This is a genomic window from Halobaculum sp. P14, from assembly GCF_051195155.1.
Classification (GTDB): Archaea; Halobacteriota; Halobacteria; order Halobacteriales; family Haloferacaceae; genus JBNTKA01.
The window spans coordinates 55,577-111,770 of sequence record NZ_JBNTKB010000001.1 but is presented as its reverse complement, the minus strand read 5'-3'; the positions used below and the strand labels follow the sequence as shown (position 1 = coordinate 111,770).

Here is a 56,194-nt window from a genome sequence, read left to right as displayed (position 1 = left end):
GCGGCGGCGGAGGCGCTCGCCGAACAGGCCCGCGAGACGGACGCCGAGTCGACCGCGGCGTTCAGGGAGACGATGCGCGCGGCGGGGCGGCGGCTGTACGACACGCGGCCGACGGCCGTGTCGCTGCCGAACGCGCTCCGGTACGTGCTCGGCCGGATGGACGGCAGCACGGTGCCGGCGCTGCAGTCCTCCGTCGTCGAGGCCGCAGACGCCTTCCGGACGCGGCTCGACACCGCGCAGGACGAGCTCGGGAGCGTCGGCGCGAACCGCCTCCGCGACGGCGACACGGTGATGACGCACTGCCACTCGACGGACGCGCTGGCGTGCGTCGAAGCCGCCGTCGAGCAGGGGAAGGACGTCTCGGCGATCGTGAAGGAGACGCGGCCGCGGAACCAGGGCCACATCACGGCGCGGCAGCTCCGCGAGATGGGCGTCCCGGTGACGCTCGTCGTCGACTCGGCGGCGCGCCGCTACCTCGACGAGGTCGACCACGTCCTCGTCGGCGCGGACTCCATCGCCGCCGACGGCGGCGTCGTCAACAAGATCGGGACGTCCGGGCTCGCCGTGAACGCCCGCGAACGCGGCACGCCCATCATGGTCGCCGCCCAGACCATCAAGTTCCACCCGGACACGCTCACCGGCCACACCGTCGAAATCGAGATGCGCGACGAGTCCGAACTGGTGAGCGACGAGGAGCGCGCCGACATCGGCGACATCGACGTCGAGAACCCGGCGTTCGACGTGACGCCGCCGCGGTACGTCGACGCCATCGTCACGGAGTCCGGACAGTTCCCGCCCGAGAGCATCGTGACGCTGATGCGCGAACTGTTCGGGGAGTCGGCGGCGAAGCCGTGGGAGGAGTGATGCGGGCGCTGTGTGCCGGGCACGTCAACTGGGACGTGACCCTCCGCGTCGACCGGCTCCCGGCGCCCGACGGCGAAGTCACCATCGAGCAGCAGCACCAGGCCGGCGGCGGCTCCGCGGCCAACGTCGCGGTCAACCTCGCGGCGCTGAACCACGACGCCTCGCTGTTCGGCTCCGTCGGCGACGACGAGTCCGGGATGCTCGCCGGCCGGGAGTTGGCGCGCGCCGGCGTCGAGACGCACCTCGTCGAGGCAGACGGCGACACCGCCGTGAAGTACCTCGTCGTCGACGGCGACGGCGAAGTGATGGTGCTGTCGAACCGCGGCGCCAACGAGGCGTACGACGCGGCCGACCTCGCCGTCGACGTCGCCGACTTCGACCTGCTCCACCTGACGAACCAGCCGCCCGCCGTCGCCGCCCGGCTCGCGAGCCGCGGCCGCGACGCCGACGTCCCGGTGAGCTTCTCGCCGGGCCGGACGCTCGCCGACCGGGACTTCGCGGAGACGCTGGCGCTCGCCGACACCGTGTTCGTGAACCAGCGCGAAGCCACCGTGCTCGTGAACGAGGACGGCCTCGACGTGCTGCGCGAGGGCGCGACGCTCGTCATCACGCGCGGCTCCGACGGCGCCGAGGTCCGCGTCGACGGCCGCACGTACAGCCACCCCGGCTTCGACGTGGAGCCGCTGGACACGACCGGCGCCGGCGACGCGTTCGCCTCCGGCTTCCTCGCGGCGCGCGCCGACGGCGCCGACCACGAGCGCGCCATCGCCGTCGCGAACGCCTGCGGCGCCATCGCCTCCTGTGAAGTCGGCGCGCGCGCGGAGTTGACGTGGGAGCGCATCGACGCGTTCATCGCCGACCACGACGCCGCCTGAGCCGGGTCGGCGGGGCGCCGGTCCGCGTCGTGCGGCGGCGCGAACGGATTTCGGATTACGGAACCCTTTTGGAGTGGCTGACCGGACGTTTCCGGCAACGAATGAACGCAGTCGTGTCCGCGCGAGGTGGTCGGCGGTGACGATGGACGACCGGATCGACGAGCTGCGCGAAAAGCGTGCAGAGGCGGAGAAAGGCGGCGGCGAAGACCGCATCGAACGCCAGCACGAGAAGGGTAAGATGACGGCGCGCGAGCGCATCGACTACTTCCTCGACGACGGCACGTTCCACGAGTTCGACCAGTTCCGGACGCACGACACCCACTCGTTCGGGATGGAAGAACAGCAGCTGTACGGCGACGGCGTCGTCACCGGCTACGGCGAGGTGAACGGCCGGAAGACGTTCGTGTTCGCACACGACTTCACCGTGTTCGGCGGGTCGCTCGGCGAGGTGTTCGCCGAGAAGGTCTGCAAGGTCATGGACAAGGCGATGGACGTCGGCGCGCCGGTCGTCGGCCTCAACGACTCCGCGGGCGCCCGCATCCAGGAGGGCGTGAAGTCGCTCGCCGGCTTCGGCGAAATCTTCGAGCGTAACACGGCCGCCTCCGGCGTCATCCCGCAGCTGTCAGCCATCATGGGCCCCTGCGCCGGCGGCGCCGTCTACTCGCCCGCCATCACGGACTTCACGTTCATGGTGAAAGACACCAGCCACATGTTCATCACCGGCCCGGAGGTCATCAAGACCGTGACGGGCGAGGAGGTGAGCTTCGAGGAGCTCGGCGGCGCGACGACGCACGCATCCACCTCCGGCGTCGCCCACTTCGCCGAGGAGTCCGAAGAGGACGCGCTCGACGACATGCGGCGGCTGCTGTCGTACCTGCCGCAGAACAACGTCGAGGACCCGCCGCGCGTCGACCCGTGGGACGACCCGGAGCGCCGCGACGAGGAGCTCGAAACCATCGTGCCCGACGAGCCACGGAAGCCGTACGACGCGACGAACGTCGTCGACAGCGTCGTCGACGAAGGGTCGTTCTTCGAGACGCACGCCGGCTTCGCGAAGAACATCGTCACCGGGTTCGCGCGGCTCGACGGCCACAGCGTCGGCGTCGTCGCGAACCAGCCGCGCGTCAACGCCGGGACGCTCGACATCGAGGCGAGCGAGAAGGCCGCGCGGTTCGTCCGCTTTTGCGACGCGTTCAACGTCCCCATCGTGTCGTTCGTCGACGTCCCCGGGTTCATGCCCGGCACCGACCAGGAGCACGACGGCATCATCCGGCACGGCGCGAAACTGCTGTACGCCTACTCGGAGGCGACGGTGCCGCTTCTCACCGTCATCACGCGGAAGGCGTACGGCGGCGCCTACGACGTCATGGCGTCGAAACACATCGGCGGCGACGTGAACTACGCGTGGCCGACCGCTGAAATCGCCGTGATGGGGCCGCAGGGCGCCGTCAACATCCTCTACAGCGACCAGTTGCAGGAGGCGGACGACCCCGAGGCGCGCCGCGACGAACTCATCGAGGAGTACCGCGAGGAGTTCGCGAACCCCTACACGGCCGCCGACAAGGGGTTCCTCGACGCCGTCATCGAGCCGACGGAGACCCGGCCGCGGCTCGTCGCCGACCTGGAGATGCTGAAGTCGAAGCGCGAGTCGAACCCCGACAAGAAACACGGCAACATCCCGATCTGATGGCACCGCACGACTCGGACGGCGACGCGTCCGCCGACGGCGACGTTGACGGCGCCGCCGGCGACACGGCAGCAGGCGACGCCGTACCAGACGGCACCGCGGACGGCCTCGCCGCAGCGCTCGACATCCCGGCGGACGCCGACGACGCGGAGGCGGCAGCCATCGCGGCGGCGGTCGGCGCGCACCTCCGGGACCACGAAGCCGCCGCCGCTGCAGCGGCCGCAGCCGGCGACGCGGTGGAGACGTGGGACGGCGACCGCTGGCGGTTCGCCGGGCGAGTCGACGCGGTCGGCGGCTGCGCCGGCCGCGTCCCGGACGGCGCGCCGACCGACGACTGGACGGCCGCCGGCCGAACCGACCGGTTCTGAGCCGCGGGGCGACGACGCACCCGTTCTGTCAACCGTTTCTTCGTTCCGAGTAGACGAACCCGAACCGACGGTTTGAGTAGGCACTTCCCCGAACCGTCGGTAAGAATGTTCGAGAAGGTGCTCGTCGCGAACCGCGGCGAAATCGCGGTCCGCGTCATGCGGGCCTGCGCGGAACTCGGCATCGACACCGTCGCCGTCTACTCGGAGGCGGACAAGCACTCCGGGCACGTCCGGTACGCCGACGAGGCGTACAACGTCGGGCCGGCGCGGGCCGCCGACTCGTATCTCGACCAGGAGGCCGTCATCGAGGCCGCAGAGAAGGCGGGCGCCGACGCCATCCATCCGGGCTACGGCTTCCTCGCGGAGAACGCGGAGTTCGCGGCGGCCGTCGAGGCCACCGACGGCGTCACGTGGGTCGGGCCGAGCGCCGACGCGATGGAGACGCTCGGCGAGAAGACGAAGGCGCGGACGGTGATGCAGGAGGCCGACGTCCCCATCGTCCCCGGGACCACCGACCCGGTCGACACCGCCGAGGAGGTGCAGGCGTTCGGCGACGAGCACGGCTACCCGGTCGCCATCAAAGCGGAGGGCGGCGGCGGCGGCCGCGGCATGAAGGTCGTCGAGTCCGCGGAGGAAGCCGCAGAACAGCTCGAATCCGCGAAGCGCGAAGGCGAGGCGTACTTCTCGAACGACTCCGTCTACCTCGAACGGTACCTCGAGACGCCGCGGCACGTCGAAGTCCAGATCATCGCCGACCGCCACGGCAACGTCCGCCACCTCGGCGAACGCGACTGCTCGCTGCAGCGCCGCCACCAGAAGGTCATCGAGGAGGGGCCGTCGCCTGCGCTCTCGGAGGAGCTCCGCGAGCGAATCGGCGAGGCGGCCCGGCGCGGCGTCAGCGAGTCCGACTACTACAACGCCGGCACCGTCGAGTTCCTCGTCGAGGAGAACCCCGAGCGCGACCCGGACGAGCCGCTCGGCGGCGACGCGAACTTCTACTTCCTCGAAGTCAACACCCGAATCCAGGTCGAACACACCGTCACGGAGGAGCTCACCGGCATCGACATCGTGAAAGAGCAGCTCCGCGTCGCCGCCGGCGAGGAACTCGACTTCTCGCAGGACGACGTCGAACTGGACGGCCACGCGATGGAGTTCCGCATCAACGCCGAGAACGCCGCCGACGAGTTCGCGCCGGCCACCGGCGGCTCGCTGGAGACGTACGACCCGCCGGGCGGCATCGGCGTCCGGCTCGACGACGCGCTCCGGCAGGGCGACGACCTGGTGACGGACTACGACTCGATGATCGCGAAACTGGTCGTCTGGGGCGCGGACCGCGAGGAGTGTATCGCCCGCTCGAAGCGCGCGCTCGCCGAGTACGACGTCGAGGGCGTCGTCACCATCGTCCCGTTCCACCGTCTGATGCTCACCGACGACCGGTTCGTCGACGGCCTCCACACCACGAAGTACCTCGACGAGGAGTTGGACGCCGGCCGCGTCGCCGACGCCCAGGAGCGCTGGGGCACCGGCGACGCCGAATCCGGCGAGGAAGCCGCGGAGACGACGGAGCGCGACTTCACCGTCGAGGTGAACGGCAAGCGGTTCGAGGTTAGCCTCGAAGAGCGCGGCGCGCCCGACATCCCGACGCCCGAGGCGGCCGGCGGCGGCAGCAGCGGCGGTATGGAGCGTCCGGACGTCGCCGAGGAGTCAGACGAGCAGGAGGTCGTCGTCGAGGGCGACGGCGAAACCGTCGAGGCCGAGATGCAGGGAACCATCCTCTCGGTGGACGTCGAGGAGGGCGACGAAGTCGCCGCCGGCGACGTCGTCTGCGTGCTCGAAGCGATGAAGATGGAGAACGACGTCGTCGCCGACCGCGGCGGCACCGTCACGCAGGTCCTCGTCGGCGAAGGCGACTCCGTCGACATGGGCGACGTCCTCGTCGTCCTCGAGTAGCCGAAAGGCTCCGCGGCTCCGAGCCCGAGTCTCCCTGTCTCTCGTTCTGCGGTTCGGCCGTCCGGCGGAATCGACCCGTGAGGACAACGTGAATTGCCCGGAAAAATCAGCAAATTGACGTTCGGTCGCGAGGAGGGCCGCGTATGAATCCGTACGTGCTGCTCGGCGCGGCGATTCTGTCCGAACTCGTCGGAACGACGTCGCTGAAACTGTCGGAGGGCTTCTCGGAGCCGCTCCCGAGCCTCGGCGTCGTCGTCGGCTACGGCGCCGCGTTCTACCTGGTGTCGCTCACGCTCGAAGAACTGCCGCTCGGCGTCGTCTACGGGACGTGGGCCGCGCTCGGCATCGTCGGCGTCGCGACCGTCGGCGTCGTCCTCTTCGACGAACAGGTCGACCCGGCGGGCGTCGTCGGGATTCTCCTCATCGTCGCCGGCGTCTACTGCGTCAACGTCGTCTCCGAGATGTCCGCGCACTGACGGGGAAAGAACGACCGGCTCGGCCGAACTATGGCGGTAGAACTGAGAGCGTCGCAGCGGCGTCCGGGGTTTCGGCCGGTGCGTCTCAGACGCCGAACGTGGCGCGGAGCATGTCGCGCGTCCCGGGGCCCATCCCGACGGCGGTGACGGCGACGAGCAGCAGGACGGCGTACCGCGGCGACTCGTCGAACAGTTCCTGCTCGAAGATGGCGAGGACGGCGACGGCGGCGACCAGTTTCACGAGGAGGAACGGCCAGACCGCTCCGGTGACGTCGACGATGAAGGCGTTCACCGGATGCTTCGGGATGAGGTCCTGGCCGGCGCCGAGCACGTCCATGTACTCGAGGCCGACGACGTTGGCGACGCCGTCGAGCGCGTGCGCTGCGATGACGACGATGCCGGCCTTCCCGGTCGCCTCGTGAACCCACGGGACGAACGCCTTCGTGAGGTACCAGGTCGCGGCGGTCGCGGCGGCGGTGCCGACGAGCATTACCGTGATGACCTGCGGGTAGAACGTCACGGGGTTGTCGGGGGCGAGCGCGAGCGAGGCCAGGTAGGCGATGGAGCCGACGTTCAGCAGGACGCCGAACCAGAACAGCGGCCGCCGGTACTCCTCGACGACGCCGCGGCGAGCGACCCACACCGCCGCGACCACGGCGACGAGCGTCAGCGCGAACACGGTGAAGTAGATGATGGGGCTGATGAGCAGCGTGTTCCACGGGTACGGGAACAGCGCGACGTCCGCCATCCGGTTGTCGGCGTCCTCCAGCACGCGGAGCGCGCCGCCGAACACGAAGTACGGGACCAGCGCGTAGTAGAAGTCGACGGTGCGAGCCAGGTCGAGCCGGCGGAGCAGCAGCACGACCCCCGACAGCGCCACGACGAGCGTGACGACGTAGCCGACCTCGGAGACCAGCGTGTAGCCGGGGTACGCGACCGGCTCGGCCGCGGCCGCGCAGTCCGACTGCGAGTACAGGTAGACGGTGTCGCCCGCCTGCCGAATCGCGCAGGTCGCCGAGTGCGCGTCCGCCTGCACCGGCCCCCAGAAGTAGTGCCAGACGAAGCCGTCGTAGACGGTCTCCGGGAACAGCAGCGACCCGGCGACGAGCGCGAGCAGCGCCGCGCCGACGCCGAGCACGTACGCTTTCGCCGGCGACGCGGCGACCCGGTCGGCGAGCGAGGAAGTCGACATACCGGGTGAGGCGTTCCGCTGCTCGGTTAAGGTGTCGGTTGTGGACGCCGCCGCCCCACCGACCGACAGTCCACCGTCAGCCTCCGACGAGTCGAGTCAATCGAGTCGGCCGCAGCTATCGCTCGGCGCGTCGACGTCGAGGCAGAAAACGCGGCGTTACGCCGAGGCGGCCTGACCGGCCTTCTTCCGGGTGATGTAGCCGGCGATGCGGTTGCGGACGCCCTTCGACTCGACGTTCGTCAGGGTCTCGACGCTCTCTTTGTTCGTCTCGAAGTCGGCGTTGAACGACTGGGGGTACTTCTCCAGCAGGGCGGTGGCGAGCTGCTTGACGTACTTCGGTTTGATTGCCATGGTGTGGTGTTCAACGAAGACGAACTAAAAGCGTTCGTTCCGAACCGGACGGCCACCGCCGGCCAGCCGGCCGAACGGACGGAGCCGCGACGAGTCACTCCGAGTCGTCGCCGTCGAGCCGGTCGCGCCACCCGGTTTCCGCCGTCAGCGTCGCGAACGCCTCCCGTTCGGGGGCGCCGCCGCAGCGCTCGACGACGTCGGCGAAGTAGACGAGGCGGTCGAGCAGCGCCTCGGTGTCGTACGCCGGCACGGATAGCCGCGACGCCGCGACCGTGGCTTCGACGACCGCGCCGAAGCCGCGATTGACGGTCCTGACGGCGGTCCGCTCCACCGACGCCTCGCCGGGCCGGAGGTGCCAGTCGACCCACTCGGTGCCGCCGCGTTCGCCGGCGTCGACGCGCTCTGCGTCGACGCGGACCCACGCGTCCGCGGAGTCGACCACCGGCTCGGGCTCTTCGCGCACCGTGACCGCGGCGTCGACGAAGTCCCGCGGGTCCGCGACGAACTGGACGACGCCGCCGCCGCGCTCCGCGAAGTTCCGCCGCGTCCGCGTCCGCCCCCACGTCCGCGCCCGGACGGGCGCGTCGGCGTCGCGGCCGTCGTGTTCGGGCGCGTGTAGGCCGAGCGCGGCGAGGTTCCACCGACCGTTCGGGCCGCGCGTCGCGACGACGGACTCCGTGACGCCGCGGAGCGAAACCGGCCAGTCGGGCGCGTCGCCGCCGGGGTTCCGGTCGGTTCCGACGTCGCCTCCGTCGCCGGGGTTCCGGTCGTCGCGCACGGTCACACCTCCAGTCCGCGTTCGAGCGCGACGAACAGCGCCGCGGCTGTCAGGTCCGCTGTCGTCCCGGGGTTCACGTCGCGCTCGGCGAGTTCGTCGGCCCACGCCTCGGCCTCCTCCAGCGAGTCGACGTCGGCGGCGCGGTCGCGCACCTCGCGGGCGACGTCGGGGCCGTGCTGGGTTCGGACGAGCGTGTCTTCGCGCTCCGCGAGCAGGTCGAGGAACGCCCGCGCGGCGCGGTCGGTCGGCGGGCCGTCGTCGTCGAGTATCGACTCCGCGGCGCGGAACGTCCGCGGGAACGACGACGCCCACTCCGCGGCGTTCGCGTCGCCCGGGGCGGAGCGCTCCAGCACGTCGAACAGCGTCAGGCCGCGCTCGCGAACCGTCGGCACCGCGTCCGCGCCGCGCCTGACGTCCAGGGCGTCCATGTCCGCCGGCGGGTCGGGGACCGCGACGTCGACGTACTCGAACGCCCGGTAGAAGCCGGCGGCGTCGTCGACGGTCGTCGACCGACACACCTCGCGGACGCCGTCGGGGGAGAGCGCGTCGTCGCCGGCGGCCGCGGCGAGCGGCGTCAACAGCAGCAGGCAGCCGAACTGCGTGTTCCCGCCGGACTGGTCGCTCATCCCCGCGACGGCGGTCTCGAACGCCTCGCCGAGCGCGTCACCCGCCGCGGCGCGTTCGAGACCGGGGCGCGCGCCGACCGCGCCCGCGAGGAAGTGGTCGAACCGCAGGTCGGCGGCGTCGCGGTGCCGGTCGACGTTCCCCGGCTTCGGCGTCCCGGCGACTTCGAGCAGCAGCGCCAACTCGGCGTTCGCCGCCGCGCCGCGCGGCCGCGGCTCGAACGGCGACGGCGATGGCGACTGCGACGAGTCGTCCCCGGTCATCGCGCCCGTCCCTCCTCGGCGGCCCAGTCGTCGACCGCGCGGCGGACGCTGCGCAGCACGCGCGGCGTGTCGCTCGGCCGGCCGACGCTCACCGCGTCCGCGCCGTACGCGAGGTACTCCCGGACGGTCCGCGCGTCGCGGACGCCGTTGTTCGCGACGACGAACAGCGACGGCGCGGCGTCGACCACGTCGGCGACGACGCCCTCCGAGTCCATCGCGTCGACGTGAATCACGGCTGCGCCCGCGTCGGCGACGCGGCGCGCCGTCTCCCGCAGGTCCACGCCGTCGACCTCCGCGCGCACCTTCACGCTCACGGTCGCGCCGGTCGCTGCCGCCGCGGCGACGTACTCGGCAAGCCTGTCGGTGTCCGCGAGCAGCGCCTCCCCGCAGCCGGCGGCGACGAGCTCCGCCTGCCGGCAGTGGGCGTTCACCTCCAGCGTCGCGCCGCGAGCGGCGCACACCGCGCCCGCCGCCCGAACCGGGTCGACGGTCGCGCTTCTGACGTTCACGGCGGCGTGCAGGTCGGCGTCCGCGAGCGCGTCCAGTTGGCCGGCGACCCAGTCGAGCGGGTCGTCCGGGAGGAACTCGGTCCGGTCGCGGTCCGCGACCATCTCCCGCGCCGCCTCGCGGCTGCCGGCGTCGAGCGCGACGCCGCCGAGGAACGCGGCGCCGACGAACTGCTCCGCCGCGAGCGCCCAGTCGGCGTCCGACCGGCCGGAGAGGCTGGCGGCGGCGACCCGCGGCTCGAAGCCGTCGAACTCGGCTCGTTCCTCGGAGCCGACCCTGTCGGACGGGCGTCGGTCGGTCACCCGGCCACCTCCAGCGCCTCCGCGCAGGCTTCGGCGACCCGTTCGGCGTCCGCGGCGTCGTCCATCCGGGTGTCGGTGCGGACGACCGGCCGGTCGAGGTCCGTGCCGTCGTCGTCGTCGAGGACGAACGCGTCCGCGAACGGGTAGACGTCGGCGACGCCGGCGGTGCTCGGCTCCTCGCCGACGCCGGCCATCAGGTCGGCGGCCGGCCCGGAGAACACGTCGTCCTCGACGAACGGCGACACCGCGACCACCGTCGTGTCGCGAAGCGCCGCCTCGAACCCCGGGACGGCGAGCATCGGCCCGATGCTGGTGACCGGGTTCGACGGCCCGACGACCACCTCGTCGTCGAGCGCGTCGAGCGCCGCCGGGGACGGCTCGGCGTCGTCGGCGCCCCGGAACTCCACGTCTTCGACGGTCGGGTCGGCGCGCTCGGCCACCCAGTACTCCTGGAAGTGCAGCGTCCCGTCGGGCGTGTGAATCAGCGTCGCGACCGGGTCGTCGCTCATCGGCACGAGGTCGACGTCGACGCCGAACGCCTCCGCCAGCGTCCGCGTCGCCTCGGTCAGCGTCCGGCCCTCGTCGAGCAGCCCGGTCCGGGTGACGTGGACCGCGCGGTCGCGGTCGCCGATCTCCATGAACTCCGCGACGCCGGAGAACCGGCGCCACCGCGCGATGTCGCGGCCGGCCGTCTGTGCGTCGTCCGGCAGGTACCGCGGCCCGGCGTCGAATCCGGCGGCGTCCGCCAGCCGGTGCAGTTCGTCGTGCGTCTCCGTCGTGTCGCCGTCGATGCCCCACCAGCGCTCCCGGTTCAACACGCCGCCCTCGGAGAACAGCACCGTGTCGACGTCCGGGCAGACGAGGTGCCCGCCGAGTTCGACGTCGTCGCCGGTGTTCGCGACGACGGCCGTGTCGGCGGGGTCGAAGACCGCTGCGGCACCGTCGAGCAGCTTCGGCGTGCCGGTGCCGCCGGCGAGGAACGTGACCATGCGTGTGGTGTCGGCGGCGCCGGGTTTGTAAGCTACTGATACCGGAGACGGATTCGGGCGGTTCGTCGTGACCCGGGCCGCGGCCGCCCCCGGACGTCTCGGCGGCACCGGGTGGCTCCGGGTAGCGGCGGGCGGCGTCGCTGTCGGGCTGAAGAACTGAAGAAGTCGGAACGGGTGCGTTCCGGGGTTAGTGGTCGCCGGCGTCCTCGTACACCCACGAGGCGGAGTCGAGCTCCCAGTCGACGAGTTCGTCCTCGTCGAAGAAGAGGCCGATTTCGCGCTCGTTGGCGCCCTCGTCCTCGTGGTCCGAGCCGTGGATGACGTTGTGGCCGAGGTCGTTGCCGAGGTCGCCGCGGATGGTGCCGGGCGCGGCTTCCTGCGCGTCCGTGTCGCCCATCAGCCGGCGGACCTGCCGGGTCGCGTCCGCGCCTTCCCACACCATCGCGAAGACGGGGCCGGACGTGATGAACTCGACGAGCCCCTCGAAGAACGGCTTGCCTTCGTGCTCGCCGTAGTGCTCGTGAGCGAGGTCCTCGTCGATCTGCATGAACTTCGCGCCGACCAGCTTCAGGCCCTTGTCCTCGAGGCGGCCGACGACTTCGCCGATGAGGCCGCGCTGGACGCCGTCGGGCTTCACCATCACGAAGGTGCGCTCGTCGTGGTGGCTCATTCGCTGCCGGCCTCCGTCCACTCGAGGTCGCGGGCTTCCCGGCCCAGGTCGACGTTCTTCTCGCACTTCGCGGAGCAGAAGTGCGTCACTGTGCCGTCGGTGGAGACGAACATCGTGCCCGTGCCGGGCTCGATGTCGGCGCCGCAGTAGTCGCAGTTTCGTTGCTGGGGCATTTACTGTCCTCCGATGGAGTCGGCGTCGCGCTGCGTCTCGCGGAGCTGGAGGATGTCGCCCTCCCGCACCGGACCCAGGACGTTTCGTGTGATGATGCGACCCTGATTGCCGCCCTCCTGGATGCGGCACTTGACCTGCATGGCCTCGCCGTGCATCCCGGTTTTGCCGACGATCTCGATGACCTCGGCGGGCGTCGAGCCGCTCTCTTGTTCTTCAGCCGACATGGGCGATTACCGGAGTTCCTCGACCTTCGCCGCGATGTCCTCGACGTCCTCCTCCGCGTCGCCGGCGTCCGTGATGGCGGCGGCGGCGGAGCCGACTTCGAGGCCGGCGGCGTGGCCGACGTCGTCCTGTGTCTCGATGAACACGTAGGCGATTCCCTTCTCCTCGGCGAGCTCGGGGAGGTGCATCACGATCTCCTCCGGCTCGACGTCCTCGGCGATGAAGACGAGCTCGGCGTTGCCGCGCTCGACGGCCTTCGTCGTCTCGTTGGTGCCTTTCTTGACGGTGCCTGTGTCGCGGGCGACCTCGAGCGCTTCGAGGCTTCGCTCCGCGAGGTCCGCGGGTACATCGTAGTCGACGTAGACTGACATTGTTGTATCTCCGTCCCGCCCGGTGGCTCGACTTCCCCGCCGTTGTAAATCCCTGCCGACGGAGAGGGTCACGACCCCGGACAGGTCGTACTACACCGGTTGGCCGCGGCTCCGTATAAACGCTTTCAATACTGCCCGGCCGTGTGAACGGAACGCACGTCACGGCGACGCAGCCTCCGCCCAGGCGAGCGTCTCCCCGCCGCCGGCTCCGCGGGCCGCGACGACTCACTCGTCGGCGACGTCGGCGACGGCACGGACCGGCGCGCCGTCCGCGTCCACCCTGAGCGGGTACGCGTGCACCGTGAACCGCTCGGGGAGCGCGGACGGCAGCCGGAGGTTCTCGACGATTAGCAGCCCCGCGCCGAGCAGCGCGTGGTGCGCCGGGACGCCGTCGGCCTCCGCGGACGCGCCGCTGGCCCCCGTCGACGCTCCGTCGGCTTCGAGGGATTCGTCCGTCGGCGACGCCGCGCCGGCGGCTGTCGGGTCAGGGCTCAGCGTGTCTACGCCGACGGCGAGGCCGCGGTCGGCGCAGGCCTCCGCGGCCGCGGGTGCGAGAAACGGGTGGTCGCGGTAGCGGTCCGTCCTCCAGTGGCGGCCCCAGCCGGTCCGGAACACCAGCAGGTCGGCGTCCGCGCAGTCGTCTTCGGAGGGAACCGCCGACGGCTGTATCGCCTCGCGCGCGCCAACGTCGGTGACGTCGACGAGCGCCGCGTCGAACCGGAACGCCGCCGGCTCGAACTCGTCGAGCGTGGCGCCGTCGGGCTCGGTGTGCGCCGGCGCGTCGACGTGCGTCCCGGTGTGGGTGCCGAGGCGGAGCGACGACACCCGGTAGCCGTCCGACTCCATCGTCGCGTGCGGCGTCACCCCGACCGGCGGGTCGCCCGGATACGTCGACATCCCCGACTGGATTCGCCGCGTCAGGTCCTCCATCGTCACGTCGCCGCTTCTCCGGCCGCCCCCGTAAATCCAGGCGCCGACCGCGCGCCGTGCCGTGCTGCCCCCGTCGGGTCGTCGGACCCATCGCTGCGCTGCGTCCCGAACCCGCAACGGCCAAGCCGCTGACCCTGCAACGACGAGCCACCGATGGCCGGCTCGACTCTCGCCGACGCCGTCGCCGCCCTCCGAGCGGAGGCCACGCGGGCGAACCAGCGGCGCCTGCTCGTGATACACGGCGACCGCGACCGCTGTCTCGACGCCGCGTACACTGCGCTCGACGCCGCAGACGTCGACGACGACGCGGCGACGCTGCTGACGACGCGCGAAGGATTCCGCTACCACCGCCTCCGGCCGAAACACGCTCACAAACTGCTCGGGGCGACCCGCGACGCCGTCGTGCTCGACGCGTTCGCCGAGTTCTCGGCGAACGCGGTCGGGCAGTCCGTCGGCGCCGTCGACGGCGGCGGCCTCTACGTGCTGCTCGCGCCGCCGCTGGACGACTGGCCCGACCGGCGCGACGACTTCGACGAGTCGCTCGCGGTCCCGCCGTTCGGCGTCGACGACGTCACCGGGCACTTCCGCGACCGGCTCGTCGAAACGCTGCGCGAACACCACGGCGTCGCGGTCTACGACGCCGACGCCGACGAACTCGGCCGAGACGGGCTGACGGGCGCCGCGGCGCCGCCGACGCGGTCGACGCCGACGGTGCCGCGCGACGGCGCGTTCCCGGCTGCCGCCTACGAGTCCTGCCTGACCGGCGACCAGTCCCGCGCGGTTCGGGAACTCGAACGGCTCCGCCGCGACGGCGCCGCAGTCGTCGTGGAGGCCGACCGCGGCCGCGGCAAGTCGAGCGCCGCCGGACTCGCCGCGGGGAGCCTCGCGGCGGCCGGACGCGACGTGCTCGTGACCGCCGCGGAGTTCTCCGGCGCCGAGGCGCTGTTCGACAGGGCCCGCGCGCTCCTCGACACGCTCGACGAACTCGGCGCCGTCAGCGACGACGGCCGCCGAATCGACGCCGCTGACGACGGCTGCGTCCGGTTCGCGACGCCGACGGCGGCCGCCGAAGAAGTCGGAGACGGCACCCGTGGGTCCGGAGGCGGCGCCGACGGAGACGGTGCCGACGGGGACGCAGCCGACGGGAACGCGGCCCGAGCGGACACCGATTCGTCCGGCGGCGGACCGGACGCCGTCATCGTCGACGAGGCCGCGGCGCTCCCGGTCAGCGTCCTCGAGTCGTTCCTGTCGGCGCGCAGCGTCGCGTTCGTCACCACCGTCCACGGCTACGAGGGCGCCGGCCGCGGCTTCTCCGTGCGGTTCCGCGACCGCCTCGGCGACGCCGACCTCGCGGTGTCCGACGTGCGGCTCGAAGCGCCCATCCGGTACGGCCGCGGCGACCCGGTGGAGACGTGGGCGTTCCGGGCGCTGCTGCTCGACGCGCGGCCCGCGGTCGACGAGGCGGTCGCCGACGCCACGCCCGCGACCGCCCGGTACCGCCGCGTTCCGCCGGCGGAACTCCGCGCGGACGAGCAGTTGCTCCGTGAGGCGTTCGGGCTGCTCGTGCTGGCGCACTACCGGACCGAGCCCGACGACCTCGCGCGGCTGCTGGACGCGCCGAACCTCACGCTCCGCGCGCTGACCGCCGACGGCCACGTGGTCTCCGTCGCGCTGCTCGCGCGCGAGGGCGGCCTCGACCGCGAGACGATGGACGGCATGTACCGCGGCGAGCGCGTCCGCGGCAACATGATTCCGGACGTCCTGACGAGCCAGCTCCGCGACCCCGACGCCGGCGACCCGGTCGGCTACCGCGTGATGCGCATCGCCACCCACCACGCCGTCCGGTCGTCCGGGCTCGGCTCCGAACTCCTCGGTGACGTCCACGACGAACTCGGCACGGCCGGCAGCGGCGACAGCAGCGACGACAGCGACGACGGCGGCGTCGACTACGTCGGCACCGGGTTCGGCGCGACCCCGGAACTGCTGCGGTTCTGGCGACGCAACGGCTACCGGACCGTCCACCTGTCGACGACGCGGAACGAGGCCAGCGGAGAGCACTCCGCCGTCATGCTCCGTCCGACGAGCGACGCCGGCAGGCGGCTGCTCGACCGGCACGCCGCGTGGTTCCGCGATCGCGTCGGCGACGCGCTCGGCGACGCGCTCTCGGCCGTCGACGCCGACGTGGTTCGCGGAACGCTCCGCGCGTGCGACGCCGACCCGGAGTCGCTCGTGGACCTCACCGACTACGAGTGGCGCGTCGTCGTCGGCGCCTCCGCAGGGCCGGGGCTGTACGACGTGGCGCCGCGGCCGTTCCGTCGCCTCGCGCTCGCACACCTCCTCGGCGACGACGCCGGCTCGGAAGCCGCCGAACTCGACGGCTGCGAGGAGCGGCTGCTCGTCCGGAAAGTGCTGCAGGCCGAGCCGTGGGACGATGTCGCGGACGCGCTCGGCTACGTCTCGACGGCCGAGTGCATGCGGTCGCTCGGCGGCGCCTACGACGTGCTCGTCGACGCCTACGGCGGCGACGTCGCCGACGCGGAGCGAGACTGGTTCGAGTGACGGCTCGGCGACGCGAGACGGGGTCAGCCGGATGGAATTGGGCGGCGCCGGACGTCGTCGGTTCCCGGCGTGTTAAGCCGCCGGGGGTCCTGCGGCCGGTATGGTCGACCTCGTGACGGTGCTGGCGGTGGCGCTGCTCGTCGCCGGCGTCGCCGGGAGCGTGCTGCCGATGCTGCCCGCCGGAGCGCTGTCGCTCGCCGGCGTCTACCTCTACTGGTTCGGCGACGCGCCCGGCGGCGCCGACGAGATGAGCGTGTGGCTGCTCGCGGGCTTCACCGTCGTCGGCGTGCTCACGGCGCTGCTGGAGCACTTCGGCGGGGCGCTCGCGTCGAAGGCCGGCGGCGCCTCCACGTCGACGATGCTGGTCGCCGCGGCCGCGTCGCTGCTCCTCTTTTTCGTGCTCGGCCCGCTCGGCGTCGTGGTCGGGACCGGCGTCGTCGTACTCGGCGCGGAACTCCGCGCCGGCAAGGAGTTCGAGGAGGCGATGACCGCGTCGGCGTGGACCGTCGGCGGGCTGCTCGCCTCCTCGGCCGCCCAGTTCTTCCTGACGCTGTCGATGCTCGTCGGGTTCGTCGCGTTCGTGCTGGTGCTCCACTGAGCCCGCCGGCGGCGTCACACCGCAGCGTCACACCGCGCCGTCAGCGACGACCGACTCGACTTCGCGCGCGGCCCGAAGCGCCTCTTCGTCCGCGCCGGTCGGGGCGACGATCTGGACGCCGACGGGTCTGCCCGCGGAGTCGCCGCACGGCACCGACACCGCCGGGTTCCCGGTGCAGTTGAACGGCGCCGTGTTCGCGAACAGGTCGCCGACGTCGTAGTCCGCATCGGGGCCGACCGTTCCGACGTCCGGCGCCGTCGTCGGCGTCGTCGGCGTCACGAGCACGTCGACCCGGTCGAAACACGCCTCGACGCGCCGGACGAGTCGCCGCCGGGCGCCCCACGCGTCGCTGTAGGCTCCGGGTTCGGCTTCGTTGAGCGCCCGGCCGGTCGCGGCGAGTTCCCGGACCCGGTCCGGGGCGTCCGCGCCGTCAAGCCCCGCCGCGAACACGGCCTGCACCAGCTTCGTCCGCCCGCCGCTCAGCGGCTGCCCGGCGCCGTCGAGCATCGCCGCGAACTCAGAGACGGTGTGGAGCTGATTCACGAAGCCGGCGTCGCCGTGCTCGGGGAACGACAGCCGTTCGACCGTGACGCCGTCGCGGCCGGCCAGCGCGGTCAGCGCCGACTCGAACACCGCGCGCACCGGCCTGGCCGCCGCCTCCGCGAACGGCTCCGGGACGCCGATGCGAAGCCGGTCGACCGACGACTCCAGTTCGTCGCCGGCCGCGGTCGGCTCGGCGGCCGCGTCGGACGGGAACAGCGGGTCGCGGCCCGAAACCCGGTCGAGCAGCCGAGCCGCGGTTTCGACGTCCTGGCCGACGACGCCGACGTGGTCGAGCGTCGGCGCCAGGTCGACGACGCCGGTGCGCGGGACGCGGCCGAACGTCGGCTTGACGCCGACGGCGCCGCAGAACGACGCGGGGACGCGGACCGAGCCGGCGGTGTCGGTGCCGAGCGCGGCGTCGACGAGGCCGCCGGCGACCGCGGCGGCGGAGCCCGCCGACGACCCGCCGGGAATCGCGTCGACGGCGGCCGGGTTCACGGTCCGGCCGCCGTCGCCAGACTCGCCGGTGACGCCGAGCGCGAACGGGTCCATCCGGGTCGTTCCGACCAGGTCGGCGCCGCTCGCCCGGATGCGTTCGACGACCGTCGCGTCCCTGTCGGCCTCGACGGCGAGCGAGGCTGTGCCGACGCCGTGGGCGACGCCGCGGACCGCGACGTTGTCCTTCACCGCGACGCTCAGGTCCGACAGCGGCCCGTCGAACGACTCCGGCGACACGAACGACGTGGCGAAGGCGCCGTACGGGTCGGCGCGCGTCGTCGGCTCCACCGCCGCGAACGCCGGAGTGGTGTCGTCGCCGGGCAGCTCGCGTGCGCGCTCGGCGAACCGTCGCGCCGTGCGGTCGGCGTCGGCCGGCGCGTCCTGCTTCATGGGCGTCACTTCGGGTGGCGACAAAAAGGCGTTCTGGCGGCGACAATCACGTCAGAGTCCGAGCAGTTCGCGGGCCTCGTCGGGGGTCGCGACCGGCCGCCCGAGTTCCTCGGCGACGCGGACCGCGCGGGCGACGAGGCGCTCGTTGGTGGCGCGGTCGCCATCCGCGTAGTAGCTGTTGTCCTCCAGGCCGACGCGGACGTGGCCGCCGAGCAGCAGCGACTGGGTCGTCAGCGGGAGCTGATGCCGGCCGAAGCCGAGGACGTTGAACTCCGCGCCGTCCGGGAGTTGGTCGACAAGCCGCTGGAGGTTTGCGGGGCTCGGCGGCGTCAGCGTCCCCGGACCGAAGACGAGGTTCAGGTACGGCGGGTCGTCGAGGTCGTCGAGGATGCGGAACGACTCGTTCAGGTGGCCGTTGTTGAACACCTCCAGTTCCGGCTTGATGCCGCGGTCGCGCATCTCGCCGTGGAGGCCGTCGATGGTGTCGCGCGTGTTCTCGGAGGTGAGGCGGCGGCCGCGGTTCATCGGCCCCATGTCGAGGCTCGCCATCTCGGGCGCCGGGTCGGTGCGGAGCGGTTCGGCGCGCAGCGCGGCCGGCGCAGCGGTCCCGCCGGTCGAGTGTTGGACGACGACGTCGTCGGTGGCGTCGCGGACGGCGTCGGTCACCGCCTGGAACCGTTCGGTCGAGAAAGCCCGCTCGCCGTTCTCGCGGCGCGCGTGCAGGTGGACGATTGCGGCGCCGGCGTCCTCACAGGCCGCCGCGGCGGCAGCAATTTCGTCGGGCGTCTCCGGCAGCCCCGGATGCGTCTCTTTCCCCTGGATGCCGCCGGTGAGCGCGGCCGTCACGATTGCGGGCTTCCCGTCGAGGTACTCCTGGTACGTCATCTCACTCGTCCCACTCCAGCCCCTCGTGGTCGCGGTACACGCCGCAGTCGGACTCCGGGTCGAGCCCGTAGCGCTCGGCGCAGACGTCCGCGTGAACCGGCTGGACGAACTCGTCGGTCACGGTGCAGAAGGCGCGCGCCGCCTCGAACTGCTTGCCGTTCGCGGCGTCTCGGTACTCCAGGTGCGGACAGGCCATACGGGCCCTGCGTCGCGCTCGCGTATGAAGTTCAGGTAGCATCCACGTCAGTGGGCGGACCCGGTTCCGCCGGCGCCGCCCGGCGCGACGCGGCCGGCGCAGCGGACGGGTCTGGGGTCGCCACGAAACACGGTTTTAAATCCGCGTAGCTGCTACGGAGGGGTATGGCGAAGTACTCCACCGGCAGCGGCGGCGGCGGGGGGTCGGGCGGCGCGTGCGAGCTGTGCGGCCGCGAGGACGTCTCGCTGAGCGAGGCGAACGTCGCCGGCGCCGACCTGCTCGTCTGCTCGGACTGCGCACCGCACGACGACCGGAAATCGAAGCGCGGCGGGTCCGGCGGCGGCCGCTCGGGCGGCCAGGGCGGCTCGTCGGGCGGCGCGTCCCGCGACGACTCCGAGCCGAATCGGCGGAAGCGCGCGGCGCAGAACACGGCGAAGGTGCTCGACGCCTCGAAAGGCAAATCGAAGAACTGGGAGGAGGAAGGCACCGACTACGAGGAGGACCGGCTCCCGTACCTCGTCAGCGGCTACGGCGAAACGGCCGAACAGGCCCGCCAGGACGCCGGGCTGACGGTCGAGGAGCTCGCCGCCGAAATCGACGCGGACGAAGACGACGTGCTCGCCGTCGAGCAGGGCCGTGCGGCCCGCGCCGACGTCGGCGGCTCCGTCGTCCGCGCAATCGAGCAGGCGCTCGACGTCACGCTGGTCGACGAGTAGACCAGGTGGCCGGGTAGCGGCGGAGCAGCAGTTGGTGGCCCGGCGGACGGGCTGCCGGTGACGACCGATTTTTGCGGCCGTGCACGAACCGGGGAGGCGATGAGCGAGTCACTCGCGCCGAACAACCCCGGCGTTCGGGAGTTCGAGGCGACTGTCGAGTCGGTCGACGGAACCGACGTCGTCCTCTCGGAGACGTACTTCTACCCTGAGGGCGGCGGCCAGCCGGCGGACCGCGGCACGCTCGGCGACGAACTCGTCGTCGACGTCCAGCCGACCGACGGCGGCGTCGTCCACACGCTCGCCGAGCCGCCGGCGTTCGACGCCGGGGACGACGTAGTCGGCGTCGTGGACGACGACTTCCGGACGTACTGCATGCGGGCGCACACCGCGAGCCACGTCCTCTACGGCGCGGCTCGACGCGTCCTCGACGGCCTCGGGTACGGCGGATTCGGCATCTCGGCGGCGCCGACCGGCCGACGCGATTCGGACGGCGCTGACGCCGACATCGACGCCGACACCGATGACGGCACCGGCGCCGACTCCGGCGGGACTGCGGGAGACGAGAAGGTGCGGGTCGACTTCACCACGACCACGGACGTCGACGACGACGTGTTCGTCGAACTGGAACGGCTCGTGAACCGCGCGGTCTGGGACGCCCGGGACGTCACCTGGGAGGAACTCCCGGTCGAGGAGGCGCGCGGCCGCGACGACGTCGCGTTCAACACGAAGACCGAGGAGGGCGTGATGAGCGACGCAGACACGGTCCGGGTCGTCTCCGTCGACGGCTGGGACTGGGCCGCCTGCGGCGGGACGCACGTCTCGAACACCGCCGAAATCGGCCCGGTGACGCTCCTCGACCGGTCGAACCCCGGCGAAGGAATGACGCGCGTCGAGTTCGCCGTCGGCCCGGCCGGAATCGGACGCCGCGCGGCGGTCCACGGCGCCGCGCTCGACGCCGCCCGGGAACTCGGCGTCGCCGTCGACGACGTCCCAGCCGAGGCCGCGCGGCTCCGCGCCGAACGCGACGACCTGGCCGACGAACTCGGCGCGCTCCGCGAGGAGGTGCTGGCCGCTCGGCTCGCCGACTGCGACGCCGTCGACCGCGACGGACTGACGTGGCGGGTCGGCGTCGTCGACGGGTTCGACGCGAACCAGGTCGGCGACGCGGCGCAGCGACGCGTCGACGACTCCGCCGACGACGTCGTGGCAGCGGTCGGCGGCGACGACGCGCCGTTCGTGGTCGTCGCGACCGACGGTGACGTGGACGCCGGCGACGTCGTCGACGGCCTCACGGACGAGTTCGGCGGCGGCGGAGGCGGCGGCCCGACGTTCGCGCAGGGCGGCGGGCTTGACGCCGACCCGTCCGACGTCGTCGCGGCGCTCCGCCGCTGAACGGACGCGGATTCGGCCCTGCCGACCGCCTCAGGAGATGTTGAGGTAGTCGTAGCCGACGTACAGCACGTACATCAGCGCGAAGAAGCCGAGGATGGTCGGGCCGAACTCCGCGGAGCCGAGCGCCGCGGCGATACCCCACAGCGCGAGCGCGACGACGAGCAGCACGACGGCGACGCCGACCTGATTCAGTTCGTCCTCGCCGCCCGGCGGGAGTCGCCGCCGAATCCGGTAGTAGATTCGTTCGCGGAGCGTGTGGTCTTCCTCGACGGACATATCGTCTGCCTTCACAGCCGCCACGGAAAGGCGCTTTCCCCGTTCTCACCCGATTCGGCCCGTTCACCTCCGGTACCCCTGTCACGGACGCCTCCCCGTTGCTCCGGAGTCGATTCGTGGGTACTTCGACCACCCCGTGGAGGCACGCTTATCCCGCGTGGAACTGGACGACTGAGCATGGCGAAAGCGAATCCGGACGTGTACGGCCACTCCGCGTCGATGCTTGACGAGGAGGAGCGAGCCATCCGCGAGGTGGTGCGGGAGTTCGCCGTCGAGGAGGTCCGGCCCGGCGCCCAGGAGGCCGACGAGACGGAGACGTTCCCGGAGGAGACGTGGGACGGCCTCGCCGACCTCGACCTGACGGGGCTGACGGTGCCGGCGGAGTACGGCGGCTTCGACGCGGACAGGCGGACGTACGCGCTGGTGAACGAGGAGCTCGCGTACGGCCAGCTCGCGGTCGCGACGGCGCTGTCGGTGCACTGTCTCGCCACCTCCTGTATCGCCGAGTTCGGCGACGACGACGTCCGCGCCGAGTGGCTGCCGGAGATGGTCGACGGCCGGCCCGTCGGCGCGTTCTGCCTGTCGGAGCCGCAGGCCGGGTCGAACCCCGCGGAGATGCGGACGACCGCGAGACGAGACGGCGACGAGTACGTCCTGAACGGCGACAAGCAGTGGATTACGAACGGCGAACGCGCCGGCGTCTACGTCGTGTTCGCGAAGACCGACGCCGACGACCCCGGCTCCGTCACGCAGTTCCTCGTCCCCGCCGACTTCGACGGCGTCGAGGTCGGCCGGACGGAGGAGAAACTGGGGCTGCGCGCATCCGACACGACGCAGATGACGTTCGACGGCGTCCGAGTCCCGGAGTCGTACCGGCTCACGCCGGAGGGCGAGGGGCTGGGCGCGGCGTTCCGCATCCTCACCGGCGGCCGAATCGCCATCGCGGCGCAGGCGGTCGGGCTCGCGCAGGCAGCGTTCGACGAGGCCGCCGCCTACGCCGACGAACGCGAACAGTTCGGCGGCCCAATCGGCGACATCCAGAGCATCCGGCACAAGTTCGCCGACATGGCGACGCAGATTCAGGCGTCGCGGCTCCTCGTCCGCGAGGCCGCCCGGCAGTCCGACGCCGGGGAGTCGCCGGGGCTCGCGGCGTCGATGGCGAAGTACTTCGCCTCGGAGGTGGCCGTCGACGTGACCAACGAGGCCGTCCAGATTCACGGCGGCTACGGCTACATGTCCGAGTTCGACGTGGAGCGGTTCTACCGCGACGCGAAAATCACGACCATCTACGAGGGCACCTCCGAGATTCAGAAGAAAATCATCGCGCGGAACCTGCTCGGCTGACCCTCGGAGCACCCAGTGCTTCACGGTGAGACGGCCCGGCCAGCCGAATCCGTCCGAAGATTCGGTGCATCGGACCGCTGTCCGTCCGCGACACGTCTTTGTCGGTGTGGAACTGACGTGCTGGCATGACCCGCGACGAAGCCGCCGCTGACGGCGACGCGGCGGCCGACGACGAGTTCGACGCCGTGGTGTACGACCTCGACGGGACGCTCGTCCGGCTCGCCGTCGACTGGGACGCCGCCGCGCGCGACGCGGTCTCGCTGTTCGAACGGCACGGCCACGACGTCGCCGACGCGGACCTCTGGGGGCTGCTGGAGCGCGCGGACAGCGCCGGCATCAGGGACGAACTGGAGTCGCTGCTCGGCGAGCACGAAGTCGACGGCGCCGAGCGCGCCGACCGACTCCCGCACGCCGACGAACTCCCGCGCGGCGTGCCCACCGGCGTCTGCTCGCTGAACTGCGAGGCCGCCTGCCGCGTCGCGCTCGACAGACACGGGCTCGCCGACTCGGTCGACGTCGTCGTCGGACGGGACTCGGTCGGGACGTACAAGCCGGACCCGGAGCCGCTGCTGGCGACGCTGCGCGACCTCGGTGTCCCGCCGGAGCACGCCGTGTTCGTCGGCGACTCCGAGCGGGACGAACTGACCGCGAACCGGGCCGGCGTGTCGTTCCGCTACGTCTGAGTGACCGCCAGGCGCCGTCCCGCCGGGTTACTGCCGGCGCTTCTCGTAGAGGAACGCGCCGACTGCGGTGAGAAACCAGACGACCGCGCCGACGCGGATGGCGAACGCCGCGCGGGCGCTCCACGTCGGCAGCGCGACCTGCGTGGACAGCGCGGCGACGAGGGGGGCGCCGACCACGATGGTGACGACGAACGTCGTCTGCATCACCCAGCCGTAGTCGACGCCGTCGGGGTTGGACGTCTCGACGCGTTCGGGCACGACACCCGGTTGCCGGCGACACGCAAAGGCCGTGTCGGTTCGCCCGGACCGGCCGGATTTATCTCCCAGGGACGCCGGCACTCAGACACACATGACCACGACGCGGACGCTCCGTGAGAAGGCCGGCTCCGAGCCCATCACGATGCTGACGGCGTACGACGCGCCGACCGCCGCCATCGTCGACGAGGCGGACATCGACGCCATCCTCGTCGGCGACAGCATGGGGAACGCGGTGCTCGGCTACGAGACGACGCTCCCGGTGACGCTCGACGAGGTGGCGAGCCGCACCGCGGCGGTCGCTCGCGCGACCGAAGACGCGCTCGTCGTCGCGGACATGCCGTTCCTGTCGTTCGGCGTCGACGACGCCGACAGCGTCGAGAACGCCGGGCGGCTCCTGAAGGAGTCGGACGCAGACGCCGTGAAACTGGAGTCCGGACCGCACACCGTGGAGCTGACGCGGCGGCTCGCGGACCTCGGGATTCCGGTGATGGCGCACCTCGGGCTGACGCCGCAGCACGTGAACCAGCTCGGCTACCAGCGGCAGGGCACCGACCGCGACGCGGCCGAGCGAATCGTCGAATTGGCGCGGGAGCACGAGGAGGCCGGCGCGTTCTCGCTCGTGCTCGAGCACGTCCCGTCGAACCTCGCGCGGCAGGTGACCGAGGCGCTCGACATCCCGACCATCGGCATCGGCGCCGGCCCGGACACGGACGGGCAGGTGCTGGTCATCACCGACGTGCTCGGGCTGGACGACAGTTCGCCGCCGTTCTCCAAGCAGTTCGCCGACGTCCGCTCGGAGATGAAGCGCGCGGTCGAGGCGTACCGGGACGAAGTCGAGAGCGGCGAGTTCCCGGCCGACGAACACAGCCACGTTGAATCGGACGTCGAAGACCTGTACTGAGGCCGCGAAGCGGCCGCTGACAGGGGCGGAGTTTGGGGCTGGCAGGCGGCCCGGTGGAGCGTCGTCCGCGTCGCGGAGTCGCTCGGGGCGGTGGGCCGCGCAACCGTGATCGCCCCGAGGCGTCCGTCACGTCACGGCGACCGTGCCCGCGCTATTCGATATAAACTACCCGGTCGCCGGGGAGGAGGGTCGCGGAGCCGCGGCGGTCAGAGCCGGTCGAGGAATTCGCTGACTGCGGCGTTGAACGCGTCCGGCTGTTCGAGCATCGCGAGGTGAGCGGCGTCTTCGACGACAGCGAGTTCGCAGTCGGGGATGTTGTCGGCGAGGTGTTCGTGGTAGCGGGGCGGCGTGAGTTTGTCACGTTCGCCGACGACGGCGAGCGCGGGGACGCCGATTTCGTCGAGGCGGTCGCGGACGTCGAAGCTGTGGCAGGTCCTGAAGTCGCGTTCGACGACGGCCGCGCCGGCGTCGCGCATCGCCGCGGCGGACAGTTCCGTCAGGCGGTCGTCCGGGTCGGCGAACAGGCGGTCGTCGCCGTGGAGGAACTCGACGGCGCGGTCGAAGTCCTCGTCGAGCCACGTGAGCAGGTCTTCGAGGACGGCGAGTTTCGCGCCGGTGCCCGCGAGCACCAGCCCGTCCAGGTCGACGTCGCGGTCGAGGGCGGTCCACAGCGCGACGGCGCCGCCGAGCGAGTTCCCGACGAGCACGGACGCCCCGGTTTCGTCGGCGACGGCGACGACGTCGTCGGTGTACGCCTCCAGCGCTTCGGGGCCTGCGGCGGCGTCGACGTCGTCGCTGTCGCCGTGGCCGCTCAGGTCGACCGCGACGACGGGAGCGCGGTCCGCCAGCCTGGACTGCGCCTTCCACACGGCGCTCGTCCCGCCGCTCCCGTGGATGCAGAGCAGGCCGGGCGCGTCGCCGCCGCGGTCGGAGAGCCGGTAGGCGGTGTCCCGGCCGTGGTGTCTCACGGAGTTCACGTCTGTAGTGGCGTGCCGACCCGCATTAACTACTGGGAGTGCCCGAGTGGTGTGAACCGCAATACGTGTTTATCCAGGGGTAGCGTTCGCCGTACTGCGATTAGCCGCAGAAAGGCTTAAATAGTTAAGCGTGTTACTTGGAGTTAGGATTCATATGCCACAGCGCCAATCATCCGGCCGGCAGGAACGGTTCGTGCGTCAGTACGACTACGACGACCGGACCGTCATCGCCGCCGACCTGAACGCCGACGACGACGCCGTCTCCGTCGACACCGTCGACGGCACGGCCATCGTCGTCGTCGACCGGGACGGCGAGGAGGACGAGTTCGAGTTCGAACTCCCCGCCCCGGCCGCAAACGTTGACACCACGAACGGCGTACTCACCATCACCATCGACCAATGAAGCTCACCGTCAAACCCCTCAAGCAGAAGGACGCGGGGCGTCGCCTCGCCGCAATCGACCGCGTCGCGGCCGAAGAGCTCGGGCTCTCGGGCGGTGACTACATCCAGATCGACGGCGACTCCACCGCCATCGCGCGCGTCTGGCCCGGCTACCCGGAGGACGACAACTCGGGCGTCATCCGCATCGACGGCCAGCTCCGGCAGGAAGCCGGCGTCGGCATCGACGACCGCGTCACCGTCGAGCCCGCCGACGTCGAACCGGCGGAGAGCATCACCATCGCGCTCCCCCAGCAGTTCGGCATCCGCGGGAACGTCGGCTCCATCATCCGCGACAAGCTCAGCGGCCAGCCCGTCACGCAGGGGCAGACCATCCGGTTCCCGCTCGGTCTCGGCCTCATGGGCGGCGGCTCGCAGGCAGTTCCGCTGAAAATCGCGTCGACGACGCCGTCCGGGACGGTCGTCATCACGGACACGACCGAGGTCACCATCTCGGAGAAGCCGGCGGAGGAAATCACGGAAGGCACCGCCAGCGGCGAGGAGACGCCGGACGTCACCTACGAGGACATCGGCGGACTCGACGACGAACTGGAGCAGGTCCGCGAGATGATCGAGCTGCCGATGCGCCACCCGGAGCTGTTCAAGCGCCTCGGCATCGAGCCGCCGAAAGGCGTCCTGCTGCACGGCCCGCCGGGCACCGGGAAGACGCTCATCGCGAAGGCCGTCGCCAACGAGATCGACGCGCACTTCCAGACGCTGTCGGGCCCCGAAATCATGTCGAAGTACTACGGGGAGTCCGAAGAGCAGCTCCGCGAGGTGTTCGAGGAGGCCGCCGAGAACGCGCCGGCCATCATCTTCATGGACGAACTCGACTCCATCGCGCCGAAGCGCGAGGAGGCCGGCGGCGACGTGGAGCGCCGCGTCGTGGCGCAGCTGCTGTCGCTGATGGACGGCCTCGAAGAGCGCGGGGAAGTCGTCGTCATCGGCGCGACGAACCGCGTGGACGCCATCGACCCGGCGCTCCGCCGCGGCGGCCGCTTCGACCGCGAAATCGAAATCGGCGTCCCGGACCGCGACGGCCGAAAGGAGATTCTGCAGGTCCACACGCGGAACATGCCGCTCACCGACGACGTCGACCTCGACGCGTACGCCGAGTCGACCCACGGCTTCGTCGGCGCGGACCTCGAGAGCCTCGCGAAGGAGGCCGGGATGAACGCGCTGCGCCGCATCCGGCCGCAGCTCGACCTCGACGAGGAGGAGGTCGACGCCGAAATCCTCGACTCCATCAAGGTGACGGACGAGGACGTCAAGGAGGCGATGAAGGGCATCGAGCCCTCCGCGCTCCGGGAGGTGTTCGTGGAGGTCCCGGACGTCACCTGGGAGGACGTCGGCGGCCTCGGCGAGACGAAAGAGCGGCTCCGCGAGACCATCCAGTGGCCGCTCGACTACCCCGAGGTGTTCGAGGCCATGGACATGGAGTCCGCGAAGGGCGTCCTCATGTACGGCCCGCCGGGCACCGGGAAGACGCTGCTCGCGAAAGCCGTCGCCAACGAGTCCGAGTCCAACTTCATCTCCGTGAAGGGGCCGGAGCTGCTCAACAAGTACGTCGGGGAGTCCGAGAAGGGCGTCCGCGAGGTGTTCAGCAAGGCACGCGAGAACGCGCCGACAATCATCTTCTTCGATGAGATCGACGCCATCGCGACCGAGCGCGGACAGAACACCGGCGACTCCGGCGTCGGCGAACGCGTCGTCTCTCAGCTCCTGACGGAGCTCGACGGCCTCGAAACGCTGGAGGACGTCGTCGTCATCGCGACGACCAACCGGCCGGACCTCATCGACTCGGCGCTGCTCCGCCCGGGCCGGCTGGACCGCCACGTCCACGTCCCGGTGCCGGACGAGGAGGCGCGCCGCAAGATCTTCGCGGTCCACACCCAGCACAAGCCGCTCGCCGACGACGTCGACCTCGACAAGCTCGCCCGGAAGACGGAGGGCTACGTCGGCGCCGACATCGAAGCGGTGTGCCGCGAGGCCTCCATGAACGCCTCCCGCGAGTTCATCCAGTCCGTCTCGCCGGAGGAGGTCGACGAGTCCATCGGCAACGTCCGCGTCACGATGCAGCACTTCGAGGACGCCCTCGACCAGGTGCAGCCGTCCGTGACCGAGCAGACGAAAGAGCGGTACGAGGAGATCGAAGAGCGGTTCACGCAGTCGGAGCCCGGAACCTCCGAGGAAACCGAACTCGGCCGCACCTTCCAGTAACCCGCGTCGCGGCGGCCGCGCACACTGCCGCCGCGATTTTCGGTCTCGCGGTATCCGGTCCAGCGGTTTTCTGTCTCACCCACCCTGCTTCCGCTGCCCACGTGGCGAGTCGACGATTCGTGTCTCACAGCCACGACGCCGCGGAAGCGCGGCGTCCGAGACCCGTGCCGTTTTATTCCCGGCGGGATACGGCGAACATACACCCGGAGCACTGGGTGTGCCGCGCCGCGCAGAGCGGCGCGCTGTGACGGGGAATGCACGCCGCGGCGGGTTCGCCGCGGCGACCGTGTGACGTTGCGGCGGCGGTCCTCGCCGCCGCGCCGACCGGACGGGAGCGACGGCGCCGGTTCGGCGCCGGATTGGTCGCCCGCCGCCGTCCTAGTCCCGCTGCAGGCCGCCCTGCGCTTTGATCTGCATGATTCGCTGGACGTTCAGGTATATCTCTTCGGGAGACGTGTCCTCGTCCGGGTCGTAGAGGTCGGAGACGCGGTACAGAATCGCGGAGAGCTGCTTCGACTCGGTGGAGTCGCCGCGGACGTCCTCCGCGACGTCGCGGAGGAGGCGCCGCCGGGTCTCGTCGTCGTCGAACTCGGCGTCGGAGTCCGGCGCCAGCGCCCAGTCCTGGTCGTCCTCCTGCAGTTCGGGCGGGAGTTCGTCGTCACTGGACTCCCCGTCCGCCGCGTCCGCAGCGGCGGCTGCATCGCCGTGAGCCGCGTCGGTCGCGTCGGCCGCGTCGTTGACGTCGTCGTCGTCGCCGGTCATACCTCACGCTCGGGCGTCCGGCGGCTAATCGCTTTCTGACTGTGAACCCGCCGGCGCGGAAACGGTGAATGCCGGCTCGGCGTTCGGCCGCTCGGAACAGTCGTCGCGGAACGTTGATGTGTCGCTGCGGAGTCGAGGGGGTATGGTCGAGTGGCTCTTTCCGAACTGGTCGAGCCCGGTCGCCGTCGCCGCGGTCGTCGCGGCGAAAGCCTTCCTCAACGCCGTCCTCACCGCTCGCACCGCCGCGCTGTCCGGCGAGGACTCCCGCGCTCCGTTCGTCGCCGGCGGGCTCACCGTCTGTTCGACGGTGCTCGCGGTGTTCGTGCTCCGCGGGACGCTCGGACTCGCGGCGTCGTATCTCGAAGTCGCGCTGCAGGCCGCGCTCCTCGTGCTCGTCGCTGTGGTCACCTACTCGGCGGCGGAGAATCGGCGGCTCGCCGTCACCGTTCCGGCGCTGCTCGCCGCCGCCGCGCTGCTGCTCGTCACGATACCGCTGTACGGAGAAGCGACAGTCGCGCCGTAGACGCGCTCGGCGGGTGACGCACTGTGAGCGCGGGACGCGGCCTACTGCGTCGGTGGGTCGCGCGCGGCGTTGCGGCTCGCCTTGCGGCGCTGGACGACGCCGACGTTGTTGGCGACGTTTTCGGTGACGACGCGGAACGCGTCGGCGGTGTCGGAGCCCTCCTCGAGGACGATGGGGGCGCCGCCGTCGCCGCCCTCCCGGACAGCCGGGTCGAGCGGGACGCCGCCGAGGAACGGCAGGTCGTTGTCGGCGGCGAACTGCTTGCCGCCACCCTTCCCGAACACGTCGTGTTCGCTGCCGCAGTCCGGGCAGACGAAGCCGCTCATGTTCTCGACGATGCCGAGGACGTTCGTGTCGTGTTTGCCGAACATCCGGAGGCCCTTGCTGGCGTCGTCGAGCGCGACCTCCTGCGGCGTCGTGGCGATGACGGCGCCGGTGAGCGGCAGCGTCTGGAGGATGGTGAGCTGCGTGTCGCCGGTGCCCGGCGGCAGGTCGAGCACGAGGTAGTCGAGGTCGCCCCAGTCGACGTCCTCGACGAGCTGCGTGATGAGCTGGTGGACCATCGGGCCGCGCCAGATGACGGGGTCGTCGTCGCCGACGAGGAACGCCATGCTCATCAGCTTCATGCCGTACTGCTCGGGCGGAACGATGGTCTCGTCCTCCGTCGCCTTCGGCGCCTCGTCGGCGTCGACCATCCGCGGGACGTTCGGGCCGTACACGTCGGCGTCGAACAGGCCGACGCGCGCGCCGAGCTGTGACAGGCCGGCCGCGAGGTTCACCGCCACCGTGGACTTCCCGACGCCGCCCTTCCCGGACGCGACGGCGACGATGTTTGTGACGTTCGGCAGCACCTCCTCGTCGGCGCTGCGCTCTGCGGGCAGCGACGCGGACAGGTCGACGTCGTAGTCGAAGTCGGCGAGCGCCTCCCGGACGTTTGCCGCCAGCTGCGTCTCGTTGGGCGAGAAGGGGGCGCCGAGCGCGAGCGACACGCGGATGCGGCGCTCGTCGTCGTCGACGTCGACGGCGTTGACGAGGCCGAGCGACACCACGTCGTCGCCGAGGTCGGGGTCCTCGACGGCTCCGAGCCGGTCGCGAACCGCAGACTCCGTGGGGCTGGTCATACGTCTCCGTCGGCGAGCGCCGCGAATAAGGGTTTCCCACCCCGAACGGCGCGTCCGAAACCGGCCCGCCGGATGCAACGAGCCAGCCTCACACGGCAGCCAGTCCCGTAACTGTTTCTGGTTTCGCTTCGGCGGTTTCACCCCGCACTTTCAAGGCTGCGCGGCCGAATCAGTACGCATGGCGACCCCGCTTTCGGACGACTTCGGGCGCGAGGTGACCGGGGTCCGCGTCTCGCTGACCGACCGCTGCAACTTCGACTGCGTCTACTGCCACAACGAAGGGTTGGGTGACACTCGCGGGCCGATGGAGCCGGGCGACGACGAGATGGGGACGGACGACGTCGTCCGGTTTCTCGACGTCGCCGCCGAGTTCGGCGTCGACTCCGTGAAGTTCACGGGCGGCGAGCCGATGCTTCGGGACGACCTCGAAGAGATCATCGCGCGGACGCCCGACTCGATGGAGACGTCGATGACGACGAACGGCACCTTCCTGCCGGGCCGCGCGGAGGGCCTCGTCGACGCCGGCCTCGACCGCGTCAACGTCTCCCAGGACGCGCTCGACCCCGACGAGTTCGCCGAAATCACGAAGTCCGGCGCGTACGACCAGGTGATGGAGGGCGTCAGGTGCGCCGTCGACGCCGGCCTCGACCCGGTGAAGCTCAACATGGTCGTGTTCGAGCACACCGCCGGCTACGTCGAAGGGATGGTCGAACACGTCGCGGACAACGACGGCCTCCAGCTCCAGCTCATCGAGTACATGCCGGAGCTGACCGGCCGCCCCGAGTGGAACATCGACATCGGCCGCGTCCACGACTGGCTCGCCGACGTCGCCGACCGCGTCGAACGCCGCGAGATGCACGACCGGAAGCGCTACTTCGTCGACGGCGGCATGGTCGAAATCGTCGACCCCGTCGAGAACGCGGACTTCTGTGCGAACTGCGGCCGCGTCCGCGTCACCCACGAGGGCTACCTGAAAGGCTGCCTGAACCGCAACGACGACCTCCGGTCGATGGGCGAGATGACCCGCGACGAGATCCGCGACGCCTTCCGCGAAGTCGTCGACAGCCGCGTCCCGTACTACGGCGAATACCTCGTCGAGAACGACCGCGGCGAGTGGGAAATCAACGACGACTACATCTCCGCCTGACGGCTCCGCGGCTCCGGAACCGAACTGCATCCCGTCGGTCCGGCTGTCTGCGGCACCGGCGCTGGCTCGCGGGCGATGGCAAGAGTCACAGAGCAGGCCGACGGAGATGGCTCCATGAGCGACGACGAGCGCGAGTTCCGCATCGAGACGGACGCGATTCACGCGGGCCAGGAGCCCGACGAGGAGACGGGGGCGCTGATGACGCCGATTTACGCGAACTCCACGTACCAGCAGGACGCGCCGGGCGAACACCGCGGCTACGAGTACAGCCGCACCGGGAATCCGACGCGCGCGGACATGGAGCAGAACGTCGCGGCGCTCGAAGGCGGCGAGTACGGCCGGGCGTTCGCCTCCGGGATGGGCGGCATCAACACCGTGTTGAACCTCCTCGAATCCGGCGACCACGTCGTCGCCGGCGACGACATCTACGGCGGCACCCACCGCATCTTCACGCAGGTGTACGAGCAGTACGACCTCGCGTTCGACTTCGTCGACACCACGGACCTCGACGCGGTCCGCGACGCGATGGGGGAGTCGACGGAGCTGCTCTGGGTGGAGACGCCGACGAACCCGCTGTTGAACGTCAACGACATCTCGGCGCTCGCCGACGTCGCCCACGAGTACGGCGCGCTGTGCGCCGTCGACAACACGTTCGCGACGCCGTACCTGCAGCGCCCGCTCGAACTCGGCGCCGACGTCGTCTCCCACAGCCTCACGAAGTACCTCGGCGGGCACTCGGACGTGGTCGGCGGCGCGCTCGTCACCGACGACGAGGCGCTCGACGCCGACATCGGCTTCTACCAGAACTCCGTCGGCGCGACGCCGTCGCCGTTCGACTGTTTCCTCGTGCTGCGCGGCACCAAGACGCTGCCCGTCCGGATGGACCGCCACTGCGAGAACGCCCGCGCGCTCGCGACGTGGCTCCAGGACCACGACGCCGTCGACCGCGTCTACTACCCGGGACTGGAGAGCCACCCGCAGCACGACCTCGCCGCCGAGCAGATGGACGACTTCGGCGGCATGCTGTCGTTCGAACTCGACGGCAGCCTCGAAGAGGCCAGCACCGTCGTCTCCGAGACCGAGGTGTTCACGCTCGCCGAGAGCCTCGGCGGCGTCGAGTCGCTCATCGAGCAGCCGGCGGCGATGACGCACGCCGCGATTCCGCGCGAGGAGCGGCTCGCCGCCGGGCTCTCCGACGGCCTCATCCGCGTCTCCGTCGGCGTCGAACACATCGACGACATGAAAGCCGACCTGAACGCCGCCTTCGACGAGGCGCTCTAATCCCGCTCGCCACCGACAGTCGACGCCCGTTCGACGCCTGCGGGACCCGACACGTCTCAACACGAACGGACGCGACTCGTCGGCGTCTCACCGCGCCCGGAGCGACGAGCCGAACGGTGGCGACTCCTCGGCGTCTCCGGCTGAACGGTCAGGAATCGTCGGTGAATCCGGGTCGTCGCCGACGGACTTCGGCCGCGGCAAACCTCGCCACCCTCCCCCGAATCCGAACCGTCTTATGCACGTGTGCCTCTGTGGCACACAATGACCTACCGAGTCGGCATCCTCGGCGCCACCGGCGCCGTCGGCCAGCGATTCATCCAGCTCCTCGACGACCACCCGACGTTCGACCTCGCCTGCGTCACCGCCAGCGAAGCCAGCGCGGGCAAGACGTACCGCGACGCCGCGAAGTGGCGCGTCGACACGCCGATTCCGGACGACGTCGCCGAACTCGAAGTCCGGGAGACCGACCCCGACGCCATCCCGGACGACCTGGACCTGCTGTTCTCCTCGCTCCCCTCCGGCGTCGCCGCCGACGTCGAACCGGCGCTGTGTGAGGCCGGCTACGTCGTCTCCTCGAACTCCTCGAACGACCGGATGGCCGAGGACGTCCCGCTCACCATCCCCGAAATCAACCCCGACCACCTCGGGCTCATCGACGTCCAGCGCGACGAGCGCGGCTGGGACGGCGCGCTCATCAAGAACCCGAACTGCTCCACCATCACGATGGTGCCGACGCTCGCCGCCCTCGACGAGTTCGGGCTCGACCGCGTCCACGTCTCGACGCTGCAGGCCGTCTCCGGCGCCGGCTACTCCGGCGTCACGTCCATGGAAATCCTCGACAACGCCGTCCCGCACATCGGCGGCGAAGAGGAGAAGATGGAGACCGAAAGCCGGAAGCTGCTCGGCGAGTTCGACGGCGCGTCGTTCTCGCTGCACGAGGCGGACGTCTCCGCCTCCTGCAACCGGATTCCGACGCTCGACGGCCACCTCGAGAACGTGTTCGCCGAGCTCGACGCCGACCCGTCGGCCACCGAGGTCCGCGACGCGCTCGCCGCCGCGCCGAGCGCCGACCTCCACTCCTCGCCCGACCAGCTCATCCACGTGTTCGGCGACGACCAGCCCGAGCGGCCCCAGCCCCGGATGGACCGGATGCGCGGCGACGGCATGCAGGTGTCCGCCGGCGGCGTCCAGACCACCCCGAACGGCGTGAAGTACAACTGCCTCGCGCACAACACGATTCGCGGCGCGGCGGGCGCCTCGCTGCTGAACGGCGAACTGCTCGCCGCCGACGGCTGGCTGTAACGACCCGGCAGCCGGCTGCTCGCTGAGTTTCGGTTCTCCCCGCCGGCACTGATTCGCCGCCGCTCGTTGCCGCCTATCGCTACCCGTCGTCGATCGGCGCTGCCCTGGACCTCTCGGCGCCGCTACCCTTTCGTCGTCGCCGCCCGAACCGTGACGCATGGAGTATCTCACCGTTCAGGGAGTGGAGATTCCGGCGCTCGGACTGGGGACGTGGCGGATGGAGGGCCCGGAGTGCCGGCGCGCCGTCTCGGACGCGCTCGATCTCGGCTACCGCCACATCGACACGGCGCAGGCGTACGGGAACGAGGCGCAGGTCGGCGACGCCATCGCCGAACGCGACGTTGACCGCGACGAACTGTTCGTCGCCACGAAACTCGACGGCGACCACCGCGCGTACGACGACGTCGTCGACGGCGTCGAGGAGAGCCTCGACAGGCTGGGGCTCGACTCGGTCGACCTGCTGTACATCCACTGGCCGAACGACGTCGCGGTGCCGGGGGTCGACTCGGTCCTCCCAGACTGGCTGGAGCTGCCGGACCGCATCAAGCCCGACGCGGCGTCCGTGTCGACCGCGGAGACGCTCGACGCGATGCAGGCGCTGCGCGAAGAGGGGAAAATCGACCACATCGGAGTCAGCAACTTCGGCGTCGACCGGCTCCGGGCCGCCCGGAAGTACGCCGACGCGCCGATTCTCGCAGACCAGGTGCAGTACCACCCGTACTGGGACCAGTCGGAGCTGCTCGACTACTGCCAGTCCGAGGACGTCCTGCTGGCCGCCTACAGCCCGCTCGCGCAGGGCGGCGTGCTGCACGACGACCGGCTCGCCCGGATCGGCCGGAAGTACGGGAAGTCGCCGGCGCAGGTGGCGCTCCGGTGGCTGCTCCAGCAGGAGCACGTCGCCGCGATTCCGAAGGCGACGAGCCACGCGCACCTCGAGGCGAACCTGGCGGTGTTCGACTTCGAACTGACGGACGCCGAGATGCTCGCGGTCCGGCAGCCGTCGAAGCTGAAGACCGCGGTCGGGATTCTGCGCGGCCAGTCGCCGTTCTGAGGCGACCGGAGCGGCTCAGCCAGTCGGTTCGAGCGCCTCGGCCAGTTTCTCGACCGGGTGGGGCGGTCGGTCGTCGGCGCCGTCGCGGTCGCCGAGTTGCGTCCGGCAGGAGGCGCCGGGCGCGGTGGCGGTCGGGGCGTCGCTCTCGTCGACGGCGTCGAACAGCAGCGACCCGATGGCTTTCGAGAGCTCGTAGTGTTCGGACTCGTAGCCGAAACTGCCGGCCATGCCGCAGCAGGTGGTGTCGAGCGGGTCGACGTCGTAGCCGGCGCGGCGCAGCACCCCGACGGCGTGGTGGTCTTTGTTCGTCGCTTTCTGGTTGCAGTGGCCGTGGTACGCCAGCGCCTCGTCGGCGTCCGCGAAGTCGATGCGGTCGTCGGCGCGCGCAGCGTCGAGGTACTCGAGGACGCCGTAGCTCGCCGCCGAGACGGCTTCGACGCGCTCGCCCGAGAGGAGGTCGCGGTACTCGTCTTGGAACATCACGGCGTCCGACGGCTCGACGAACACGACCGCGGCGCCGTCGTCGACGTACGGGGCGAGCGCCGCGACGTTCTGCTCGGCGCGGTCGCGCGCGACGTCGAGGAAGCCGCCGGAGAACGCCGCGCGGCCCGACGGCGCGAGGTCGTCGAGCAGTTCGACGCGGACGTCGGCCGCCTCCAGCACCTCGACGGCGGCGATGCCGACCTCGGGCGCGCTGTAGTTCGTGTACGTGTCCGCGAACAGCACGACCGTCGCCTCGGCGTCGGCTTCGGAGACGGCCGGGCCGCCGCGCGCCTCGAACCGGTCGCGGAACGTGTCGCGGGTGAACGTCGGCAGGTCGCGGTCGGCGGCGACGCCGAGCACTCGCTCCATCGCCCACCGCGCGCCGGGAATCTTCGTCGCGGCGTTCGACAGCGGCGCGAGCGCCGAGCCGACTCGGCTCGCCGCGTCGATGTTCGCGAACAGCCGTTCGCGGAGCCCGGCGCCGCGCTCCTCGTGGTGCTGGTGTTTCACCTCGGCTTTCAGTTTCGCGAGGTCGACGCCGGTCGGGCAGTCCGACTGGCAGCCCTTACAGCCGACGCAGAGCCCGAGCACCTCCTCTTGGAACCGGTCGGAGTGGAGTTCGCCGTCGTCGAGGTCGCCCGAGATGGCGGCGCGCAGCATGTTCGCGCGGCCGCGCGTCGCCTGCATCTCCTCGTTCGAGGCGCGGTACGTCGGGCACATCACGTCGCCGCGGGTCTGCCGGCAGGTGCCACAGCCGTTGCACAGCTCGACGAGGTGGGAGAAGCCGCCCTCCTCGGAGAAATCCAGTTCGCTCTGCGGCTCGACGGACTGGTAGTCGGCGCCGTACCGGAGGTGGTCGCGCATGTCGGTGTCGGCGGCGGTCTCCGGGTAGCCGCGCGCCGCCGCGGTCTCCTCGTCGACGTAGACCACCTTCCCGGGGTTCAGCCGCCAGTCCGGGTCGAACGTCGACTTGAGCTCCTGGAACGCGCCCCACAGCGTCTCGCCGTACATCTTCGGATTGAACTCGGTCCGGGCGAGCCCGTCGCCGTGTTCGCCGGAGAACGAGCCGTGGTGCTCCAAGACGAGGTCCGTCACGTCGTCGGCGATGCCGTGCATCGTCTCGATGCCCTGCTCGTCTTTCAGCGAGAGAATCGGGCGGATGTGGAGCGTCCCGGCGCCGGCGTGCGCGAAGTACGCCGCCGACGTGTCGTGGTCGTCGAGCACCGCCTCGAACTGCTGGACGTACTCGGCCAGTTCGGCCGGCGGCACCGACGCGTCCTCGATGAACGGGTACGGCTTCGCGTCGCCCTCCAGGCTCATCAGCAGCGGAATCGCCGCCTTCCGGAGCTTCCAGAGGTCGGCCTGGTCCGACTCCGAGTACGCTTCGAGCACGTCGAAGGCGTCGCCGTCGTCGACGAAGCGCGCCGTGGTGTCCGCGACGGCCGCCTCGAAGTCGGCTCGGCCCCTCGGCTCGTCCCCGCCGTCGTCCGCGTCGCCGTCGCGGTCGGCGGGCGGGACCGTCTCGGAGTCCCACTCCAGCATCAGGGCCGCGGCGGTGCCGTCAGGAATCGGCTCCTCGTACTGGGCGTACTCGGCGGACTCGCGGGCGAGCCGGAACACCTCGGCGTCCATCAGTTCCACGGCCGAAACCGGGTACTCCAGCGCCTCCGGGACGGCCCGCATCGCGTCGACGAGGTCGTCGAAGCAGTACAGCGCCAGCGCGGTGCTGTCCGGGCGCGTGACGAGCGACAGCGTCGCCGAGACGATGACGCCGAGGGTGCCTTCGGCGCCGACGAACAGCTTGCTGAGGTTGATGACGTCGTCGCCGTCGTCGTTCTCGTAGACGACCTTGTGGAGGTTGTAGCCGGACACGGAGCGTTTCAGCGTCGGGTAGCGCGCCTCGATTTCGTCGTCGTGTTCCTCGACGAGGCCGCGGACCGTCTCGTAGATGGCGGCTTCGCGGCCGTCGCCGGCGACGACGTCGTCCCACTCGTCGGAGTCGAGGACGACCTCGCGGGTGTGGATGAGCGAGCCGTCGGGCAGCACGACGTCGAGCTCCTCGGTGTAGGCGTCGCTGATGCCGTACCGGACCGAGTGCGCGCCGGTGGAGTTGTTGCCGAGGCCGCCGCCGACCGTGGCGCGGGCCGACGACGCCGGGTCGGGCGCGAACTTCAGGCCGTGATCGGCGAGGCGGTCGTCGAGGTGGTCCTGGACGACGCCGGGCTGCACCGTCGCGCGGCGGGCCTCCGGGTCGACGTCGAGGATGTCGTCCATGTGCCGCGAGCAGTCGAGGACGACGCAGCCGGGGCCGACCGTCTGTCCGGCGAGCGACGACCCGGCGCCGCGCGGGAGCACCGGGACGTCGTGGTCGGCGGCGACGTCGACCGCCGCCCGGACGTCGTCGGTGTCTCTCGGGCAGACGACGCCCGCCGGGCGCGCCCCGTAGATGCTTCCGTCCGTCGCGTACAGCACCTGCGCGTACTCGTCGAACTGAACCTCGCCGGCGACGCGGTCGCGGAGGTCGGCCGCGAGCGCCGCGTACGCCGACACGTCCGGCCGGTCGTGTCCGAGCGACGCGGCCGACGTGTCCCACCGTGCCGTCTCTCCGTCCTCGGCAGCCATACCAGTCTCCAAGGAACAATCATGTAAAAATCTTCGTTGCGGCGCAATCGACGCTCTCGTCCGATTCCAGCGCGCGCCGCTCCGGCCCGCTGCCCGCCGCCGGTACTTGAGTGAATCGGTGGTGTGCGACGGGCGGCGACAGGCGGGAAAACTGCGTCTATTATCAACGTTTATGATGAATCCGGCCGAACCCGCGACTGACCGATATGAGTACGGAACGACACTACGAGCGCGAGTTCGTTCGGACGTTCTTCACCTCGCCGACGGCGGTGCAAGGCGAAGACGACACCGCGAAGATGATTCGGAGCGCGGCCGGCCTCCGCGGCATGCAGGCGCCCGACGTCTGGGTGCCGGACAACGAGGACGCGACGGCGCCGTCGATGCGCGACGAGGGCGTCCGGAACATCGTCGACGTCGTCTCCGAACACGGCGCCGACTTCCCCGGCGAGATCCACCCGCGCGTCGTCTGGCACCGCGACAGCCCCACGACGCGCTACTCCGGATTCCAGCAGATTCTGGAGATCGCCGACCCCGACAACGGCGCCGTCGACCACATCGACGGCTTCGTCATCCCGGAGGTCGGCGACCTCGACGACTGGAAGAAGGCCGACGAGTTCATCACCATCGTCGAACACGAGCACGGACTCGAGGAGGGGAGCCTCTCGATGTCCGTCATCATCGAGAGCGGCGAAGCCGAACTCGCGATGGGGAACCTCCGCGAGGAGATGGGGAAGCCGTCGAACAACCTCGAACGGCTGTTCCTGCTGGTGGACGGCGAGGTCGACTACACGAAGGACATGCGCGCGATGACGCCGACCGGCGAACTGCCGCCGTGGCCCGAACTCCGCCACAACACGTCCCGCGGCGCCAGCGCCGCCGGCCTCGTCGCCGTCGACGGCCCGTTCGACGACATCCGCGACATCGACGGCTACCGCACTCGGATGCAGGAGAACCGCGCGAAGGGGATGACCGGCATCTGGTCGCTCACGCCGGCGCAGGTGAAGGAAGCGAACACGGCGCCGCTGCCACCCCAGACCGGCCGCTGGCTCCTCGACGTCGACGGCGACGAAGTCGAACTGGAGGCGGTCGACGGCAAGCAGGTGTACGACGGCGACGACCTCTCGCTCCGGGAGACCGGCGACGGCTACGTGCTCAGCGTCGGCGGCGACGAGCGCGAACTCGACGAGGACGAACTCCGCGAGGAGCTGCTCGACATGACCGCGTACGTGCCGAGCCTCGACGACATCGTCGACTCCATGGAGGAGTTCGAGGCGGCCAAGGAGGCCGGGAAGGGCGCCATCGCGATGACGCAGGCGGCGACCCTCGAAATCGACGGCGTCGACGTCGACCTGCAGAAGGACCGCATGTGGGACGAGGCGACGTACCAGGCGGCGCAGACGCCGATTACGCTGTTCCAGGACGTCTACGAGCACCGCCCCGACCAGCACGACGACCTCGCAGAGCGGTACAGCGAGGACGTCGTCGAGCGCGCGATGAACGTCGGGAACTGAGACGCGGCGCGCACGGCCGCTCGGCATCGCACCCGACTCTCGCCCGGCGCTCGCCGCGTTTCCCGTTCGTTTTCTTCGCTTCGTATCCGTCCGCCGAACGGTGCCCGAGATCTTCGGTGACGGCGCGTACTGACGAGCGCTGCGGACGCTGCCAGCCCTGCCGACGGCTGCGACCCCGAGGTAGGCTTATGCCCGTCGGCGCGAATCGGACCGCATGGACCGGTACGTCTCGATGCCGCTGTTCGGCTACGTCTCGGTGTTCGGCGTCGTGTTCGCGCTCGGCGGGTTCGACGGCGTGTCGCCGCTGTCGACGCTGCTCGCGTTCCTCATCGGGGCCGGCGGCGTGTTCGGTATCGTCGCCGGCATCTCGTTCGGCCGCGGCTACCGCGACAGCGACGACGCCGACCGCGACGAGGCGTCCGCGGAGAACTGAGCGTCGCGTCGGTGACTGCGCCGCTCGCCGCTTCGGCCGCCGCGGCTCAGAGTCCGTCGAGGACGGCTCCGAACGCCGCCAGCGCCTGCTCCGACTCCGCCGCGTCGCCGCCGAGCGACACCCTGACGCCGTCGGGGGCGCCGAAGAACCGCCCCGGGACGACGAGCACGCCGGCGTCCCAGGCCGCCCGCGCGACCTCGTCGCCGTCCGCGGTGTCGTGCCGGAGGAGCCCGAATGGCGAGCCGTCGGGGACCGGCCCGGTCAGGTCGTCGCGGCCGGCGACGAACTCCGCCAGCAGCCCGTGGTTCGAGGCACAGCGCGTCCTGGACTCCGCGACCAGGTCGTCGCGGTTGGCGAACAGCCGCTTCGCGAGCGCGACGCTGGGCTCGGCGACCGCCGGGACGTGCGCCTCGACGGCGCGGGCGCACTCCGCGAACTCGGGCGGGGCGACGAGCCAGCCGATTTTCAGTCCGCCGAGGCCGTGGAACTTCGTCAGCGACCCCGTCACGACCGTCGACGGCAACCCGGCTGCGGTCGGGCCGCCGAAGCCGCGGCCGTCGACCGGTTCGGCGGTGTACGGCGCGTACACCTCGTCGACGAGCAGGTAGCCCTCGTGGTCGGCGACGACGGCCGCCACGTCCGCGAGGTCGTCGCGCGATTCGAGCCGCCCGGTCGGGTTGTGCCTGTTCGTGACGGTGACGTGCGCGATCTCCTCGGAACCGGCGGCGACGACGGCGTTTTCGACCCGGTCCGGGAGGAGTTCGGCCTCGGGGGCGGGCCGCCGGAACCGTTCGACGCGCGCGCCGAGCGCCCGCGGAAGTTCCACCAGCGGCTCGTACCCCGGCGCCTCGACGAGCGCTCGCGGCCTGGATTCGTCCTCGTCGCCGCCGGCGTCTCGGCCGGTGCGGGCGCCGCCGGCGGAGTCGTCGGTTCCGGTGTCCGCTCCGCCGACTCCGGCGTCCGCGGCAGCCGCGCAGCCGTCGTCGAGCGTGTAGGCCGTCGCCGCGGCGACGAAGTTCGCGTGGGTCGCACCCGCCGTGACGACGACCCGGTCTTCGGCGACGCCGTATTCGTCGGCGACGAGCGCGGCGAGCGACGCGTCTCCGGCCGGCGCGTCGAGTCCGGCGAGCCGCGGCGGGACCGGCTCCGCGCCGTCGGGCGTCTCCGCCAGCCGAAGGTCGCTCGTGCCGAGGTCGTAGTCGGCTGCGGCCGGCCGGCCGTCGATCCATTCGAGGTACGCCAGCGGCGGGAACATACCGCGAGGTTCACCGCGCCACGCAAAAACGCATCCCTCCCGTGTCGCCGCCGCGCCGTCGATCCTCGGTCAGTCGTCGTCGCCGGCGCGGTCAGCCTGTTCGCCGCCGTCGGAGTCGGCCGCTGAGCGCGCAGCGCCCGCTTCGTCGCCGTCGGCGGCCCGCTCCCCAGTCCGGAGGTCGGGGTTCAGGTCGCGCTCGATGGCGGCGACGCGGTCGTCGAGGTCGTCGAGTCGGCGCTCCTGTTCGACGTCGACGGCGAACAGCAGTTTCGCGACCCGGTCGGGGTACAGATGCGCCGCGCCTGCGTCGGTGGTTTCGCCGGCGGCGTCGCGGGCGTCGGCCGCGGTGTCGGCGTCGCTGTGGAGGCCGACGTACTCGAACAGCCGGTCGAAGCGCCGCTGGTCGGGCGCGGACAGTTCGTCCCGGAACGACTGCCACGCCGATTCGAGGCGCCCGCGGAGGTCGGCGACGGATGGATTCGTGGGCATCACTGCCAGTGACGGCCGGACAGGGCTTCAAAGCGAGCCACGCGCGCGGCGGAAGTGAAAGTGGTTCGTGTCGCCTCGTCGCGTTCGGTTCGCCGCAGCGGCTTGTGAACACATACCAATCACTTTTGTCGGGGCGGGCTGTTCGTCCGCCGATGGCGACGAGCCGCGAGGAGTTCGCTCGGCGGATGCGCGCACAGTTTCACGTTCCGGTCCGCCGGACGCGGACGGCAGGGGACTGCGCGTCTCGGCCGCGGCTTCCGGAGCGACGAGGCGTCACGCCGACCGAGTGCGACGACCGGACGCATCAGGCGGTGAAAGCGGCGGCAGCGACGGCCAGCCGTCACGGAGCCGGAGCGGGCGGCTGACGTTCGACGGCGGACGACCGACGACGGACGTGTCAGTCCACAGTCGGTACCCTGAAATCAGTCGGTTCTGTACGGGTCGGTACAGTGCCGGGCACCCACCCGCGCTGTGCGCATTCCGGTGCCGCCGGCTTCGGCCGCGCGTCCGTCACCACAGGGGCGGGCGCACACCCACGTCGCCCAGAGGGGCTGCCGAGGCGCGGCGAACACACCGCTTCTCCGAGCGAAGAGCCGCTGGTCAGTCGTCGGCGTTCGCGCCGCGCTTCGTCGCCAGTTCCGACTCCGTCGGCGTCGCGGAGAGCCGGACGGCGCACTGCTTGTAGTTCGGCTCGTCCGACCGCGGGTCGGTCTCCGGCACGGTGAGTTCGTTCGTCCGCGGGTGGTGAATCGGGAGCCACACCATCCCTTCCGGGATTGCGTCGTCGGCCTCGACGCGGACCGGAACCGCGGCGCGCCGCGACTCGACCACCGCCGTCCCGTCCTCGTCGCTCAGCCGCTCCGCGGTCTCCGGGTGCACCCGGCAGCGAACCGGGCCGTGGTCCGACCCGGCGTCCGTCCCGGAGACGGAGTCCGGGGCACCGACGCCGTGCGTCTCCACGTCAGGGTCGACGGCCGGACCGTCCTCTCGGTCCGCGCTGCCGTCCGCGTCCGCGGAACCGCCCGCGTCGTCCACGCCGTCTCTGGTACGGGACCGAATCCCGGTGTTGTAGCCGTCGGATTCGCGGGCGGTGGTCAGCGTGAGCGGGTACCGGTCGTCGGTCGGCTCCGGGAGCGGGTCACCGTCGCCCGTCGAGAACCGCGCCGCCCCGGACGGCGTCTCGAACGACCAGCCGTCGCCGTCGACGTAGCGGTACGCCGTGCTCGACGCGGCGTCCGGCGCGGGCCAGCGCACCGCGGTTTCGTCGTCGAGCCGGTCGTAGCTGATGCCGGAGAGGTCGGCCGGGGTGCCCGCCGTCAGCGCCGCGAGTTCGTCGAACAGCCCCGACGGCGTCGTCGTCTCGAACAGCCCCGGGACGACGCGCGCGGCGACGGTCGTGATGACGTCGAGGTCCGTCCGGACGCCCGACGGCAGGTCGGTCGCCGCACGGACCCGCGACACCGTCCGCTCCATGTTTATCGTCGACCCCTCGGATTCACCCCACGTCGCCGCCGGCAGCACGACGTCCGCGTGCTCGACGGTCTCGGTGCGGAAGGCGTCCTGGACGACGAGGAAGGCGTCGTCGAGCCGGCGTTTCGCGGCGGTCGCGTCGGGGAGGCCGGCGACCGGGTTCGTCGCGACCGCCCAGACGGCCGACACCGGGCCGTCGTCGACGGCGTCGACGAGACCGACCGGTCCGGGGCCGGCGTCGTCGGGGAGCCGGTCGGCCGGGACTCCCCACGCGTCCGCGACGACGCGGCGCTCGTCCGGGTCGGTGAACGACCGGTGGCCGGGCCACGTCCCCTTCGCGGAGCAGACGCGGGTGCCCATCGAGTTCGCCTGCCCGGTCAGCGAGAACGGCCCGGAGCCGCCGCCGAGGTTCCCGGAGGCGAGACAGAGGTCGACGAGCGCGCCGGCGGTCGCGGTGCCTCGGACGCTCTGGTTCACGCCCATCCCCCAGTACAGCAGCGTGTCGTCGCAGAGCGCGTCCACGAGGCCGTCGACGACGGACATCGAGACGCCGGCGTCGCGGGCGGCCGACTCCGCCGCGGGCAGCCGTTCGGTGAGCGCGGCGAAGCCGGTGGTGGCGGCCGCGACGAACTCCCGGTCGACGTCGCCGCGGTCGACGAGGCGAGCGAGCACGGCCCGCGCGAGCGCGAGGTCGCCGCCGGGGTCGGGGGCGACGTGGGCGTCGGCGCGCTCGGCGGTCTCGGACTCGACGGGGTCGACGACGACGAGCCGGCTGCCGTCGGCCTCGGCGCTCTCGGCGATCCAGCGGAACATGACTGGGTGAGCGACCGCCGGGTTCGCGCCCCAGACGAGGTGCGTCTCCGCCTCTGGGATGTCGTCGTAGGTGCACGGCGGCGCGTCGCTCCCGAAGGCGTCGTAGTAGGCGGCGACGGCGCTCGCCATGCACAGCGTCGTGTTCGCGTCGTAGTACCGGGTGCCGAAGCCGCCGCGCGCGAGCTTCCCGAGCGCGTACGCCGCCTCGTTGGTCTGCTGGCCGCTCCCGAGCACCGCGACCGAGTCCGGGTCGCGTTCGAGCCGCGCCCGGAACTCCTCGGCGACGCGGGCCAGCGCGACGTCCCACGTCGTCGCCAGCAGCTCTCCGTCTTCGCGGACGAGCGGCTGCGTCAGCCACTCGCCGTCCGGGTCGGCGCTCTCGCGGATGCCGCGGCTGCACGCCAGGCCGTTGTTCACGGGGTGTGAGACGTCGCCGCGGACCGCCGCGACGCCGTAGCCGCTGTCGACGCCGCGCTGGACGTGGCCGCAGCCGACCGCACACCGCATGCATGTCGTCGGCACCGGGGCGGTCACGCGTCACCGCCTCCGCACCGGTCGCGGTCGTCGGCCGCGGATTCGCCGTCCGTGGCTGGAGTGTCGGCGTCAGCCGCAGCGGCCGGAGCCATCAGTTCGGGCGCGGCGTCCATCGGCGCCACCGACGTCCGGGACGAACGCCGCGGCTGTGATTCGGTCGCGGCGTCGACCACCGAGTCAGTTCCCGCTTTAGTCGCCGTCGCGGTCGCCGGGTCGCCGTCAGTCATCGCTCTGAATCGGGGTGCCGTCGGGCGTCGTCGGCGCCGGGCTCTCGTCGGCCGCGAACGGGTACCACGACTGTTTCGCGTCGGTGAGACACGGGTCGTCGTACGTCGTCTCCTCCGGCTCGGCCAGCTCGATGATGGTCTCGTGGCCGGTCGCGTCGACCCACTCGCGGAACGTCTGGCCGTCCTCCCGGAGCGCCGCGAACGCCTCGACGAGGTTCCGCAACATTCCGGGGACCTCGTCGGCCGGGACGCGCTGGCGGACCCACTCGATGAACGTCGGGTCCGCGCCGATACCGCCGCCGACGCCGACGTCCATCGCCTCCACCATCTCGCCGTCCTTCCGGGCGCGCATCCCCTGCAGGCCGATGTCCGCGGTCATCGCCTGCCCGCAGTCGGCGGTGCAGCCCGAGAAGTGAATCTTGAGTTGGGACACGTCGCTCGGCGCGTCGACGTTCGCGCGGAGCTACCGCAGCATCACCGCCATCCGGGTCTTCGTCTCGGTGAGCGCGAGCGAGCAGAACTCCGTTCCGGTGCACGCCATCGACCCGCGGGTGAACAGGTCCGGGTCCGGGCTGTGGGTCTCCAAGAGCGGCTCGTCGAGCAGCGCGTCCAGTTTGGCCTCCGGGACGTCCATGATGAGCGGGTTCTGCCGGCGCGTGAGCCGAACCTCGCCGGAGCCGTACTCGTCGGCGAGGTCCGCCAGTTCGATGGCTTCCTCCGCGGGTATCCGGCCGACCGGGACGCTCAGGCCGACGTAGTACGCGCCGTCTCCCTGCTCGTGGACGCCGACGTGGTCGTGTTTCCCGTGGCTCTCGTGTTTGCCGGCGTTGTAGGTGTACTCCTCGCGGAGGTCGGTGCCGGCGTGCGCCAGGTCGAAGTCGACGCGGTCGGCGAGCGCCTCGCGGATGTCGTCGGTCCCCCAGTCGTCGACGAAGAAACGCGCGCGGTTCTTGCTGCGGTTCTCGCGGTTCCCCTCGTCGTGGTACAGTTCGACGAACGCCCGGACGACGTCGTAGGCGCGGTCGGTGTCGACGAACACGTCGAGCGGGCGGGCGCGGCGCGGCTCGCGGCCGCCGAGGCCGCCGCCGACGCGGACGTTGAACCCCTTGACTGCGTCGCCGTCGCGGAGCTTCTTCGCCGGTTCGAGCGCGACGTCGTTGATGGAGTCCTGCGCGCAGCCCTCCCGGCAGCCGGTCACGGAGACGTTGAACTTCCGCGGCATGTTCGCGAGCGCGTCGTCGCCGCGGAGGTCGGACTGCAGCCGGTCGAGCAGCGGCCGCGTCTCGACGAACTCGTCGGCGTCGGCGCCGGCGACCGGGCAGCCCGAGATGTTCCGCATCGCGTCGCCGCCGGCCGAGCGCGTGCTGACGCCGACCGACTCCAGTTTCTCCCAGACGGCCGGGACGTCTTCGAGGCTCAGCCAGTGGAGCTGAACCGACTGCCGCGTCGTGAAGTCGACCCAGCCGTTCCCGAACTCGGGGTTGTCGACCGGGCCGGTGGCGTAGTCGCGCGCGACCTCGCCGATGGCGCGGAGCTGCCCCGGTTCGAGCACGCCGCCGCAGTTCGTGAGCCGGAGCATGAAGTAGCTCTCCTGGCCACTGCGCTGGTGGAACACCCCCCAGAACTTGAACCGCGAGAACCACTCGTCGCGCTCCTCCTCGGGAATCGAGTCCCAGCCCTCGGCCGCGAACTCCAGCAGTTTCTCCCGTACCTCGTCGCCGTACAGCTCCTCCTTCCAGTGTTCTTTTTTGTGTACCATGGTGGTAGGTCGGCGTATCTGCCCCGTGTTTCTCCAGTTTCCTGGCGAAACAGTTCGTGCTTCACGTACACACGACCCACAACACGTGATAAGAACTGTGTGTAAACGTCCACTAATACGCCGATAGAACTAGCCTTCTTGGATGTTACTTCCTGAATTGCGCCGAACTAAGGAATTAATATCCGCATCTCTCCGGAAGAAGCGGGGATTTCCTGAGTGCCAAGAATTCAGGTGGCCTGTATCGCGCCGCAGCGGCCGGCGTCGATGCGGCTCGTCGACTCGGTCACGTCGCGGCGGTGCCGAAGCAACTATCCGCACGAGCGGCGTCGCTGCCGACGTGGACGCCCCCGATATCCGGAAGGAGTGGGCGGGACGCACCGGCGAATACTCACCGGAGTACTACGACTACAAGGGCCCGGACGAGACCAGCAAGCGGCTCGGAGCGATACTCGACGACCACGTCGACAGCGACGCCGCGGTGCTGGAACTGGGCTGCGGGCCCGGCCGGCACCTCGCGCACCTCCACGACGCCGGCTACCGCGACCTCCACGGCGTCGAAATCAACGGGGACGCCATCGACGTGCTTCGGGAGTCGTCCCCGGCGCTCGCCGCCGACGGGACGTTCCACGTCGGCACCATCGAGGAGTTCGTCGCCGACGCCCCCGACGACCGCTACGACGTCGTCTACTCCGTCGAGACCCTCCAGCACCTCCACCCCGACTCGGCGTGGGCGTTCGCGGACGTCGCCAGAGTCGCCGCCGAGCGCATCGTCACCGTCGAGAACGAGTCTGAAGCCCCGGCCGACGACGCGGCCAGCGGCGACGGCAGCGACGACGGCAGTGACGCCAACTGCCACAGCGACGACGGCAGCGACACCGACCCGTCGGTGAACTACGTGGACGACGGCCTCCCGCTGTACTACCGGAACTGGCGAGACGTCTTCTCGGGCGTCGGCGCCGAACAGATTCACTCCGAGGAACTCCGCCGAGACACGCTGCGGGTGTTCCGGGCGCCGGACGCGTAGCGTCGTGGCGGCGACGGAGCCGGTAGGGCGGAGCGGCCTGGCTCTGCACTTCTTCTCTCGTCACGACTTCCTGAAACATAGCTGCCCGCGTCGATGGCGCGCCGCTCGGCGCTGCGTGCCGTGTCGGATATCGTTGCCGTACTGTAACTAAGAATTTATGCTCAACTGTTTTGAGGGTGTGTGTATCAGTGTGAGTCGAGGATGTCAACCGAACCGAACGGGTCGACGGTCGCGTGGGGCGCGGCGGGGGTTCCGCTGCTCGTCGCACTCGTCCAGACCCTGCTCGCGCTCTTCGGCTACTCGACTAGCTCCGCCGGGCTCGAACCGGTCGCCGACCCGATTCTGTCGGTTCCGGTGCTGTTTCAGGCGGCCGTCGTGTTCAAGGATAGCTCCGCGCTGGTGATGGCGCTGTTCCTGCTCATCGTCGCCGCGTGGGCGGCGCAGGGCGTCGCGATGCTGCTGTTCGACCACCGCGAAGCCGCCTACGGCGCCGCGACGCTGTCGGCCGTGCTGTTCTTCGTGCTCTTCTTCGGCGTGTACGCGCCGCTGCTGAGCCGGGACGTCCCCGCGCTGCAGCTCGCCGGCTTCTTCGCGGTCCCGGTCGTCGCCGCCGCCCTGCAGCTGTACGCCGTGCGGAGCTACCGCTGGAACGACGTCGTACTGGAGGAGACCAGCGGCGAACTCGGCCGGCTCAAGACCGAACTCGACGACCTCCGGTCGACGTTCGAGGCCGGCTACGAGAGCCGGTTCGACGGCCTCGACGACCTCGAAACCGTCGCGCCCGAGGGGACGAAGGCGGTCCGCGAGGGCGCCGCGTCGTTCCGCGACCGGCTCGACGACGTCGAAGCGGACATCGCGGAGTGCCAGCGGCTCACGGACGGCGAGGAGGCGCGGACGCGACGCGCCGCCATCGAGGAGCGGCTGGAGTCGCTGTCGGCGGAGCGCCGGCTCGACGAACTCGACGAGGAGTTCGCGCGGCGGCTGACGAGCGGGCTCCGGACGGAGTTCGGGAAGACGACGGTACGGTCGCGGTACGGCGACGAGTACAGCCTCGTGAACCTCCCGACGCGGTTCCGCGAAGTGTCGCTGCCGAACCGCGACGGCGGCGTCCACATCGACCACGTCGCCGACGAACTCGTGGCGCTCGCCGACGAGAGCGACACGTACGCCGAGGTCGCCGCCGCCGTCGACGCCGTCGACCAGCACCGCTCGGACCTCCGGACGTACGTCGACGAACACGAGTCCGCGGTCGCGGACGCCGTCGAGCGCGCCGAACAGCAGGCGTCGACCGCGGAGTCACAGGTCGACTCGCTCGACGTCCCGTTCGCCGACCGCGTCGCGGACGTGTTCGTGGACGGCCGCGACGCCGACGCCGGCGGCGTCCGCAGCGTCAGAACCGGCGTCGAAGAGGCGAAGGAGGCGCTCCACGACTGCCGGTTCGAGGAGGCGGAAGACCGGGCCGAGGAGGCGGCGACGCTCGCCGCACGGCTCGTCTCCGCCGTCGAGTTCGTCGGGTCGCTGCGCGCGAGCATCGACAACCGCCACGAGTCGGTGTCGGTCCCCTCCGGCGTCGCCGACGAGTACGTCGAGACGCTGCTCCCGGCGATTCAGGCGGGCTACGACGACGTCTCGGTGACGTACGACGACGCCGCGCGGGCACTCCGGTTCGACTACCCCGCGGCGTCCGCGTCGACGCCGACCCGTTCGACAGACTCCGACGCCGGGTCCGGTGACGCCGCGGACGACGCCGACTCCGCGCGCTCGACCGATTCGTCCTCGTCGTCTTCGTCGTCGGCCTCTGCGTCTCCGTCAACGTCGTCGACGCCGGGGTCGTCGCCGTCGTCCCGCGAGCGCGTGCCGCCGCCCGAGGAGGTCGTCGACGAGGTGCTGTACGCGCTGCGGGACTTCCAGCGCGACGTCGACGACGACGGCGACGTCGTCCAGTACAACGTCGAGGCGCTCCCCGAGTCCGTCGCGACCCGGCCGGTGCTGGTGAACCTCGAACGGTTCGCGAGCAGACAGAGCGACCTGTTCGACGCCGTCGACCTGCAGAGCCCGGAGCCGCCGGGGTTCATCGAGTTCACGACGGCGGACGGCGTCTCCGCGTCGCGGGCGCTCGAACGGACCCATCAGCGATTCCGCGAGAAGTACACCTAACTCCCCCGAATCACACGACCCAAGCAATGAGTGAGCAATGTCAGATCTGTTTCGCCTCGGCCGCACAGTGGGAGGCTGACTCCCTCGAAGACCACATCGTGAACGCCCACGGCGGCGACGAGCCGTCGGTCCGCGCCATCTACGGCGACGAGTTCGCCTACCTGTTCGGCGACGCCGACGACGCCCCTGAGGCCGACGGACCGGACGACACGGGGCGGAACGGCGGCGACTCCGGCGGCCCGCCCGCCGGCAACGGCATCGGTGACACCGGCGGCGCCGGCGCGGCAGCCGGCGGCGGCGCTGGCGCCGTGGACGACGAGATGTACGGCCGGAAGTGGTTCCTCGTCGGCGTCGGCGGCGCCGGCAACAACATCGTCGACGCCGTGTTGATGCGGCGGGACACGCTCAGCCGAAACCACGAGGACCGCGCCCGCATCTGGGAGGGCGGCCTCGCCGGCTACGGCCTGCTGAACACGAACATCGCCGAACTCGAACAGACGTACTACGCGAAGGAACTGAAGCAGTACAGCCGGAACGACCTGCTGTCGAACTCCATCATCGGCTTCGGGAAGCACGGCTACAGCGGCATGGGCTACCGGTGGAGCAACGGCGCGAAGGTCGCCGAGGCCGACTTCGCCGACGGCGCGAACCCGTTCCGCGACCGCTGGGACATGACCCAGCAGGACATCCGCGACGCGCAGGCCATCATGATGGTCCACAGCGTCACCAAAGGCACCGGCTGCGGCGCGACGCCGGTCATCACCGACAAGATTCGCGAACACGTCCTCGAAGACGACCTGGTCATCGACAAGGCCATCCTGAGTTCGGTCGTGATTCCGTCGGAGGGCGGCAAGCAGTCGGAGGTCGGCGGCCGCGCGAAGACGAACGGCGTCGTCGGGCTGGCGCGCATCTCGCGGGCCGCGGACGCGCTCATCCCGTTCAACAACGACCACCTGCGGCTCGCGAGCAAGGACATCACGCCGCGCATCGACAACCTCGACCGGTACAACCCGCCGGAGTACGTCGACCTCAACAAGCCGCTGGTCGCGTTCCTCGAGGCGTTCACGATGTCGTCGACGCCGCAGCTCACCGACCAGGACGCCACGATGACGATTCGGGGCAGCGTCTTCGACGTCGCCGACAGCTTCCGGCTGGTCGAGGACAAGTACCCGCACGACATGGACGCCGACGAGCGGCCCGCGGTCGTGCTGGCGCCGGCGCTCGGCCGCCTCCGGTCGAACGACATCAACGAGTCCAGCCTCGAACTGCTGGCGCGAAACACGATTCTGCAGAACCGGCTCGCCGACTTCGACCCGTCGACGGCGTGGGGCGGGAACTTCATGGTGTACGGGCCGGAGGAGAAGATGGAGGAGGTGTCGTCGTACGTCACCGACGGGACGCTCCAATCGATTCTGAACGGCGAGGAGTTCCTCGACTCCGCGAACACGGCCGGCGTCGAAACCGTCGACGTCCAGGTGAACCAGCTCGTCATCCCGTACCTCGACGACGTGTTCATGTGGGGGACGCTGTGGAACCCCCGGATGCCGTCGCTCGAATCGATGTACGACCACGCGAAGCGGCTGAAAGACGAAGGGCAGACCTCGCAGGCGGAGGACCTGCGGGAGGTCTGGGGCGAGGTCGAATCGCTGTTCAGCTGTCTCGGCCGCGACAACATGCTGTGACGATGCCCGGCGCACCACTCCCGACCGTGTTCATGGGGCTGTTCGGCGGCGACGACGGCGGCTTCGACGTCGAGAAGGTCGCGGCGCGGCTCGACGCCCGGCCGAACGAGACCGACGTCCTCCGCCAGCTCGACGACCTCGGCGAGGCGCTCGACACGCTTGCTCGCGAGGCCGGCGTCGCCGGCGCGGACGGCCGGGTCGCGTCCGACGCGTCGGCGCCGAAGAAGGCGCGGGCGCTCGCCACCGCCGTCGAGCGGAGCCAGGTGACGGTCGCGCCGGCGGACGTCGCGGGCGCCGGCAGCGACGAGTACTCGCAGGTCGCCGACGTCGCCGATGAAATCACGCGGTCGCGGCGGCCGTCCGGGGAGCGCGCCGCGGACCTGCTCGACTCGCTGTCGGCGGCGTCGACGCGGAGCCGAGAGGACCTCCGGGAAACCCTGACCGCCGCGGTCGACGCGCTGGAGGCCGCCGAGACCGTGCAGCGAACCGTCGCGGACGGCGACGCCGAACGGGTCGCCTCGCGGCTCCGCGACAACGACGACTCGCTGTCGGCTGCCGTGGCGTCGCTGGCGGCGGCCGTCGCCGACGACGCCGCCGCGGAGGCCGACGCGGCCGCGGAACTGTCGGACCTGGAGGTGACGGTCGACCGCGCGGTTCGTCGTGCCGACCTGGACCGCGACCTCTCGGACGCGTCGCTCACCGACCAGGTGGAGGCGCTCGCAGACGCCGCCACCGACGACGCGGACGTCGGGGGCGCCGACACGCCGGCGTCCCGTGCGGCCGAACGGGTCCGCAGCGGGAACCGCGCGGAGAGCAGCGCCGCCCGCGACCTGCTCGACGAACTCGTCACCGGGGCCGAAGACGACGTCGCCCGCGCGCTCCGCACCGCGGTCGACTCGCTGAACGAGTCCGCGACGATTCGGAGCCTGACCGGCGACGTCGACGCCGCGGACGTCGCCGCCCGCGTCGACGCGGTCCGGTCGGAGCTCGACGGCATCGACGACGCCGCGGCCGCCGCGCTCCGCGACCGCCTCGACCAGCTCGACGGGATGCTCGACCGCGCGGACGCGACGAACACGGTGGTGCCGTACGCCGTCCGCAACGAAGTGGAGTTCTACGAGCGCGAACTGGTCGCCGCGCTCCGCGACGCCGACGCCCGCGGAGGCGACGCGTCCGATGCGACCGACGCGTCCGACGCGACGGCCGAGTCGGCGGGCGGCGGCCCGGGTGGCGCGGACGCCGACGCGGAAGCGGCGCGCGCCGACGTCGACCGCATCGGCGACCGCCGCGCCGAAATCAGGTCGCGGTACGTGGACTCCCGGACCGACCACAACCACAGCATCCCGGTGTACTTCCTCTCGCTGACGGAGTCGCTGGAGGAGACCGCGTCGGATGCGCTCGCCGCCGGCGACGCAGAGCGGGCGGCCGGGGTCGCGGCCGCGACCCACGACGTCCTGGACAGAGTCGAGGGGCTGTACGAGCGGAACGAGTACAGCGTGATGCTGCGCCGGCTCCGCGGCTGAGGGTTATTTTCCCGGTCTGGGAGACACAACCTGACGTTAGAGTTATGTGGCGAATCGATAATGTTCTCCACAGATTAGTCTATGCCATATCTGTTCGTCGGCGCCGGCCAGGCCGGGTGTGCCATCGTCGATTCAGTGTTCGACCACGAGCGCGTCGCGCAGCTCGCAACGCCGGTCGTGTTCAACTCGACCATCAGGGACCTACAGAACCTCTCGAACATCGAACGCGAGGCGTGGTACGGCGTCTCCGCGTCCGAAGGGCTCGTCCCGGGGACGACGCCCGGGTTCGAAGAGGAGGTGACGGGCGGGTTCGGCCGCGACCCGCAGAAGGCCGACGACGCGATGCAGGGGACCACCGACCGCGTCGTCGAGGCGTACCAAGAGCGGTTCGGCGAGGGGACGCCGCCGTTCGCGTTCCTGTTCCTCGGGCTCGGCGGCGGCACCGGGTGCGGTATCGCGCCGCACCTCGCCGACGCCATCAAGGCGTACGGCGGCCCGTCCACAGACGTCATCGCCGTCGCCGTGATGCCGAACACGACGGGGCAGGTGAGCGACGACGGGGAGGCGAGCGCGACCCGGCAGGCCGCCAACGCGGTGTACGGCCTGAACCGGCTGGAGGAGCACGTCGACGGCGTCGTGCTCGTGGACAACCAGCGGCTCGCCTACGAGGACGCCGCGGAGGGCCGGTTCAACGAGTACAACGACTACGTCGGCTCCGCCATCGTCGACCTCATCTCGGGGCCGATTCTCGAACGCATCGACCCGGGCCGGTACGACGACCTGGACGCGCCGGTGGTGGACCTGCAGGACGTCGTGACGTCGCTGACGCTGAACGACGGCGGCGTCGGCTACGCGTCGCTCGGCCGGTCGGTGACGATGACGCGGTCGCTGCTCGGCTACGTCGCGCCGTTCGTCGGCCGGGAGAACGTCGACGGCGCCGCGCTCTCCCGGCTCGCGGTCAGCAAACGCAGCGTCGCGGACCTCACGCCGGCCGACGCCCAGAAGGCCATCGGGCAGGTCCGCGCGCCGGCGCCGTACATCACCGACGACGACCACCGGATCCAGGTGTCCGTGATTCGGAGCCTGCTGGACTCGTACTGCTCGGAGGTGAACATCGGGATGACGCTGACGGAGCGCAACCTCGCGTCGTTCACGACGCTCCTGACGTTCGCGCGCGAGGACATCAGCCGCATCGCCGAACTGGAGGAGTTGGCGGAGGAGCACGCCGCGGGGGTGCCGGCTTGACGCGCGGCGGCTCGACGCGGCGCCGACGCGGACTCCGCACCGTGACGGCGGCGCTGGCGGCGTCGGCGGTGCTCGCGGTCGCCGTGACGCTGCTGTCGTCTCCGGCGGGCGCGGAGTCGAGCCGGACGCTCGCCGCGCTGGCGAGGGAAGCGTCCCGGCAGTACGAGGTGACGGCCGCCGCGGTCCGGTTCGCCAGCCTCCCGGTCGCGCCGGCGGTGTTCGGCGGCGCGCTCGGCGTCGGCGGCGGCCTCATCGCGGGCGCGGCGGTCGCTTACCGCGGCCGGGGGATGCGGTGAGATGAGCCGCGACCGACCCCGCCGAGCGGCTATGCTCGCGGCCGTGGTGCTCGCCGCGACGCTCGCGGCGTCCGCTCCGGCGGCCGGTGCCGTCACCGTGGCGGAGCCGTGCGCCGGCGTCAATCAGGACTCCGTGGTCGCCTACCTCGACACCGGCGACCGGCTCTCACAGAGCGCCAGCCTCTACCCCGGCACGGAACTCACCGTTTACGTCTGTGACAGCGGCACTCCCGAGACGTACTCCGCGTGGGAACTCCAGAACAACCCCGGCTTCGCGATCACCGAAGAGCGGCGACTGAGCGCGGTCGTGACGGTTCAGCCGGCGGACGGCCCGGTTCGGCTCGGCCGGGCGCTCAGATTCAAGGACGCGCTCCCGGGCGGCCGGTACACGGTCGTGACCGGCGCCCGCGCGGACTCCGCGGTCGGCAACCGGACGCTCAGCTTCCCGTCGGGGGCGGCGAAGACGCAGTTCGTGCAGGACGAAGCCGCGTTCGTCGAAGCGAACGACCGCGTGATGGACGCGGCGGAGACGCTGCAGGCGCGCGCGAAGAACGGGTCGCTCGGCGCGAGCAAGCCGAACGAGTCGCTGACGACGCTCCAAAGCGTCTCGCTGAACGCGTCGGCGGCCGCCGCACAGCAGAGCGCGTTCGCGGCGACCCGCGCCGGTGACACCGCGGACGCGGGCGAGGTCATCGCCGCGGTCGAACGGCAGAACGCGGACGCGCACAAGTCGGCTCGGTCGGCGCTGCAGGCGTACCTCGGGGCGCTCCAGGAGACGCGGCGCGGCGCGGCGCGGCTCGTCCGGCTCGTCGCCGTCGGCGCGCTGCTCGTCGGCGCGGCGGTCGGCGGCGGCGCCGGCTACTGGCTCGCCCGGCGCGAACTGTCGAAGACGGAGTTCGACCGCGGCGTCTCCCGCACCTCCCAGTTCAGCCCGAAACAGATCGCGGTCCCCGTCGGCCTCGGCGTCGTCGCGCTCATCGTCGGCGCGGCGGTGCCGGTGGTCGCCTCCTCCCTCCT

Annotated in this window: 52 protein-coding genes and 2 pseudogenes (2 of these 54 cut by a window edge); 29 read left to right on the top strand and 25 right to left on the bottom strand. The window is 71.1% G+C overall.

What is annotated here, in order from left to right; translation table 11 throughout:
* The 6 genes from ACQUS7_RS00550 to ACQUS7_RS00525 form a co-directional block, all read left to right on the top strand.
* Positions 1-864: the 3' portion of a ribose 1,5-bisphosphate isomerase gene (locus ACQUS7_RS00550; RefSeq protein ID WP_435143492.1), read on the top strand. 99 nt of this gene lie to the left of the window's left edge; 864 of the gene's 963 nt are visible here — the last part of the coding sequence; its start codon lies beyond the left edge, outside the window; its stop codon occupies positions 862-864.
* Complete coding sequence (locus ACQUS7_RS00545) at positions 861-1,739, top strand: carbohydrate kinase family protein (protein ID WP_435145204.1); 879 nt, start codon at positions 861-863, stop codon at positions 1,737-1,739. The genes ACQUS7_RS00550 and ACQUS7_RS00545 overlap by 4 nt, the downstream gene beginning before the upstream one ends.
* A 142-nt stretch (positions 1,740-1,881) precedes the next feature.
* Positions 1,882-3,426 (top strand): acyl-CoA carboxylase subunit beta, encoded by a 1,545-nt coding sequence (locus ACQUS7_RS00540; protein WP_435128882.1) that lies wholly within the window; start codon positions 1,882-1,884, stop codon positions 3,424-3,426.
* Positions 3,426-3,794: a hypothetical protein gene (locus tag ACQUS7_RS00535; protein ID WP_435143490.1), complete on the top strand. Its 369-nt coding sequence runs from the start codon at positions 3,426-3,428 to the stop codon at positions 3,792-3,794. The genes ACQUS7_RS00540 and ACQUS7_RS00535 overlap by 1 nt, the downstream gene beginning before the upstream one ends.
* Before the next feature lie 105 nt (positions 3,795-3,899).
* Positions 3,900-5,744, top strand: a complete 1,845-nt coding sequence (locus tag ACQUS7_RS00530; protein ID WP_435143487.1) for an acetyl-CoA carboxylase biotin carboxylase subunit — start codon at positions 3,900-3,902, stop codon at positions 5,742-5,744.
* Between the two features lie 143 nt (positions 5,745-5,887).
* Positions 5,888-6,220 carry a DMT family transporter gene (locus ACQUS7_RS00525; RefSeq protein WP_435128891.1) on the top strand — a complete coding sequence of 111 codons (333 nt, stop codon included), beginning with the start codon at positions 5,888-5,890 and terminating at the stop codon, positions 6,218-6,220.
* A gap of 85 nt (positions 6,221-6,305) precedes the next feature.
* Here ACQUS7_RS00525 and ACQUS7_RS00520 read toward each other — a convergent pair whose 3' ends face one another.
* From ACQUS7_RS00520 to ACQUS7_RS00470, 11 genes and pseudogenes are all read right to left on the bottom strand, one after another.
* Positions 6,306-7,412 carry a DUF63 family protein gene (locus tag ACQUS7_RS00520; RefSeq protein WP_435143484.1) on the bottom strand — a complete coding sequence of 369 codons (1,107 nt, stop codon included), beginning with the start codon at positions 7,410-7,412 and terminating at the stop codon, positions 6,306-6,308.
* A gap of 156 nt (positions 7,413-7,568) precedes the next feature.
* Positions 7,569-7,763: a 30S ribosomal protein S17e gene (locus ACQUS7_RS00515; RefSeq protein WP_435128897.1), complete on the bottom strand. Its 195-nt coding sequence runs from the start codon at positions 7,761-7,763 to the stop codon at positions 7,569-7,571.
* A gap of 94 nt (positions 7,764-7,857) precedes the next feature.
* A complete protein-coding gene (locus ACQUS7_RS00510) occupies positions 7,858-8,541 on the bottom strand; it encodes a DUF447 domain-containing protein (protein WP_435143481.1) in 684 nt (227 codons plus the stop codon).
* Between the two features lie 2 nt (positions 8,542-8,543).
* On the bottom strand, positions 8,544-9,428 hold the full coding sequence (locus ACQUS7_RS00505; protein ID WP_435143478.1) for a triphosphoribosyl-dephospho-CoA synthase: 885 nt from the start codon (positions 9,426-9,428) through the stop codon (positions 8,544-8,546).
* The gene (locus ACQUS7_RS00500; RefSeq protein ID WP_435143475.1) at positions 9,425-10,237 is read right to left on the bottom strand and encodes a tRNA-dihydrouridine synthase; all 813 of its coding nucleotides are present in this window, start codon (positions 10,235-10,237) and stop codon (positions 9,425-9,427) included. Before ACQUS7_RS00500 ends, ACQUS7_RS00505 begins: the two co-directional genes overlap by 4 nt.
* A complete protein-coding gene (gene cofD / locus ACQUS7_RS00495; RefSeq protein WP_435143472.1) occupies positions 10,234-11,226 on the bottom strand; it encodes a 2-phospho-L-lactate transferase in 993 nt (330 codons plus the stop codon). The genes ACQUS7_RS00500 and cofD overlap by 4 nt, the downstream gene beginning before the upstream one ends.
* Positions 11,227-11,413: 187 nt before the next feature.
* Entirely contained in the window at positions 11,414-11,896 is a 483-nt protein-coding gene (gene ndk, locus ACQUS7_RS00490) for a nucleoside-diphosphate kinase (RefSeq protein WP_435143469.1), read from the bottom strand.
* Positions 11,897-11,907: 11 nt separating this feature from the next.
* Positions 11,908-12,069, bottom strand: a pseudogene (locus tag ACQUS7_RS00485) (50S ribosomal protein L24e); the annotation flags it as partial.
* The gene (locus ACQUS7_RS00480) at positions 12,070-12,294 is read right to left on the bottom strand and encodes a 30S ribosomal protein S28e (RefSeq protein WP_435128914.1); all 225 of its coding nucleotides are present in this window, start codon (positions 12,292-12,294) and stop codon (positions 12,070-12,072) included.
* 6 nt (positions 12,295-12,300) lie between these two features.
* Positions 12,301-12,663 carry a 50S ribosomal protein L7Ae gene (rpl7ae, locus tag ACQUS7_RS00475; protein WP_435128917.1) on the bottom strand — a complete coding sequence of 121 codons (363 nt, stop codon included), beginning with the start codon at positions 12,661-12,663 and terminating at the stop codon, positions 12,301-12,303.
* A 225-nt stretch (positions 12,664-12,888) separates the two neighbouring features.
* The gene (locus ACQUS7_RS00470) at positions 12,889-13,599 is read right to left on the bottom strand and encodes a cyclase family protein (RefSeq protein WP_435143464.1); all 711 of its coding nucleotides are present in this window, start codon (positions 13,597-13,599) and stop codon (positions 12,889-12,891) included.
* 147 nt (positions 13,600-13,746) lie between these two features.
* On the opposite strand from ACQUS7_RS00470, the gene tmcA reads away from it, so the two are divergent.
* A complete protein-coding gene (tmcA, locus tag ACQUS7_RS00465) occupies positions 13,747-16,152 on the top strand; it encodes a tRNA(Met) cytidine acetyltransferase TmcA (protein WP_435143462.1) in 2,406 nt (801 codons plus the stop codon).
* 100 nt (positions 16,153-16,252) lie between these two features.
* On the top strand, positions 16,253-16,750 hold the full coding sequence (locus ACQUS7_RS00460) for a DUF456 domain-containing protein (protein ID WP_435143459.1): 498 nt from the start codon (positions 16,253-16,255) through the stop codon (positions 16,748-16,750).
* Between the two features lie 27 nt (positions 16,751-16,777).
* Here the strand turns inward: ACQUS7_RS00460 and ACQUS7_RS00455 are convergent, their stop codons facing one another.
* Genes ACQUS7_RS00455 through ACQUS7_RS00445 form a run of 3 tightly spaced genes read right to left on the bottom strand, consistent with a single transcriptional unit; the run spans position 16,778 to position 19,262 of the window.
* On the bottom strand, positions 16,778-18,181 hold the full coding sequence (locus tag ACQUS7_RS00455; RefSeq protein ID WP_435143457.1) for an amidase: 1,404 nt from the start codon (positions 18,179-18,181) through the stop codon (positions 16,778-16,780).
* A gap of 51 nt (positions 18,182-18,232) precedes the next feature.
* Entirely contained in the window at positions 18,233-19,066 is an 834-nt protein-coding gene (locus ACQUS7_RS00450) for a 3-keto-5-aminohexanoate cleavage protein (protein ID WP_435143455.1), read from the bottom strand.
* Position 19,067: 1 nt separating this feature from the next.
* Positions 19,068-19,262 carry a hypothetical protein gene (locus ACQUS7_RS00445; protein ID WP_435128935.1) on the bottom strand — a complete coding sequence of 65 codons (195 nt, stop codon included), beginning with the start codon at positions 19,260-19,262 and terminating at the stop codon, positions 19,068-19,070.
* 164 nt (positions 19,263-19,426) lie between these two features.
* Between ACQUS7_RS00445 and ACQUS7_RS00440 the strand changes: the two genes are divergently transcribed.
* Positions 19,427-19,978, top strand: a complete 552-nt coding sequence (locus ACQUS7_RS00440; protein ID WP_435143452.1) for a helix-turn-helix domain-containing protein — start codon at positions 19,427-19,429, stop codon at positions 19,976-19,978.
* Between the two features lie 99 nt (positions 19,979-20,077).
* Entirely contained in the window at positions 20,078-21,370 is a 1,293-nt protein-coding gene (locus ACQUS7_RS00435; protein WP_435143449.1) for an alanine--tRNA ligase-related protein, read from the top strand.
* A gap of 30 nt (positions 21,371-21,400) precedes the next feature.
* Here ACQUS7_RS00435 and ACQUS7_RS00430 read toward each other — a convergent pair whose 3' ends face one another.
* Positions 21,401-21,646, bottom strand: coding sequence for a hypothetical protein (locus ACQUS7_RS00430; protein ID WP_435143446.1), 246 nt, complete (start codon positions 21,644-21,646; stop codon positions 21,401-21,403).
* A gap of 177 nt (positions 21,647-21,823) precedes the next feature.
* Between ACQUS7_RS00430 and ACQUS7_RS00425 the strand changes: the two genes are divergently transcribed.
* Complete coding sequence (locus ACQUS7_RS00425) at positions 21,824-22,990, top strand: acyl-CoA dehydrogenase family protein (protein ID WP_435143443.1); 1,167 nt, start codon at positions 21,824-21,826, stop codon at positions 22,988-22,990.
* A 125-nt stretch (positions 22,991-23,115) separates the two neighbouring features.
* Positions 23,116-23,673, top strand: a complete 558-nt coding sequence (locus ACQUS7_RS00420) for an HAD family hydrolase (RefSeq protein ID WP_435143440.1) — start codon at positions 23,116-23,118, stop codon at positions 23,671-23,673.
* Between the two features lie 27 nt (positions 23,674-23,700).
* Here ACQUS7_RS00420 and ACQUS7_RS00415 read toward each other — a convergent pair whose 3' ends face one another.
* Positions 23,701-23,931 carry a DUF5822 domain-containing protein gene (locus ACQUS7_RS00415; protein ID WP_435128953.1) on the bottom strand — a complete coding sequence of 77 codons (231 nt, stop codon included), beginning with the start codon at positions 23,929-23,931 and terminating at the stop codon, positions 23,701-23,703.
* A 91-nt stretch (positions 23,932-24,022) separates the two neighbouring features.
* Here ACQUS7_RS00415 and panB point away from each other — a divergent pair, with 91 nt between their 5' ends.
* A complete protein-coding gene (panB, locus tag ACQUS7_RS00410) occupies positions 24,023-24,832 on the top strand; it encodes a 3-methyl-2-oxobutanoate hydroxymethyltransferase (protein ID WP_435143436.1) in 810 nt (269 codons plus the stop codon).
* Between the two features lie 206 nt (positions 24,833-25,038).
* Here the strand turns inward: panB and ACQUS7_RS00405 are convergent, their stop codons facing one another.
* Positions 25,039-25,809, bottom strand: coding sequence for an alpha/beta fold hydrolase (locus ACQUS7_RS00405; RefSeq protein ID WP_435143433.1), 771 nt, complete (start codon positions 25,807-25,809; stop codon positions 25,039-25,041).
* Positions 25,810-25,963: 154 nt separating this feature from the next.
* On the opposite strand from ACQUS7_RS00405, the gene ACQUS7_RS00400 reads away from it, so the two are divergent.
* Both ACQUS7_RS00400 and ACQUS7_RS00395 read left to right on the top strand, forming a co-directional pair.
* Entirely contained in the window at positions 25,964-26,212 is a 249-nt protein-coding gene (locus tag ACQUS7_RS00400) for a DUF7127 family protein (protein WP_435128961.1), read from the top strand.
* A complete protein-coding gene (locus ACQUS7_RS00395) occupies positions 26,209-28,467 on the top strand; it encodes a CDC48 family AAA ATPase (protein ID WP_435143429.1) in 2,259 nt (752 codons plus the stop codon). The genes ACQUS7_RS00400 and ACQUS7_RS00395 overlap by 4 nt, the downstream gene beginning before the upstream one ends.
* A 378-nt stretch (positions 28,468-28,845) precedes the next feature.
* Here ACQUS7_RS00395 and ACQUS7_RS00390 read toward each other — a convergent pair whose 3' ends face one another.
* Positions 28,846-29,229 (bottom strand): hypothetical protein, encoded by a 384-nt coding sequence (locus ACQUS7_RS00390; RefSeq protein ID WP_435143426.1) that lies wholly within the window; start codon positions 29,227-29,229, stop codon positions 28,846-28,848.
* Between the two features lie 142 nt (positions 29,230-29,371).
* On the opposite strand from ACQUS7_RS00390, the gene ACQUS7_RS00385 reads away from it, so the two are divergent.
* On the top strand, positions 29,372-29,752 hold the full coding sequence (locus ACQUS7_RS00385) for a hypothetical protein (protein ID WP_435143423.1): 381 nt from the start codon (positions 29,372-29,374) through the stop codon (positions 29,750-29,752).
* 41 nt (positions 29,753-29,793) lie between these two features.
* Here ACQUS7_RS00385 and ACQUS7_RS00380 read toward each other — a convergent pair whose 3' ends face one another.
* A complete protein-coding gene (locus ACQUS7_RS00380; RefSeq protein WP_435143420.1) occupies positions 29,794-30,873 on the bottom strand; it encodes a P-loop NTPase in 1,080 nt (359 codons plus the stop codon).
* A gap of 178 nt (positions 30,874-31,051) precedes the next feature.
* Here ACQUS7_RS00380 and moaA point away from each other — a divergent pair, with 178 nt between their 5' ends.
* The 4 genes from moaA (at position 31,052) to ACQUS7_RS00360 (ending at position 35,654) form a co-directional block, all read left to right on the top strand.
* Positions 31,052-32,020 (top strand): GTP 3',8-cyclase MoaA, encoded by a 969-nt coding sequence (moaA, locus tag ACQUS7_RS00375; RefSeq protein WP_435143417.1) that lies wholly within the window; start codon positions 31,052-31,054, stop codon positions 32,018-32,020.
* Positions 32,021-32,134: 114 nt separating this feature from the next.
* The gene (locus ACQUS7_RS00370) at positions 32,135-33,301 is read left to right on the top strand and encodes a cystathionine gamma-synthase (protein WP_435143414.1); all 1,167 of its coding nucleotides are present in this window, start codon (positions 32,135-32,137) and stop codon (positions 33,299-33,301) included.
* 261 nt (positions 33,302-33,562) lie between these two features.
* Positions 33,563-34,603 carry an aspartate-semialdehyde dehydrogenase gene (gene asd / locus ACQUS7_RS00365; RefSeq protein WP_435143410.1) on the top strand — a complete coding sequence of 347 codons (1,041 nt, stop codon included), beginning with the start codon at positions 33,563-33,565 and terminating at the stop codon, positions 34,601-34,603.
* A 157-nt stretch (positions 34,604-34,760) separates the two neighbouring features.
* Complete coding sequence (locus ACQUS7_RS00360) at positions 34,761-35,654, top strand: aldo/keto reductase (protein ID WP_435143407.1); 894 nt, start codon at positions 34,761-34,763, stop codon at positions 35,652-35,654.
* A 15-nt stretch (positions 35,655-35,669) separates the two neighbouring features.
* Here ACQUS7_RS00360 and ACQUS7_RS00355 read toward each other — a convergent pair whose 3' ends face one another.
* The gene (locus ACQUS7_RS00355) at positions 35,670-38,759 is read right to left on the bottom strand and encodes an FAD-binding and (Fe-S)-binding domain-containing protein (protein WP_435143404.1); all 3,090 of its coding nucleotides are present in this window, start codon (positions 38,757-38,759) and stop codon (positions 35,670-35,672) included.
* Positions 38,760-38,965: 206 nt separating this feature from the next.
* Between ACQUS7_RS00355 and aceB the strand changes: the two genes are divergently transcribed.
* Together aceB and ACQUS7_RS00345 are read left to right on the top strand one after the other, a co-directional pair.
* Entirely contained in the window at positions 38,966-40,270 is a 1,305-nt protein-coding gene (gene aceB / locus ACQUS7_RS00350; RefSeq protein ID WP_435143401.1) for a malate synthase AceB, read from the top strand.
* A 214-nt stretch (positions 40,271-40,484) separates the two neighbouring features.
* On the top strand, positions 40,485-40,703 hold the full coding sequence (locus ACQUS7_RS00345) for a hypothetical protein (protein ID WP_435143398.1): 219 nt from the start codon (positions 40,485-40,487) through the stop codon (positions 40,701-40,703).
* 46 nt (positions 40,704-40,749) lie between these two features.
* Here the strand turns inward: ACQUS7_RS00345 and ACQUS7_RS00340 are convergent, their stop codons facing one another.
* The 5 genes and pseudogenes from ACQUS7_RS00340 to ACQUS7_RS00320 all read right to left on the bottom strand — a co-directional run bounded on the left by ACQUS7_RS00340 (position 40,750) and on the right by ACQUS7_RS00320 (position 47,250).
* Positions 40,750-41,958 (bottom strand): pyridoxal phosphate-dependent aminotransferase, encoded by a 1,209-nt coding sequence (locus ACQUS7_RS00340; protein ID WP_435143395.1) that lies wholly within the window; start codon positions 41,956-41,958, stop codon positions 40,750-40,752.
* Positions 41,959-42,027: 69 nt separating this feature from the next.
* Complete coding sequence (locus tag ACQUS7_RS00335) at positions 42,028-42,447, bottom strand: hypothetical protein (RefSeq protein ID WP_435143392.1); 420 nt, start codon at positions 42,445-42,447, stop codon at positions 42,028-42,030.
* A gap of 600 nt (positions 42,448-43,047) precedes the next feature.
* Complete coding sequence (gene nasA / locus ACQUS7_RS00330; RefSeq protein ID WP_435143389.1) at positions 43,048-45,264, bottom strand: assimilatory nitrate reductase NasA; 2,217 nt, start codon at positions 45,262-45,264, stop codon at positions 43,048-43,050.
* Positions 45,261-45,491: a hypothetical protein gene (locus ACQUS7_RS00325; RefSeq protein ID WP_435143385.1), complete on the bottom strand. Its 231-nt coding sequence runs from the start codon at positions 45,489-45,491 to the stop codon at positions 45,261-45,263. Before ACQUS7_RS00325 ends, nasA begins: the two co-directional genes overlap by 4 nt.
* Positions 45,484-47,250 (bottom strand): annotated as a pseudogene (locus ACQUS7_RS00320) (nitrite/sulfite reductase). The gene ACQUS7_RS00325 and the pseudogene ACQUS7_RS00320 overlap by 8 nt, the downstream one beginning before the upstream one ends.
* A gap of 337 nt (positions 47,251-47,587) precedes the next feature.
* Here ACQUS7_RS00320 and ACQUS7_RS00315 point away from each other — a divergent pair.
* The 7 genes from ACQUS7_RS00315 to ACQUS7_RS00285 form a co-directional block, all read left to right on the top strand.
* A complete protein-coding gene (locus tag ACQUS7_RS00315) occupies positions 47,588-48,274 on the top strand; it encodes a class I SAM-dependent methyltransferase (RefSeq protein WP_435143382.1) in 687 nt (228 codons plus the stop codon).
* Positions 48,275-48,475: 201 nt separating this feature from the next.
* Positions 48,476-50,431 carry a hypothetical protein gene (locus ACQUS7_RS00310; RefSeq protein WP_435143379.1) on the top strand — a complete coding sequence of 652 codons (1,956 nt, stop codon included), beginning with the start codon at positions 48,476-48,478 and terminating at the stop codon, positions 50,429-50,431.
* 26 nt (positions 50,432-50,457) lie between these two features.
* Entirely contained in the window at positions 50,458-52,113 is a 1,656-nt protein-coding gene (locus tag ACQUS7_RS00305) for a cell division protein FtsZ (protein WP_435143376.1), read from the top strand.
* Between the two features lie 2 nt (positions 52,114-52,115).
* Positions 52,116-53,636, top strand: a complete 1,521-nt coding sequence (locus ACQUS7_RS00300; protein WP_435143373.1) for a hypothetical protein — start codon at positions 52,116-52,118, stop codon at positions 53,634-53,636.
* A gap of 81 nt (positions 53,637-53,717) precedes the next feature.
* Positions 53,718-54,881, top strand: a complete 1,164-nt coding sequence (locus ACQUS7_RS00295; RefSeq protein WP_435129024.1) for a cell division protein FtsZ — start codon at positions 53,718-53,720, stop codon at positions 54,879-54,881.
* A gap of 41 nt (positions 54,882-54,922) precedes the next feature.
* Entirely contained in the window at positions 54,923-55,177 is a 255-nt protein-coding gene (locus tag ACQUS7_RS00290) for a hypothetical protein (protein WP_435129027.1), read from the top strand.
* A 31-nt stretch (positions 55,178-55,208) separates the two neighbouring features.
* Positions 55,209-56,194: the 5' portion of a hypothetical protein gene (locus ACQUS7_RS00285; RefSeq protein WP_435143370.1), read on the top strand. Its footprint extends 16 nt past the window's final position; only the first 986 of its 1,002 coding nucleotides appear in the window; its start codon is at positions 55,209-55,211; its stop codon lies beyond the right edge, outside the window.

Coding starts and splice junctions, on each gene's coding strand:
- ACQUS7_RS00540 (WP_435128882.1), top strand. CDS start 1,882: ATGGACGACCGGATCGACGAGCTGCGCGAAAAGCGTGCAGAGGCGGAG.
- ACQUS7_RS00535 (WP_435143490.1), top strand. CDS start 3,426: ATGGCACCGCACGACTCGGACGGCGACGCGTCCGCCGACGGCGACGTT.
- ACQUS7_RS00530 (WP_435143487.1), top strand. CDS start 3,900: ATGTTCGAGAAGGTGCTCGTCGCGAACCGCGGCGAAATCGCGGTCCGC.
- ACQUS7_RS00525 (WP_435128891.1), top strand. CDS start 5,888: ATGAATCCGTACGTGCTGCTCGGCGCGGCGATTCTGTCCGAACTCGTC.
- ACQUS7_RS00520 (WP_435143484.1), bottom strand. CDS start 7,412: ATGTCGACTTCCTCGCTCGCCGACCGGGTCGCCGCGTCGCCGGCGAAA.
- ACQUS7_RS00515 (WP_435128897.1), bottom strand. CDS start 7,763: ATGGCAATCAAACCGAAGTACGTCAAGCAGCTCGCCACCGCCCTGCTG.
- ACQUS7_RS00505 (WP_435143478.1), bottom strand. CDS start 9,428: ATGACCGGGGACGACTCGTCGCAGTCGCCATCGCCGTCGCCGTTCGAG.
- cofD (WP_435143472.1), bottom strand. CDS start 11,226: ATGGTCACGTTCCTCGCCGGCGGCACCGGCACGCCGAAGCTGCTCGAC.
- ndk (WP_435143469.1), bottom strand. CDS start 11,896: ATGAGCCACCACGACGAGCGCACCTTCGTGATGGTGAAGCCCGACGGC.
- ACQUS7_RS00480 (WP_435128914.1), bottom strand. CDS start 12,294: ATGTCGGCTGAAGAACAAGAGAGCGGCTCGACGCCCGCCGAGGTCATC.
- rpl7ae (WP_435128917.1), bottom strand. CDS start 12,663: ATGTCAGTCTACGTCGACTACGATGTACCCGCGGACCTCGCGGAGCGA.
- tmcA (WP_435143462.1), top strand. CDS start 13,747: ATGGCCGGCTCGACTCTCGCCGACGCCGTCGCCGCCCTCCGAGCGGAG.
- ACQUS7_RS00460 (WP_435143459.1), top strand. CDS start 16,253: ATGGTCGACCTCGTGACGGTGCTGGCGGTGGCGCTGCTCGTCGCCGGC.
- ACQUS7_RS00455 (WP_435143457.1), bottom strand. CDS start 18,181: ATGAAGCAGGACGCGCCGGCCGACGCCGACCGCACGGCGCGACGGTTC.
- ACQUS7_RS00450 (WP_435143455.1), bottom strand. CDS start 19,066: ATGACGTACCAGGAGTACCTCGACGGGAAGCCCGCAATCGTGACGGCC.
- ACQUS7_RS00445 (WP_435128935.1), bottom strand. CDS start 19,262: ATGGCCTGTCCGCACCTGGAGTACCGAGACGCCGCGAACGGCAAGCAG.
- ACQUS7_RS00440 (WP_435143452.1), top strand. CDS start 19,427: ATGGCGAAGTACTCCACCGGCAGCGGCGGCGGCGGGGGGTCGGGCGGC.
- ACQUS7_RS00435 (WP_435143449.1), top strand. CDS start 20,078: ATGAGCGAGTCACTCGCGCCGAACAACCCCGGCGTTCGGGAGTTCGAG.
- ACQUS7_RS00430 (WP_435143446.1), bottom strand. CDS start 21,646: ATGTCCGTCGAGGAAGACCACACGCTCCGCGAACGAATCTACTACCGG.
- ACQUS7_RS00425 (WP_435143443.1), top strand. CDS start 21,824: ATGGCGAAAGCGAATCCGGACGTGTACGGCCACTCCGCGTCGATGCTT.
- ACQUS7_RS00420 (WP_435143440.1), top strand. CDS start 23,116: ATGACCCGCGACGAAGCCGCCGCTGACGGCGACGCGGCGGCCGACGAC.
- panB (WP_435143436.1), top strand. CDS start 24,023: ATGACCACGACGCGGACGCTCCGTGAGAAGGCCGGCTCCGAGCCCATC.
- ACQUS7_RS00400 (WP_435128961.1), top strand. CDS start 25,964: ATGCCACAGCGCCAATCATCCGGCCGGCAGGAACGGTTCGTGCGTCAG.
- ACQUS7_RS00395 (WP_435143429.1), top strand. CDS start 26,209: ATGAAGCTCACCGTCAAACCCCTCAAGCAGAAGGACGCGGGGCGTCGC.
- ACQUS7_RS00390 (WP_435143426.1), bottom strand. CDS start 29,229: ATGACCGGCGACGACGACGACGTCAACGACGCGGCCGACGCGACCGAC.
- ACQUS7_RS00385 (WP_435143423.1), top strand. CDS start 29,372: ATGGTCGAGTGGCTCTTTCCGAACTGGTCGAGCCCGGTCGCCGTCGCC.
- ACQUS7_RS00380 (WP_435143420.1), bottom strand. CDS start 30,873: ATGACCAGCCCCACGGAGTCTGCGGTTCGCGACCGGCTCGGAGCCGTC.
- moaA (WP_435143417.1), top strand. CDS start 31,052: ATGGCGACCCCGCTTTCGGACGACTTCGGGCGCGAGGTGACCGGGGTC.
- ACQUS7_RS00370 (WP_435143414.1), top strand. CDS start 32,135: ATGAGCGACGACGAGCGCGAGTTCCGCATCGAGACGGACGCGATTCAC.
- asd (WP_435143410.1), top strand. CDS start 33,563: ATGACCTACCGAGTCGGCATCCTCGGCGCCACCGGCGCCGTCGGCCAG.
- ACQUS7_RS00360 (WP_435143407.1), top strand. CDS start 34,761: ATGGAGTATCTCACCGTTCAGGGAGTGGAGATTCCGGCGCTCGGACTG.
- ACQUS7_RS00355 (WP_435143404.1), bottom strand. CDS start 38,759: ATGGCTGCCGAGGACGGAGAGACGGCACGGTGGGACACGTCGGCCGCG.
- aceB (WP_435143401.1), top strand. CDS start 38,966: ATGAGTACGGAACGACACTACGAGCGCGAGTTCGTTCGGACGTTCTTC.
- ACQUS7_RS00345 (WP_435143398.1), top strand. CDS start 40,485: ATGGACCGGTACGTCTCGATGCCGCTGTTCGGCTACGTCTCGGTGTTC.
- ACQUS7_RS00340 (WP_435143395.1), bottom strand. CDS start 41,958: ATGTTCCCGCCGCTGGCGTACCTCGAATGGATCGACGGCCGGCCGGCC.
- ACQUS7_RS00335 (WP_435143392.1), bottom strand. CDS start 42,447: ATGCCCACGAATCCATCCGTCGCCGACCTCCGCGGGCGCCTCGAATCG.
- ACQUS7_RS00325 (WP_435143385.1), bottom strand. CDS start 45,491: ATGACTGACGGCGACCCGGCGACCGCGACGGCGACTAAAGCGGGAACT.
- ACQUS7_RS00310 (WP_435143379.1), top strand. CDS start 48,476: ATGTCAACCGAACCGAACGGGTCGACGGTCGCGTGGGGCGCGGCGGGG.
- ACQUS7_RS00305 (WP_435143376.1), top strand. CDS start 50,458: ATGAGTGAGCAATGTCAGATCTGTTTCGCCTCGGCCGCACAGTGGGAG.
- ACQUS7_RS00300 (WP_435143373.1), top strand. CDS start 52,116: ATGCCCGGCGCACCACTCCCGACCGTGTTCATGGGGCTGTTCGGCGGC.
- ACQUS7_RS00295 (WP_435129024.1), top strand. CDS start 53,718: ATGCCATATCTGTTCGTCGGCGCCGGCCAGGCCGGGTGTGCCATCGTC.